Genomic DNA, 57301 nt, shown 5'->3' on the forward strand with positions numbered 1-57301 from the left:
GCCGACGGCATCCGCATCGATTTCCCGATCTCCCGCCAGGATATCGCCGAAATGACCGGCACGACGCTGCACACCGTCTCTCGCATTTTCAGCGCATGGGAGGCGAAGGGGCTGGTGGAAGGTGGACGGCAGAAGCTTCTGGTGCGCGATGTACCGGGCCTTGAAGCCCTCGCCAGAACCCGCCGCGACAATTCCTGACAGATTGACTCCGCTCTTTGCGAACCGACAAAGAAGCCGACGGGTATTGGCGGTATCTCCTCATGCAAAGGGAACGGGATGTTCCCGCTGTTCAGGAGAACGATGATGAAAATCCGCTATGCCTTTCTCGCCGCCGCTGTTCTTGCCATGGCTGGCCCGGTCGCGGCCGCTGATTTCGAGGTCCACATGCTCAACAAGGGCAAGGAGGGCGCCATGGTATTCGAACCTGCCGGGTTGAAGATTGCGGCAGGTGACAGCATCACCTTCATTCCCACGGACAAGGGTCACAGCGCCGAACTGATCGACGGCATGGCACCGGAAGGGGCTGCCAAATTCAAGGGCGCGCTCAACGAGACCATCAAGGTGACCTTCGACAAGGCCGGTGCCTATGGCGTGAAATGCACGCCGCATCTTGGCATGGGCATGGTTGCTGCCATCCTTGTAGGTGACGGCGCCCCCGCCAATCTGGAGGCCTTCAACGCCGTCAAACTGCCGCCCAAGGCTCGGGAGCGTATGAATGCGGCTCTTGCCTCGGCTAAGTGAACGATAACGGCAAATGGCGCGACGTCCCCCCTTGAGCGCCAATTGCCCCGTCGCCGTTCTCCCCGGTGCGGTGACAACAAAAGTCCATCCGGTCCGCCGGGTGGGCTTTTTTGTTTGGGCTGTGTTGCAAAGATTTCAACTGGCAACGAAATCCCCAGCCCCACTTTGTCAAGCGGTCTGACTTTCGAGATTCTGGGTGAGCGTTGCGGCTCTGTTGCAAAAGATCGATTGAAGGCTGAGATAGCCCCGACAATTTTCGGCGAGACGTTTGATGAGCGATTTCAAGTGGCGGCATTTTCAGGGCGAGGTCATCTTGTGGGCAGTGCGCTGGTATTGCCGCTATGGGGAAGCTATCGCGATCTTGAACAAATGATGGGCGGACGAGGTGTAGGCGTCGATCATTCCACGATCTATCGCTGGGTCCAGAAATACGCGCCGGAGATTGAGAAACGCTTGCGTTGGCATTGGCGCCGGCCGCAATCGACGAGCTGGCGAGTCGATGAGACCTATGTGAAGGTCCGAGGCAAGTGGAAATATCTGTACCGCGCCGTCGACAAGTTCGACAATACGATCGAATTCGATCTCTCGCCGACACGCAACGCCAAGGCAGCGAAGCGATTTCTAGGCAAAACCCTGAATGGCCTGAAGGATTGGGAAAAGCCAACCGTCATCAACACCGACAAGGCACCGACCTACGGTATAGCGATCTCTGAGCTGAAAGCCGAAGGCAAATGCCCAAAGGAACTGGTGCACCGGCAGGTCAAATACCTGAACAATGTCGTTGAGGCCGATCACGGCAAGCTGAAACAGCTGATCAAGCCGGTCAGAGGTTTCAAGACGTTGAAGACAGCCTACGCGACGATCAAGGGTTTCGAGGTGACGTGGGCTCTATGCAAGGGCCAGGCCGCGATATTCAACTTGACCGGCGACGTCCGTGGAAAGGCTCGCATCGTTGAACGAGCCTTCGGGGTCGTGCCCAGCGCCCTTACCGAAGTTGTGGCAATCCTAGCCCAGAACCTCGATGCAAAAGCCGCGTGACCGAGGCGTAGGAAGCCCGCTTTGCGACCAATCAGAATTCTTGCAACAGAGCCGGGCAGTGAAGGCTGGCGAATTGGAGAAACAAACATGTGAAGTTTGCGGAAGCCAAGTGGTAGACGCTAGTCATGACAAATATGATCAGCCACAAAAAGTACCTGGCTGTGCAGACTACATCATACCCGTCTACACCACCGCAGCGAGGATATGTTCCCATATCCGCTTTCGAGATAGCTCGTAACAAAATTCTCTTATGTTCTCAAGCTGGTAAGATTCCCAAATGCGGATCGTTGGTTCAAATCGCCTTCAAGGCGAATAGTGTCGGCAGAAAACGCCGACTGGAAATCGTCATTCAATTGCATTACTGTCGCTCGAAGAAAGGGAGATAGCCGTGGCTGCAAACGCACTCGTCCAAACACGTATTGATGCTGAAGTTCGAGATCGTGCCTCTGCCGTGCTTGAAAGCATGGGCCTCACGGTATCTGATGCCGTTCGTATCCTGCTCACCCGGACTGCTAATGAGGGGGCTTTGCCCCTTGAGCTGCTTTCGGGTAGTGAAGCGCATGACGCTTGGTTTCGGACCAAGGTGCTCGAAGCATTGAACGATACTCGGCCGGATTTATCAGACGAAGAAGTTGAGGCGCATTTTTCCGAACGTCGAGCAGCAGCACGTCTTAAAGCTGGTGTGCCCAAATCGTGAAACTTACTTGGTCCGCATTTGCGTTATCGGATCGCGACGCAATCTTCACGTACATCGAGGCAGATCATCCTGCGGCCGCCGTTCTGATCGATGAGAGGATCGTCGTGGCTACCCGTCGTCTACTCGATTTTCCTGCCAGTGGTCGTGTGGGCAGAATTGCCGGGACACGCGAACTTTTCATCAATGGGACGCCTTACGTTGCGGCTTATGCCATTACCGAGACGACAGTGCGAATTCTTCGCGTGCTTCATGGCGCGCAGGAATGTGAGAGCGGCGGTGCAAAAGTCGGCCACGGTAGCGGCGGCATAATGCTGCCGCGGGCGGAGTAAAATCCGGCCACCTATTTCCTTTCTGCAATGAGCGCAGGAGGGACAGGGGATCTACACCGTGGAACTATATCTGAAGGTTCGCCTGGCTGTTTCGGAAGGGATGAGCCGGCGTCAGGCAGCAAAGCATTTCAACATATCGCGCGACAGCGTTGCCAAGATGGTGGCCTATTCGACGCCACCGGGCTATCAGCGGCGATCACCGATCCGACGGCCGAAGCTGGATGCGTTCGTTTCGACGATCGACCATTGGCTCGACGAAGACCTGAAGGTGCCGCGCAAGCAGCGCCATACGGCCAGGCGGGTGTTCGACCGTCTCCGTGACGAGTGCGGCTTCACTGGCGGCTACACGATCATCAAGGATTACATACGCGAGCGGGATCAGCGCCGGCAGGAGGTGTTCGTGCCGCTGTCGCATCCGCCGGGCCACGCGCAGGCCGATTTCGGCGAGGCTACGGTGATCATCGGCGGCGTCGAGCAAAAGGCCCGCTTCTTCGTGCTCGATCTACCGCATAGCGATGGCTGCTATGTGCGCGCTTATCCTGCGGCGGTGGCCGAGGCCTGGGTGGATGGCCACATCCACGCGTTTTCCTTCTTCGGGGCCGTGCCGCAGTCGATCGTCTATGACAACGACCGTTGCCTTGTGGCAAAGATTCTGCCCGACGGTACGCGCAAGCGGGCGGCGCTGTTCAGCGGCTTCCTGTCCCACTACCTGATCCGGGATCGCTACGGCCGTCCGGGGAAAGGCAATGATAAAGGGAATGTCGAAGGCCTCGTGGGTTACGCCCGGCGCAACTTCATGGTGCCGATCCCGCAGTTTCCGACATGGGATGCGTTCAACACCTTTCTGGAAGAGCAATGCCGCAAACGCCAGAGCGACAGGCTACGCGGCGAGAGTGAGACGATCGGGGAACGATTGCAGCGGGATCTCGCGGCCATGCGTGCGTTGCCACCATCGCCCTTCGATGCCTGCGACCAGGCGAGTGCGAAAGTCACGGCTCAATCGCTGGTCCGCTACAAGACCAACGACTATTCCGTGCCGGTCGCCTACGGCCATCAGGATGTCTGGGTCCGGGGCTATGTCGACGAGGTGGTGATCGGCTGCCGCGGCGAGATCATCGCGCGCCATCCCCGGTGCTGGGAGCGTGAGGACGTCGTCTTCGATCCTGTGCATTACCTGCCGCTGATCGAACAGAAGATCAATTCGCTGGATCAGGCCGCACCCCTCCAGGGCTGGGATCTGCCTCAAGAGTTCGCCACGCTGCGCCGGCTGATGGAGGGCCGCATGGCCAAGCATGGCCGGCGGGAATACGTGCAGGTTCTCCGTCTGCTGGAGAGCTTCGAGCTTGCCGACCTTCACGTAGCGGTAAAGCAGGCCCTCCAGCTCGGCGCCATCGGCTTCGACGCGGTCAAGCATCTGATCCTGTGCCGTGTGGAGCGCCGGCCGCCGCGGTTGGACCTGGCGATCTATCCCTACCTTCCACGGGCGACGGTCGAGACGACCTCGGCGAACGCCTACATGCGCCTCCTGTCATCGGATGCTGGAGAAGCGGCATGAGCACAGAAGCACCAGAGATCCTTCTCGCGCACTATCTCAAGGTCCTGAAGCTGCCGACCTTCCAGCGCGAGCACCAGAAGCTGGCCCGGCTATGCGCCACCGAAGGCGTCGATCATGTCGGCTACCTGTTCCGGCTTGCCGAGCGGGAGATGATCGAACGCGATCGCCGCAAGGTCGAGCGCCGCATCAAGGCGGCCAAATTCCCCGCCGTCAAAAGTTTGGACAGCTTCGACTTCGCCGCCATCCCCAAGCTCAACAGGATGCAGGTGCTGGAACTGGCGCGCTGCGAATGGATCGAGCGAAGGGAGAATGTCATCGCTCTCGGCCCCAGTGGAACCGGCAAGACGCATGTGGCTCTCGGCCTTGGTCTGGCCGCATGCCAGAAAGGCCTGTCCGTCGGCTTCACCACGGCGGCCGCGCTGGTGAGCGAGATGATGGAGGCGCGCGAAGAGCGGCGTCTCATCCGGTTCCAGAAGCAGATGGTTGCCTACCAGCTTCTCATCATCGATGAGCTGGGCTTCGTGCCGCTCTCCAAGACCGGCGCGGAATTGCTGTTCGAGCTGATCTCACAACGATACGAGCGAGGCGCGACCCTGATCACCAGCAACCTTCCCTTCGACGAATGGACGGAGACGCTCGGATCAGAGCGCCTGACCGGCGCGCTGCTCGATCGTATCACCCATCACGTCAGCATCCTTGAGATGAATGGCGACAGCTATCGTCTCGCCCAAAGCCGCGCCCGAAAGGCCGGCTAATACCCCTCGAAAAATCGCAACGCGCGCATGAGACCCCCGCTCGGGCTACGCCCTCCCGGCCGTCTCATGCGGGCGCCACAAGTGGCCGACTTTTACGCCGCCCCGTGGCCGGTTTTTACGCCGCCGTTGACAGATTGCCCCGTCAACCTACTACGAGAACGTCGCCAAGCGCCTGGACGTGGATCGCCTGTCGACCCGCGCCCGCAGCGATATCGGCCTGAAGATCGAGATACGCCGGGTGTTCAATGAGAACTTCCAGGTCTATGGCGTGCGCAAGGTCTGGCGGCAATTGCAGCGGGAGGGCTTCGACATCGCCCGCTGCACTGTCGCTCGGCTTATGAGGGTGATGGGGCTGCAAGGCATCATTCGTGGCAAACCGATCCGCACGACGATCAGTGACAAGACCGGCCCATGCCCGCTCGACCGGGTGAACCGGCACTTCTTCGCGCCTGCGCCGAACATGCTCTGGCTTTCTGATTTCACGTATGTTGCGACCTGGCAGGGCTTCGTTTACGTCGCGTTCGTAATCGATGCCTTTGCTCGCCGCATCGTCGGTTGGCGGGCAAGTCGGACTGCCCATGCGGGTTTCGTTCTCGATGCACTCGATCAGGCGCTTCATGATCGGCGGCCCGTGCACCGTGGTGGACTGGTCCACCATTCCGACCGCGGATCGCAATATGTGTCCATTCTCTATTCCGAACGGCTAGCGGAAGCGGGCATCGAGCCGTCTGTCGGAAGTGTCGGCGACAGCTATGACAACGCTCTCGCCGAAACGATCAATGGTCTTTACAAGGCCGAGGTCATCCATCGGCGAGGACCGTGGCGAACCTTCGAAGCCGTGGAGTTCGCCACTTTGGAATGGGTCGACTGGTTCAATAACCGCCGCCTTCTGGAGCCCATCGGCAACATACCGCCAGCCGAAGCCGAAGAACGATATTACGCCATGCTGGACGCACCGGCCGTGGCCGCTTAACTTAAATGAAATGGCCTCCGGCAAACCCGGCGCGGTTCATCGAGACTAAAAGCTTCGTCGAGTCAGGGCCACGCTTCAGCGCCCGAATCCCATTCCTTGAACGAGCATAGTGGGCAGATACACTTCAGTAGCTATTAAAAGACAGGTTCTGCTTGTTGCCGACAAGCGCGCCTTTTCCTTGATGGGATTCGAACAGTCACGGCAAAAGGGCGTTGATCAGATTTGGCCGGGGGCAGCCCTACGACAAAACTAAGTCTTGTCGAATAATATCGGCATGCATTGTCAAATTATCACGACGGTCTTGTCTCCAGCTTCGGAACCGCCTCGAGCAGCATCTTCGTATAGGCGTGCCGGGGCGTGGTGAAGACTTGCGTTGCAGTTCCTTGCTCGACGATCTCGCCATGACGCATCACCACGACGCGGTCGCACAGGTGATGCACGACCGAAAGGTCGTGGCTGATGAACAGTAGCGTGATGTTGAGAGCGCGCCGCAGCTCCATCAAAAGGTTGATGACCTGCGCCTGGATCGAGACATCGAGCGAGGCGACCGGCTCGTCACAGATGATGACTTCCGGCTGCATAGCCAGCGCTCGCGCGATAGCGATGCGCTGGCGCTGGCCGCCCGAGAACTGGTGTGGATAGCGATCGGCCAGCGCCGGATCGAAGGCAACGGCACGCAGCCAACGATTGACATAGTCGCGAGCATTGGCGCGCGTGCAGAAACCATGAGCAATCGGCCCTTCGGCCACCGACTGGAAGATGGTGCGGCGCGGATCGAGCGAGGCGAAGGGATCCTGGAAAATCATTTGCACATGGGTGCCAAGCTTGCCCGTTGCCGAGCGCACCGGCTTGCCACCGACGCTGACCGTACCGGAGGTCGGCGGATAGATACCGCACAAGATGCGTCCAAGCGTCGATTTACCGGAACCGGATTCGCCGACGAGGCCGAGAATCTCCCCGCGAGCGATGGTCAGGTTCGCCGATATTACCGCATGAACAGGGCCGGGCTCTCGCAACAGGCCCCAGCGTATGCCGAGACCGCGCAGAAAACCGATGCGTCGGGCAAAAATCTTCTCGATCGCCTCCGCCTTTACGAAGGCTTCATCGGGCGCAGCGCCGAGCGCGGTGCCACCAAGCCCGCTCAGGTCCATGGGACCGGCCGCCTCGGTCGCGGCAGATGCCAGCGGCTTGCCGGGCATCGAACGAGAGGGTAGCGCATCCAGCAGCCCCTGCGTATAGGGATGCTGCGGATTGTGCAGCACCTGCCTCGCAGGGCCGCTCTCGACGATCTTGCCCCGCCGCATCACTGCGATGGTGTCGGCGATCGAGGAGACGGTGGCGAGGTCGTGGCTCACCCAGATCAACGAAGTCCCCATCTCCGCCACCAGCGCCTTCACCATGATCAGAATCTCGGCCTGCACCGAGACGTCGAGCGCGGTAGTCGGCTCATCGGCGATGACGAGCTGCGGCCGGTGCAGCAGGGCAATGGCGATGGCCACGCGCTGGCGCATGCCGCCGGAAAACTCGTGCGGATACTGGTCCACCTTGCTTTCGGGATCGACGATCTTGACCTTGGCCAGAGCCTCGACCGCACGACGGCGGACTTCGGCATCCGAAACCTGCTCATGCGCCCGGATCGCCATCCCAATCTGGTCGATGATCCGCACGACAGGGTTCAGCGTCATCATCGGATCCTGGAACACCATGGAGATGTCCTTGCCCCGGAGCTTGCGCAGTTCCTTGCCATCAAGCCCGACCAGCTCGCGCCCGTTGAAGCGGATGGAGCTGCCCTCCTGGATGCGGCCGGTCTCGTCCAGGAGACCGATGAGCGAGAAGCCGGTGATGGACTTGCCCGAGCCGCTCTCTCCGACCAACCCCATAACCTCGCCGCGCTTCAGCGTGAAGGAGATGTCGTCCACCGATTTGACGGTGCCCTTGTCGGTCTCGAAATAGGTCCGCAGGCTACGGACATCCAGAAGTTCGCTCATTTGCGCAGCCTCGGATTGAGCTGATCCCTGATCTGGTCGCCGACCAGATTGATCGCCATGATGAGGATGATGAGGGCGATGCCGGGATAGATCGCGATCCAGTAGCGCCCCGACATCAGATATTGGAAGCCGTTGGCGATCAGCATGCCGAGCGACGGTTCCGTCGGCGGCAGGCCGACGCCCAGGAAAGACAGGGTCGCTTCCAGCGAGATCGCCGAGGCGATCTGCACCGTGGCGACCACGATCAGCGGCGGCAGCGAATTGGGCAGGATATGCCGGCTGATGACGAACCAGCCGCTCATCGGCACCGAAAGGGCGGCCTGCACATAGTCCTTCTGCCGCTCGGCGGCAGCGGCGCCATGGGCGGTCCGCACGAAATAGGCGTATTGCGCGAAGACCAGCGCGAGGATGAGCTGCGATTTGCCCTGCCCGAGGATCGCGGCCACGACGAAGGCCAGCAGGATCGCTGGGAAGGAGAGCTGGATATCGACGATGCGCATGATCATCGTCTCCGTGCGCCCACCGACATAGGCGGCAAAGCAGCCCACCACCGCGCCGATCGAAAAGGCGATGGCGCCAGCGACCAATCCCATCTGCAGGGAAATTCGCAGGCCATAGACGATACCCGAAAGCAGGTCGCGCCCCTGGCTGTCGGTACCGAGCAGGTGCAAGATGCCTGTCGAGCCGACATAACCCGGGGGGCGGCGCGCATCGCGCAGCACCAGCGACTTCAGGTCATAGGGATCCTGCGGCACGAGAAACGGCGCGAAAACGGCCATGAGGATGATGGCGATCACGACGCCGAGAGCCACGACCGCGACCTTGTTGCGCCGGAAGGTGTGCCAGAATTCGGACAGCGGCGAGACGGATTTCACCGCGTGGGCTTCCATCGACATGTCAGCGCCTCCCCTGCCGCAGGCGCGGATCGAGCGCCGCATAGGCGAGATCCACGCAAAGATTGATGACCACGAACAGCGCCGAGACGAGCATCAGGTAGGCGACCATGACGGGCCGGTCGAGCGAGGTGATGGAATCGACGATCAGCTTGCCGAGCCCCGGCCAGGAGAAGATCGTTTCGGTGACCAGCGCAAAGGCGAGCGTCGAGCCCAGTTCCAGGCCGAACACTGTCACCAGCGGAATCGAGATCAGTTTGAGCACATGGCGGCGCAGGATCGTGCTTTCCGAGATGCCGGCCGCACGCGCAAACTTGATCGTGTCGGTGAGCATCACTTCGCGGGTGCCGGACGCGGCCAGCCGGCACATCATCGACAGCTTGAACAGCGAGAGGTTGATGGCCGGCAGAATGAGATGCGACCAGCCATTCAACGTCAGGAAGGAAAACGGGATGCCGAAAAGCTCCGTCGTCTGCCCGCGCCCGCCCGCCGGCAGCACGCCGAGTTGCACGGCGAAGACCATGATCAGCATCAGGCCGATCCAGAAGGTCGGCACCGAGAAGCCGAGGATCGACACGGCCATGATGGCCTTGGCGATGTAGCTGTCGGGCCTGTAACCGGCATAGATGCCGAGCGGAATGCCGACGAGGGAAGCGAACAATACCGCGATCAGCGTTAGTTCCAACGTTGCCGGCAGGCGCTGGGCGATCAGCGTGACGACCGGCATGTTGAAGACGAAGGAGCGCCCGAGGTCGCCGGTCAGCAAACGTTGGAGGAACTGGAAATACTGCTCCCACAGGGGAAGATCGAGTCCGTATTGCTGGATGACCTGCTGACGCATCTCCTGCGTCACGTCGGGCGAGATCAGCACGTCGACCGGATTGCCGATGACGTAGACGCCCGTGAAGACGAGCATGGACATGATCAGGAGCACGAAGAGTGCCTGTCCCAATCTGCGAAGAATGAAAGATGCCATATCTCCTCCCGGTCGATCCGCAATGGGGCGAAGCGCTCCCCGCGATATCAGTGCCAGCCGCGCTCGATCTCGTGACGGGTTTCCTCGACGCCGACCTGCCAGACCTGCAACATGTCAGCATCCGGGCGCTGGAAGACGCCGTGATAGTTACCCTCCGCGATACGCTCGCGCTTGCGGCCCGCATCGACGCGCGACGTGGCGGCGAAATCGATCCGTTCCTTCTGGAAATTGGGGATCGGCGCGCCTTCGAGGCGGGTCCAGGGGAAATTTTCCATCCAGCTCGCATGCGAAGCGGCAGGATCGATCTCCTGCACCTTCGCCATGGTCATCGGCGCACGCCACCAGTCATGCAGCTTGACCGAGGTGTCGCGGTTGCGGTTCATCCATTCACTGATGACCGGGTTGACCGGTGTGTTTCCGCCATGACCGTTGACGATGAGGATCCGTCGGAAGCCGGAACGGTAGAGGCTATCGAGCATATCCTCGAAGATACCGATATAGGTGCGTAGCGAGAGCGTTACCGTACCGGGGAAATCAGCAAAACCCGATGCCATGCCATAGGGCAGACACGGGAAGACCGGCACGCCGAGCGGCTCGGCGGCTTCCACCGAAATCCGCTCGGCCAGGATCATGTCGGTGGCGAGGCTCAGATAGGCATGCTGCTCGATCGAACCGATCGGCAGGACGCAGCGATCATCTTCCTTCACTCGTTCCTCGACCTGGCTCCAATGCATATCCTGAATGCGCATTTTCCCTCTTTCTTTGCTTGCGGCCACACCTTCGGCGGACCGCTCGCGCCCGTCTATCGACGAGAGCTCACATCCTCAAATTAGTTCTATATGGATCGATTTTTTGGATTGACGCAAGGTCTAAACCGCAAATAAAGTTCCATTCGAGATCAAAATCTATTTTGTACGGGATGGACGAAATGGACGAGGCAATGCGTCAAGCGCTGTTCGAGGGACGAGCCGGCCAAGAGGAGCCGCTCGTCTCACCCGGCACTAAGGTCGACACGATCATGCATGCCAAACTGTGGGATAATCCGTGCTGGTTCTCGTTCCGGCTGAACTATCTCGCGCTTCATTTCAACAATCCGGTCTATGGCTACATCCAGCAGCAGCTAGGCCTGCTGCGCCCCGAATTCGTTGTGTTGTGGTCGCTGTATCTAGGCGGAAACTCGACGTTGACGGATGTGGTGCGGTCTTCGGGTTTTCCGAAGAACACACTGAGCCGGGCTGCAAACAAGCTGACCCGCCTCGCGATGATCGACCGCGAAATCGACCAGGACGACCAGCGCCGCATCACACTCGGCCTCACCGACAAGGGTCGCGAGGCGGTGGAACTCACCAAAGGCATGATGATCGAGCACGAGCGCCGCATGCTGGAATGTCTCAGCCCCGCAGAACGGCTGAACCTTTCGGAAATCATGACCAAGCTCGTCACCGCCTCCGGCGAGTGGCCGCAGATGCTCGACGGCAATCAGTCCGACGATACCCTTTGATCCACCCTTTGCCTTTCCGGCTGGCGCCGGACGGAGGCAGGTTGGCCAACAACCTATCAACGAGAGAGGAACCCCAATGATACTGAAATCCATGCTCCGCGCAGCCTTGGTGGCCACCATGCTGTCTTCGCCCATCGCCGCGCTTGCCGCCGACCTGGTGATCGCGACGAAGAACGGCCCGGCCTCGATGGACCCGCACTTCACCGCGACCTCGGCCAATGCCGAAGCCACCAAGCACATTTTCGACACCCTGCTGCGCTCCGGCAACAATCTGGAAATCCTGCCGTCGCTGGCAACGAGTTGGCAGGCGCTGGACGACACGACCTGGGAGTTCAAGTTGCGTCAGGGCGTGAAGTTCCATGACGGCTCCGACTTCACCGCCGAGGACGTGAAGTTCTCCATCGAGCGCATCCCGAACGTCACCGGCCCGAACCCGTCGACCATCTATGTCCGCCGTGTCGCCAGCGTCGAGATCGTCGACGACTATACGCTGCGCGTGAAGACCAACGGCCCGGCCCCGACGCTGCCGAACGATTTCATCCGCCTGTTCATCGTTTCCCACAAGGCCGCGGCCGATTACTCGACCAAGGACAGCTCCGCCGAGGGCTTCAACATGGGCAAGGCGACCATCGGCACCGGCCCGTACAAGTTCGTCAGCTGGGCGCCGACGCAGGACCTGGTGCTGGAAAAATTCGACGGCTACTGGGACGGCGCACAGCCGTGGGACAAGGTCATCCGCAAGGAAATCCCGAATGACGCCGCCCGCGTCGCCCAGCTGAAGGCTGGCCAGGTCGATCTCATCTCCAAGGTGCCGGCGACCGACCTTGCCAGCATCGAGTCCGATTCCGCCCTGCAGGTAATCAAGACGGAATCGATCTACATCCCCTACCTGGAATTCGATTTCCGTGCGGACTCACCGCAGGTCTGGGACAATACCGGCAAGAAGCTCGATAAGAACCCCTTCCTCGACCCGAAGGTACGCGAAGCCTTCGATCTCGCGCTCGACCGCGAGACCATCGTGGAATTCGCGCTCGAGGGCATGGGCGTCGTCTCCACGCAGCTCGTGAGCTCGAATATCTTCGGCTACAACAAGGCGATCGCCGCTCCGGCCTTCGACGTCGAAAAGGCGCTCAAGCTGATGGCCGAAGCCGGTTATCCTGACGGTTTCAAGGTCGCGCTCAGCTATGCCAACGACCGCATGCCGACCGAGCTCGGCCCGACCGTCGCCCAGCTTCTCGCCGCGATCAACGTGACGGTCGATGTCCAGGGCGTGCCGGCCGCGGTGTTCAACCCGGCCAAGACGCGCGGCGAATACTCGCTCTACATGGCCTCCTGGGGCACGCTGACGGGCGAGGCCAACTACATGCTGTCGTCGCTCATGCACACCAATGATGCGGAGAAATCGCTCGGCGCCTTCAACGTTCGCGGCTATTCCAACCCGCAGATGGACAAGCTGATCGAGGATGCCGCCGTCGAGATGGACGAAGCCAAGCGCCGTACACTGCTCGAGGAAGCCAATATGCTGGTTTCGACCGACCGCCCCGACCTGCCGCTGGCGACCAACCTTTCCGCCTGGGGTGCCAAGGCCGACAAGGTGAGCTACGATCCGCGCTCGGACGAGGATACGCTGGCCATGGACGTCCATCCCAAGCGATAAGCCCGGCAACAAACCCTAAGGGCACCGGCTGCTGCTGGTGCCCTTTCTCATGATGATCGGAGATTTCCCATGACGAAATTCGCCCTTGCCATCCATGGCGGCTGCGGCGTGATGGCCAAGCTGGACCTCAGCGAAGCGGAGTGGATCGCAGCCCGGCGGGACCTCGGGCGGGCACTGGAGGCCGGCTATGCGGTTCTCAAGCGCGGCGGACGCGCCATCGACGCCGTGCAAGCCGCCGTCCTCGTCATGGAGGACAGTCCGCATTTCAACGCGGGCCATGGCGCGGCGCTGAACGAAAACGGCATTCATGAACTGGATGCCTCCATCATGGACGGGGAGACGCTGGCGGCCGGTGCGGTCTGCGCCTCGCGCCATATCCGCAATCCGGTGGTTGCGGCGCGCGCCGTTCTCGAACACGGCGATGCCGTGCTCCTTGCCGGCTCCGCCGCCGATCGCTTCGCCGAGGCGAAGGGCCTGGCGGTCGAGGAACAGGCCTATTTCACCACCGAACGGCGCAAGCAGGCGTTGGCTGCGATGAAGGCCCATGTCGCGGCCGGCACGCAGGTCGCCGCCAGCGAATCCGAAAAGCACGGCACCGTGGGCGCGGTCGCACTCGACCAGCACGGCCATCTCGCCGCCGCCACCTCGACGGGCGGCTATAACAACAAGCCCGACGGCCGGGTGGGCGACAGCCCTGTCATCGGCGCCGGCACCTATGCGCGTGACGGTGTCTGCGCCGTCTCCGGCACTGGCAAGGGCGAGTTCTTCATCCGCCACGTCGTCGGCCACGAGATCGCCGCGCGCATGACCTATCTCGGCGAGAACGTCGAGACCGCCTCTGCCAAGGTCATCATGGAAGACCTGAAGCCGCACAATATCGGCGCCGGTCTCGTCGCCGTCGGTGTCGACGGCTCGGTCGCCGCACCCTACAATACCGACGGCATGTTCCGCGGTTGGGTCACGGACACGGGTAAGTTCTTCGTCGCCTCACATGACGACGTCATGTCCTATCCATAAGAACGCTTTACGAACGTATAGGTCTGCACCGGCAACAAATAGAAATCCAGGCTTTGGAGAAAGCCGACATCGCTCCGCTGGTATGGGTCGATTTACTCGGCTGGCAAAGAAGCTGCCATTCTTGCGTGCCATGGAGGACGCGAGAAACACGAATTGTTGCCTCAACTCGACAAGGAGGAGACCACGACTTGCCGCACCGGAGAAGCACTATTGCTCTCGGGAAAAATGCTGACTGCACGCGATCCCGCACATAAACGGATGGTCGCTCTCACCGATACCGGCCATCCTCTTTCTGTGAATCTGCGCGGACGCGTCATTTATTGTGTCGATCCCGTTCGCGCGGTCCGTGACGAAGCCGCCGGTCCGGACTTCATTGTCCGGCATGCCCAGGGTAAAACGTTTTGTAGGCAGCAGCGGATCGGCGAGCATCTCGCCCAAGCAACACACGTCGTCTGGACGACCGGCGCAGCCTTTGTGCCGGAGCAACAATTTCAGGAATTCCTTTAGACGGCAAAGAACCTCAAAGACGCGAGCGCTTAGCCGAAAATATGTGTTGATACGAAGCCGGCAATGCTTGTCAGATATGGCATCTCCGACTTGCCTCTTCGTCAAAGCATCACTCGCTGACAACAAGGCGAACCGATCCGTATCTGCTTCGCGGAAATCCGCTGTTCGCAGGCACCTGTGATGCGGTTCGCCGTATTGACGCCTCGTGGGCTCTTGATTGGATTTGAACCAGCGGCGCTTTATTCGGATGGGTTAAGCGCTTGATAGCACGTATTTTCCGACTTTCGCTTTATCGAAATCAGGCGCTGTTAAAGCAAGTCGGAAATGGAGGTCGTTCACTCGCTTAGGGCGCTCAACATCCCGTTGAATATACGATTCTAGTGAACGACACTTGACTTGTTCACCATTTTAGTTGATTCAACAGCGTGATGAAAGCAGTCAATTCAGTGAACGTCGAACGATTTGCACCCCAGGTGGTCGAGGATTTCCTGACCGGCGTGCCCAACCTGCAGATAATCAGCATCGAACGGGATTCTTTCAATTCCGGTCGCTGGAGCGCCGATATCAAGGTAAAGGCGCAATTTGCAGGCAAACCCCTGAACATCGTAATCGAAGTCAAAGCCACTGGGCAGCCGCAAATAGTGAGGAATGCCGCTCAGAACCTGCAGCGGTATTTACAGAATGTGTTGATTGCCACTGAGAACTGACCCGGCGTTTCCACCGAGAATTGACCCGCCTATTAGGTATGTTTCGGGTCTGCGGTCGTGGTCAAGTTCCTCGTTTTCTCCTTTGTCGTTTTGGTGTCGTGCGCGGAGCTGTTTTTGAAGCGGAAGCTGTCGTTTCCGGTCTCAAGGATGTGGCAATGATGGGTAAGCCGATCGAGCAATGCCGTGGTCATCTTGGCATCGCCGAATACACTGGCCCATTCGCTGAAGCTGAGGTTTGTCGTGATGACGACGCTGGTTCGCTCGTAGAGTTTGCTCAGCAGATGGAAGAGCATCGCACCGCCTGATGCACTGAACGGCAAGTAACCGAGCTCGTCGAGGATCACGAGATCGGAATGGACGAGCCGATTGGCGATCTTGCCGGACCGTCCTTGCGCCTTCTCTTGCTCCAGCGCGTTGACCAGTTCGACGGTCGAGAAGAACCGAACCCGTTTGTGGTGATGCTCGATGGCCTGGACGCCGATCGCTGTGGCGATGTGCGTTTTGCCCGTGCCGGGTCCGCCGACCAGAACGATGTTATTGGCGTCGTCGAGGAAGTCGCAGCGATGAAGCTGTTGCACGAGCGCCTCGTTGATCTCGCTGCTGGTAAAGTCGAAGCCATTCAGATCACGGTATGCGGGAAAGCGAGCGGTCTTGAGCTGATATGCTGTCGACCGCACCTCCCGTTCGGCTGTTTCCGCTTTCAAGAGCTGCGACAGGATCGGAACGGCAGCCTCGAACGCCGGCGATCCTTGCTCAGTCAGCTCGCCGACGGCTTGTGCCATGCCGTGCATCTTCAGTTGCCGCAGCATGATGACGATTGCACCGCTCGCTGGATTATGACGCATTGCGGGTCTCCGTCTTTCTCAGGGCATCGTATCGTTCGACATTGGCCTTCGGCTCGTTGGTGAGCGTCAGGGCCTGAGGCGCGTCGATGGTCGGTGGTGTGAAGGAGGATTTGCCGTCGACGAGGCGATGCAGCAGGTTCAGCACGTGCGTCTTGGTCGGAACACCGGACTTCAGCGCCATGTCGACCGCCGACAGGACGGCCTGTTCATCGTGTTGAAGGACGAGTGCCAGGATATCGACCATCTCCCGGTCGCCACCCGGCTTCTTCAGCAGGTATTGCTGCAAGGCGCGGAATGCATCGGGGAGTTCGGCGAACGGTGCGCCATTGCGAAGCGCACCCGGCTTTCGCTGCACCACCGCCAGATAGTGCCGCCAGTCGTAGATCGTCTGCCCTGGCCGGTCGTGGGAACGATCAATGACGCGACGATGCTCGCAAATGATCTGTCCTTCTGCGGCGACCACAACACGGTCTGGGTAAACCCTTAGACTCACCGGCCGATTGGCGAAGGACGCCGGGACGCTGTAGCGATTGCGCTCCAGATGCACGAGGCAGGTCGGAGAAACGCGCTTGGTGTATTCGACAAACCCATCGAACGGCCGAGTAATGGGCATGAGCGCGCGAGCTTCTTCCGCCCATATGTCGGCAATGGTGCCGCGCATCTGACCGTGCGGGGTCTGTGCCCAGAAGTCCTTGCAGCGTTGCTCGAGCCAGTCGTTCAAAGCGTCAAGCGATGGAAACCGCGGAACGGGTTGAAAGAACCGATGACGCGCATCTTGAACGTTCTTCTCGACTTGTCCCTTCTCCCAGCCTGAAGCCGGATTGCAAAACTCGGGTTCAAACAGGTAGTGGCTGGCCATTGCCTGGAATCGGACGTTGACGTCACGCTCTTTGCCGCGGCCGACCTTGTCGATCACGGTGCGCATATTGTCGTAGATGCCACGACCGGGGACGCCCCCGAACACGCGGAATGCATGATTGTGGGCATCGAACAGCATCTCGTGTGTCTGCAGGAGATAGGCTCGGACGATGAAGGCGCGGCTGTAGCTCAGCTTCGTATGCGCCACCTGTAGTTTGGTGCGCTCATTGCCAATGATGGCCCAGTCTTCCGACCAGTCGAACTGGAAGGCTTCACCGGGGGCGAACGCCAAGGGCACATACGTCCCGCGGCCCGTCGTCTGCAATTCCCTTTGACGATCATCACGCCATTCCCGAGCGAAGGCCGCCACTCGGTTATAGGAACCCTCGTAACCAAGGCTCACCAGATCAGCATGCAACTGCTTCATCGTCCGCTTCTGTTTGCGGTTCTTCTTGGATTCCGTCTTCAGCCAGGCAGACAACCGATCTGCAAACGGATCAAGCTTGCTCGGCCGCTCCGGGACCTTGAACTTCGGTTCCACACCATCAAGGCGCAGGTATTTGCGGATGGTATTCCGGGATAGGCCGGTCCTGCGGCAAATCTCCCGGATCGATTGATGCTCTCGAAAATGCCAGCGTCGGATCACGCTCAATAACGCCATGTCGATCACTCCATAGCCCTCGCTGAAAACATGCGAGGGAAGGTTGGAACATGGGTCAATTCTCAATGGAAATATCAGGCCACGCCGGGTCAGTTCTCAGTGGAAATCAACAGCCTATCATCGAAAAGCGGCTGCGCCAGTTTCGCCGGCCGCATTGTGGTTCATTCAGGATTGACGAGACCTACGTCAAGATCCGGGGCAAGTGGCGTTACCTGTACCGCGCCATCGACAAGCACGGCAACCCGGTCGACTTCTTGCTCACGGCTAAGCGCGATCTCGACGCCGCTAAACGCTTCTTCCGCAAGATGCTCAAGGATGAGCAGTTGCTATCGCCGGGGAAGATCGGGACCGATGGCGCCAGTACATTTCCTTCTGCGATGAAAGCAGCCGTCGATGATGGGCTTTTGCATCCGAACCCGGTCCATTATGTCACCAAGCATCTGCAGCAAGGCATCGAAAGCGATCACTTCCGAGTGAAGAAGAACATGCCTAAGATCGGCGGTTTACAGTCATTCAAAACGGCTCGCCGGACGATCGCCGGGTTCGAAGCGATGTTGTGGCTGCGCAAAGGCTTCGGATTTTCCGGCGAGTGGACCGTCAACGATCAAAACGATCTGCTCGGGCGCCTCTTCGGACTTCAAAAGGTTAACAAAGCGTGAAAGCTGGGTGATTATCGGCTCAACGCGTCCTATCGCCAGCTTTGCGACACGCCCCATCAGGATGGCCCGGTGACGGACGTCCCGCAGGCTGTCGGTCCTGCAGGTCGCAACGAGGCGTGCCAGCTCATAGCCGGTGACGGCCTTGGCGCTGTTGCTTTTCCTTGAGCGCGGCACGGCGCGCACGGCAAGGCGGAACACCGGCTTGAGGGCTGGGGAGGCGAAGGCCCCCTGAAGCCCGCGCGATTTCGTCAGCGTGGATCAGTTCGACAGCCGACGCCGCAGGGTGTCGGCGGCTTGTAGCTGGAGGCGCGCAAGAAGCCCTGGAGGCACAGCCTGTCCTCGACCTCGGCCGGCATGCCGTGCTGCTGATCCGTCAGGCGCCTTTGCGCATCCCACAGGTGATAGGCGACTTACTGAAATGCCTGTTCGCGACTTTGTGAAACCCGCACATCGTCGCAGCGCGCAGTTCTCCATGGTGAATAGCGGCCTGCGCACCGCTGCGAGAACGCTTCAACTTCGCGCCGTGAAGTTGATGTTAACCAGAGTTTTTACAGCGCGATTAATTCGGGCGTCTTATTATTGTCCGACCCGGAGATAACAATATCCATGCAGAGTTTGGCGCGATTGAAATGGCTCTCCAATGTGGCGCTTGCCGCACTCGTTTCTCTTTGTTTCGGGGGACTTGTAGCCGGCACCCTTTTTTGGGCCGCTGCTCGATCGGATGAAGTGGCGGGAACCCGACAGCGTGATCTTGCCAAGTTGATAGTCTCCAAGGCCCAGATCGGGGTCGCCCATGACCAGGAAAGTGCAACGGTTTGGGATGACGCGGTCCGGGAGGTCAGCGCAGGTAATCTTGAGTGGATTGATACCAATCTCGGACAGTGGATGCACACCTATTTTGGCCATGACGTTGCTCTTGTCACCGCCGCTGATGGGAAGCCTATCTATCAATTTAGCGCGTCTTCAGACGAAGTCGTATCGCCTGAGCAAATTCAGGCAGCCTACCAGCCGCTGGCTGAAACTCTACGTCAACGTCTGGCAGCCGAAGCTACCGAGGGCGTGAATGATCGTGTCCTGACGATCGGTGAAAGCGATATCACCCAAATCAACGGTCATCCGGCCATTGTCAGTGTCAAACCGATCGTGTCTGATACCGGCGATATTGAGCAGACGCCGGGACAGCAAAATCTTCATATTGCCATCCGCTATCTCGATGGGAGCTTTCCCTTAGAGGTTGGAAATGAATATCAGTTTTCCGAGATGACATACGAGTCCGTCTGGACACGAACCGGTGATCGAGCGTTCATACCGCTTGAAATGCGCTCCGGAGGTGTTGTCGGATATCTGACCTGGCGACCGTTCCAGCCGGGGAGGAGTGTCTTGCACGCCACGCTGCCTACGGTCGGCGTGATCATGGCGTTGATTTTTATCGCGACAATCGTGGTGACGAACGCCATCAGAAGGCGTTCGGATAAGCTTTCGGAAAGCCGACAGCAACTCAGTCATCTGGCTTTGCACGACCCGTTGACTGGACTTGCGAACCGCACGCAGTTTAGCAAGGCTCTTGAGCGGTGCCTGAGCTCGGCGTCGGAAGATCAGAGCACCTCGGTCCTATTTGTCGATCTTGATCGCTTCAAAGCGGTCAATGACACTTTTGGCCATCCCGTCGGCGACCGTTTGCTGACACTTGTCGCCGAGCGCATGCGCGAGATCATTCCATCGGCGTTGATTGCACGGATCGGAGGCGACGAGTTTAATATCCTGCTTCAAAACACCGATGAACAGGCCATTGTGGATGCCTGCGGACGGATCGTCAAAAACCTGCATGAGCCGTTTATGATTGACGGGCGTCATATTTCGATCGGAGCCAGTGTTGGCGCTTCCTCCACGAACGGTGCGATTGATCCGTTTGAACTGACCAGACAAGCCGACATCGCGCTGTATCATGCGAAGGCGGCCGGCAGGAACACTTACGCGCTGTTCGGCGAACATATGGATGAGCTGTTGCGCACGCGCCGGGCATTAGAGCAGGACTTGCGCTTGGCACTCAGGGAGGGAACGACGATCGAAGCCGTTTTCCAGCCTGTTTTTGCTTCCGATACGGGCGAACTCACTTCCATGGAGGCTCTTGCCCGGTGGAACCACAAAAAACTGGGCCCGATTGCGCCTGACATATTCATTCCGTTGGCTGAGGAGACGGGCCTGATCGCGGATATCGGCCAGATTATCCTTGATGACACTTGTCGATGCCTAGTGGATGCCCCGTCCACAGTCTCAATTGCTGTCAATGTCTCGGCTATCGAGCTGGCGTCGCCGTCTTTTCCGCTTCGGGTCTTGTCCACGCTCGAGAGCTGGGAGATCGATCCCTCGCGACTTGAGCTCGAGATTACCGAAAGCGTCGCTGTTGAAAAGAGGGGGGCTGTTGAAAGTAATATTGCGTCGCTTAGAGGCGCTGGCGTCCGATTTGCGATCGATGATTTCGGCACTGGCTATTCGTCTTTTGCGCGAATCCGAACATTGGAAATCGATAGAATGAAGATCGACAGGTCGTTCATTCAGGACATGGAGCAAAGTGGAAACAAGGAACTTGTGTCGGCCATGATTGCGATGGCCCATGCAAGAGGGATGAAGATCACAGCAGAAGGTGTCGAAACGCTTTCTCAGTGCCAGGCGCTGAAGGCACTAAGATGTGACAATCTCCAAGGCTACCTGCTTTCCAAACCCTTGTCGCGCGATATGGCGCTGTCAAAGATTGGTTCAGATACGTCGGAAACGTTGGGGCCTATTGCCAAGGCATGACGAAATGATGCCAGCGTTTTTTGGTCAAGAAGCCGAAGGCACGCGGGGCATAACCGACGGCCTTCTCTACGTGACCTTTATCGGTGCCCTTCCCAGGACCCGCCATAGCGATGCTGGGTCAGGTGGTGGGATAGGAAATCGTTGAACAAGCGCCGCCCGCTTGCGGGTGCCGTCGGGACGGATCCTCGCTGCCAGGCGGCAGTCATTATCGTAGACGAGTGATTGCGGCACGGCCCCGAAGCCGGCGAATGTATCGATGTGGCCATCCACCCGAGCAACGGTCGTCGCGTTTGGGTGGACACCGACGACTGCCAATCGGAGGGGCGGCCTCAGCTTTGTCTATTTTTTTAACAAAATCATATGTTTATTGTATGTATGCGCAGGAGTACCATTCGGTGCTATTTCACACCATGGGCTTCACCGGCAAGAATCCGTTGGCATCGTGGCGCATGGGTGAAACAGAATGTTGCATCGCGGCAATGTGTGCATTGACGAAAAATGTCCCGACGATCAGGTTGCCTTTAAGTCATACGAAACAGCAGGGACATATGAAACCTTCCGACAAAATATCCACCCAGTTACCGCCCCACGCTGCCGATGGATTCATGGGGCGCGTGGATGAAGTGGAAAAACTGCTACAAGCAATCGCGAACACCCAGCGTGTGAAAATCCTGACGACGCTAAAGACGGGGGAGCGTTCAGTGGGCGCATTGGCAGAGGAGTTAAATATGTCTGATTCCGTTACCTCCCAACATTTGAAGAAGCTTAAAGAAGCTCGGTTGGTGTCCAGCCGCCGAAATGGTAAAGAAAGATACTATTCTGTGACCGTAAATTGTAAATCTCAGGCTGTGTTCCATGCGCTGGATGCTATCGCTGACGGGGTAAGTATATGATACAGGAAGTCACGATTTATTTTTAGTTTTTGACGATCGAATGCAGAACGGAAGCCGATCGAATCGGAAACATTGGTGTTATTTTATGGTGCTTAGTTTATTGCTCTTATATCATCAATAATATGCCATACGGTAGAGCATGTGCGGAGCAGGTGCAGTCCTGCATGGCTTGATAGATCCCAAAGATTGGCCAAAGATGTCGAAAAGTCCATCGCCTCATCAGAGGCATGGGTCTTGATTGAACATACACGCCTGATGACCCGACGGCTTGCAAGGTGTCGATATCATTGAACGCTTTTCGGGTTCGATTCTCAAACCATCCCATTCAGGTTCAGGAGAGCGTGCAATAGAACCCGGAGGTACTCTCGTTGAACGAGGTCAAGGACAATCGGGTAAACATCACACAGTTCAATAATATCAGCCTTTTGCACGGCCGAACAACTCAGTTGTTGCTATTACCCTGTGATGCGTGGCTTGCCGGCAATCTTGTAAAAGAGGGCGTTCATGGCTGCGCTCAGATCGCTACCGAGGCCAACCTCGAAATAGAGCCCGTCGGAGGCGCATTCTTTCATCTTGGTGGCGATTTCTGCCTGGAACGGCTTGATCCAGTAATTGTACCAGCCGTTCTTCGGAAGAGGCAGATAGGTGGTGTAGAGAACGGCGATCTTCACCCCCTGCGCCTTCATCGGCGTGCAGAACTTGGTGTCGATCGGCTCCTGGCAACGGGTTCCTGTGGTCTGCTTCGTGCAACCGGAGGACTTGGCACTGTCCCCAACGCCATCCGCGACCAGGAAGAGAACCTTCTCACGGTCGGTTTTCGAAGATCCCTTGCCACCGTTGCCGACAATCGACTTGATGTTGTTCAGCGCCAGATCAAAGCTTGTCGTCTGGTCGTTGTTGTAACCCTGATAGGGAATGGTCATCAGATCGACGGCATTGGCCATCGTCTTGACGGCGGCCAGATCGGTCGATGGTGTTGAGATGGTTGTCAGGCCCATCGTCTCTGCCTTGGCGCCGAATGTGTAGACGGCCATGCGGAACTGTTCGTCGGAAACGCGCGTTGCCGCCGCGGTATCCGTCAGTGTCTGCGTTGCCTGGCGCACGACATCGATACGCATCTTTACGCCAAGCGACTTGGCCAACGTGTAATTGTTCGTGGTGTCTGTCGTGTGGCAGGCGAAGGCACAGGTGTCGCTGGTGTTTTTCTCCATGGTCTCAATGCCGGCTTCCGTGGCGGCGACGCCCATCGAGGGTGTGTTGTCGATGAGGATATGGAAGTCGACGAAATGATTGTCCGGCGAGACGGCTGACGAACTGCCGGTGACGTCGATCTTGCTGACATTGATGATGCTGAGGAAACTTGTCGGCACGTTCAGGGTGAAGTTGACTTTCGAAACAATGTCGGTGGATTGACGAGCGACAGAGATGCCGACGTTCTCTACCAGTGCCTGCTCGGAGGGCGTGAGCTGCGCATTGAAAAGCTTCAGCGCTTCCTCGGCACCCAGAGCGACTTCGCCATCGCCCGACATGGCCAGCGCTGCTGCCATTGTTGACGATTTCTGCGACAGAACGCCAACCGCTGCCGCGTCCGCAGCGTTCTGATAGGCTTCACGGCGTTCCAGCGCGTAGGTGTAATCGACCGCAATTCCGACACACGCGATCATCGGTACCGCCAGAAGTGCGGTCATGATGCCGAAATTCCCTGAGCGTGAACGGAGAAATGAACTTGTGATGTTGGACACGATGGTTCTCAGACTTAAGCTCTAACGCGAGCTTCCGAAAGCAGGCCTCATGCCGGGTATATTTCATCTCAGATATCCAAGAATACATCACAAAGCATGAACATCAGCCTAAGTGGGACGGTAAATGAACTACTATCTGATGATACCGCTGGAAAGCGTGGCAGAGTCTGAGTTTTCGGCCCGCAGTCGGCGAGCGCTCATTCGCATCATGAATGAGGTCATGCAGCCAGGCGAGGGACGTGTAGTCCCCGATCAACAGGATGCCCGCGTGGTTTTTGAGCGCACCGTAGGAAAGCATTCGCGGTATCCTTTCTATTATGTCCAAAGGGTGCCGTCAGACTCCCCACGGATCAACAATGTCGATTCCAAAGCCTTCAAAATCCTTGGTGTTGCGCGTCGCAAGCGTCAACTGGTGAGCAACGGCAGTGGCTGCAATCAGCCCGTGCATCGAGGCGAGCCCACGACCGCTTCGCTTGGCAAGCGCCATGAGATCGCCCCAGGCCGAGGCGACAGGCCCCTCCACCGGAATAATCCTGTTTTCGAAGCGTTGAGGCAGATCATATGTGAGCCATTCGTCCAGGGCGCCGCGCTTTCGCCCAGCATCCATCAGCGCGACACCGCGGCGAATTTCAGCGATCGACACGATGCTGATGAACGTACGGTCTTCGTCCAGCCCGTGAAGCCACTTAAGAACAGCTTCATCCGGGCGAGGTTTCGTAACTTCCGACAGAACGTTCGTATCGAGGAGCAGCCTCATAACGACAAGTCACGTGGTTCGTCGTGCTGCCGTTCAAGATCCAGATCCGCGCCGCGCAGAGGCGATGCCAACAGAAATTCCGCGAGCGATCCCCTGCGCCCAGTTTTCCGCTGCCATTCTTCCGCGGAAACGACGACCACGCACGGCTTTCCGTTGCGGGTAATTGTCTGAGGCGCCAATTGCGCACGTTCCATAACTTCCGAGAGCTTTGCCTTCGCGCCAGCGACCGTCCAGCTCATATCTTCGTGCGTTGATGCTTGCAGCGTCTCACCTATAACCAAAATGACTATCGTGACTATAATGCGCAAACGGTCCTGCTGCAAGCGCTTGGCGGGAAAGGGGAGGGGACAGCTAAAGTCCGGATGCCTTGGTCAGATTTACCCGGAAGCGGTCGCGCCTTCGCTGGTACCGGCGAGTCATCTCTGCTGACGCATGCCCCAGCTGTTTCTGGACATAGCGTTCATCGACGTCGGCCGAGGAGGCGAGGCCCGCTCTCAGCGAATGTCCGGAGAACTTTAAGACGCGCTCGATCTCGCTGAGATCGCCGCGAACGCCTGCCGCCATCGCGGCCCTTTTCACAAGCCGAGCAACCTCCTTGTCGTTCAGCCGCTCTGACCCGACAGCTTTTCCTTGCCCCGTCACCCGACGAAACAGGGGGCCATGAGCCAGCTTGGCGAACTTGATCCAGGTCTCGATTGCGGCGACCGGGCAGGTCGCATCGGCCGAACCGCGGCCAACCTCGACCTCTCGCCATCCGGTCTTACCGCGCAGGGTAATAAGCATGCCCTTGTCGAGGATTTCGATCCAGCCGCGGCCGTCTTCGGTCTGGTTGGCCTTCAAATCAAGACCAACGATCTCTGAACGCCGAAGACCGCCAGCAAAGCCGACGAGCAACATGGCCCGATCCCGCAGGCCGCGCAGAGAGCCGCGATCAAGCGTCTCGACCATGGCGATGATGTCTTCAGCCCTGACCGCTTCCTTCTGGACGGGTGGCTTGGCGTGGCTGTTGCGAATGCCGGCCATCACGGTGGCTATATGCCGGTCCTTGCGATCGAGCGAGAGTCCACGCTGGGCATAGTTCCAGGAGAGCGATGAGAGGCGCCGTTCGATGGTCGAGACTGAGTTCGCCTTTCCGCCCCGTTCAGCCGTGCCGGAAGCGCAGGCGGTGATATAAAGCCCGACGGTTTGAGGATGCGGAGGAAGAGGAGCCAGGTTTGACCGCCGGCACCACGCCGAAAAGTGCTTCCAGTCTGCGGCGTAGGCTTTGCGGGTATTCGCAGAACTCGCGGCTTCAACGTATCCCCGGGCGCGATCGGCAAGGCTGGTAAGATGCGCTGGCGTCGGATCCTGATCAGTAGGGGAGGGGAGGGCGCCGTCACCCAACACCTCCGGCGTGGAAACATCATGCCTGGTCACCGTGCTGAGAGATGGCGCTGAGGTCTCCTCGACGTCATTTTCGGTGTTTTGCTCGATGATTTGGGCCATTTTTCTATAATGGGCATAACGTCCGATAATGCAAGATTATCGGACATTTTCTCTCGCCGACATGCCGTGCGGTTTTCTGCGTTTATGCTGGTATAAACCGCGCGCATAATCTATGCTCCGTCTCATGGATTCGCTTGCCCCTATCGCTCCAACGATCCCGAGCTGGTCGCCCCGTCTGCCGGGCTGGGCGCGGCCGCGGACACACGACCTCAGCGAATCCGACGCCGCCTTCGCGGCCGGTACAGCTCTGAAATCCCTCGACGATTTGATCCGCGCCGACCCACCATGGATCGGCTGCTGGCGCGATCGCCTCGCGTTAAAATCCGCCGTCGTCGCCGACCGAATGCTCGGTCGCAGCGAGGAAGAAACCGCAATCCGCGACGCGGTTTTGCTGACGTCTGTAGGCGACGATCCCGGTCCGGCCGGCAAGCTGTTTTTGGCCATACGAATGCTGGCGCGCCAATCCGGGACGGTCACAACACCGTACGTTAAGGAGCTTGCTGCACTGCTCGGGATGAAGTGGGACGGCGGCCTTGCCTCCGTCCCTGAGATGGTCGATTCTGCAAATCAGTCCGAGCGAGCAGCACCCTTCGCGGTGGCGGACCTGATAACGGCGATCTCTGCCGCTCGCCCGGACGCCGAGGTGATGGCGCTTGGGCTGGGCGAGGTCATGCTGGCCCACAAGCTGAAATGGCCAAAGTCAGTGCCGCTGCTGCTGCCCGAGCGCTTCGGGTCCGCCTTCCGCACCATCGGCGGTCGCGGTCGCGTCCAACCGGGAGAGCCGGCGTATCCGAAAGCCATCTGTCTGGCGCTGGTCGCCGGCGTCGATGCGGCGCTGCGGTCTGCCGCCGAGATCGATCGTCGCGCTGCGCAGTTGCTGGCGGTAGCGCCGAAGGTCCGGACCAAGGGCGCCGAGCCGGTGATCCGCAAATTGCTGACCGAAGATGCCGTGCCGGCGTCGGCGCCGGGCTCAAAACTGTCGCGCTGGGCGGCCAACCGGCTTTTCGAGCGACTTGAAAGTCTTGAGGCGGTGCGCGAACTGTCCGGCCGCTCCTCCTTCCGGATCTTTGGATTGTGATGATTACGGGAGCAAGCGCACCTAGAACCCGACGTCAGGCCAAGCAGGGGCAGTACGAGGTCCTTTATGATCGTGAGCTAGAGGACCTGCCGGCGGAACTGCGCTGGCGGGAATGGATGATGCGGGTCGAGGCGGTGATCTTTGCCTCGGCCGAGCCGGTCAGCCGCGAGACGCTTGCGCGGGTGGTCGGAAAAGATTGCAGCATCGACTCTCTCATCGACGACCTCGCTGAGGAATTGCGGGACCGGCCGTACGAACTGGTGTCGGTCGCCGGTGGCTGGCAGCACCGGACCCGTCCGCGGTTCGCCGGGACGATCCGCGCTTCGTCGGCGCCGACAAGGCCAGGGGCGGCGGCACTGTCGGAATTCGAGGCGATGGTACTGATGGCGGTGGGATATTTCCAGCCCGTGACGCGCGGGGAGCTGTCGAAGATCTTTGGCAAGGAAGTAAGCCGCGATGTCATTAGTAATTTACGTGGGGCGGGTTTCATTGGATCCGGGCCGCGCAGCCCGACGCCGGGGGCACCCTATACCTATGTGACGACGCAGCACTTTCTCTCGGCGTTCGGAATGGAAACGCTGCGCGACCTGCCGAACATCGAAGCCCTTGAAGATGCCGGCCTGCTGAGCCGACATGCGGTTCAAAATGAAATCGCGGCCTCGGAAGGCGGCGAGAGCGAAGCGGATGAAGAATAGTGTTTTTCCAGAAGTGTCTCGTCGGTCGGCGCACTAATGCGCGCATTGCGGCATTCCGTTCGATGGACCGGCCATCGCGGAATAAGCGATGTGGTGGCGTCTGCAGACGAAGTGCAATATCAGACCAAGAGCACCTGCAATTCAGGTAGCGCTGGGGCAATGACGTTGATGAAGTCGCGATCGGAGGTCACGATCGTGTAATTCCGTTCGATGGCCTGTGCGGTGATCCAGAGATCGTTTTCGTCAATCTGAAGCATTTCGCTCGTCACCCGATCGGTCCACATTTCTACCCATCTTGGGGCACGGCGTGCGAGATCAAGCCTCTGCTGCGCCACGCTGGCTTTGACATGCGCGAAAGCCGCCGCAGTATGTCGATCAATATTTGCCAAGGGGTGTTCCTCGGCCCGCTCGATGCAGGCTTCGATATGGGTGAGGGGCCGACCTACGGCCTGTGAGAGCGCTAGACCGAAGCGAAGCTCGGCGATCGTGACAGCTGAGACGAGCTGAGATGCACCGGATTCGAGATTTTCGATGGCTTGCCTGACAGAAGTATGGTTCGGTCTGTGGGCGTCGTAGAGAACCGAAACGAGGTTGGTGTCTAGGAGATAGGTTTCCATCTAGCGCACGAACCGCCTTAGGATATCGACCTCGTCTTTCGGCGCTGGCTCGAACGCCTTTGTCGCCCACGGTCCGCGGTTGGCTTGTACGAGCGGCCCACGATATTCGTGAAGCGGAACAAACGCCTTGAAGTTTTCTGGCAGCCAACCACCAAAACCATGTCCGGTACGACGCTCGCTTTCATGACCCCGAAAATACTCCAGCAGTCGTCGCTCGATGCGAGGCGGAAGATCGTAGGCTTTCAGTACCTGCGCATCGATGTCTATCAACAGGCTGGCAAGATGATCGAGGGTCGCTATGCTGACAAGCCCGGCTTGATCAGCCACGTTTCGCTCGCTTTTGTAGGTGTGGACCGCATCCACGATTGCTCGATAGTCAGTCGTCTTCGGAACGGGAAGGCGTTTCAGAAGCTCGTTCGTGAAATGTTGATTTGACGCTCTTTCCGCGACAAATGCATTGGTAAGAGGTCCGTTTAAGATTGCCTCGAGAGCTTCGCCAGGCAAATCCGTCGCCTCCGTCCATATGCCGAAGAAGGCTTGCGATGCAACCAGCCCAGATGTGTCGTAAGCTGCGGCAATCCTCCAGGGCCCACGAGACAAGCGAGCGACATTTGTCAGAACCTTGGGCAGGTGCCAAGGTCTTGAAAGAGGCGCTAATCTGTAGGCACTTTCCTCGCGCACATCGAGGAAACTTATGGACTTAATGCCAAATTGGACAAGTGAGTCAGCGGGCTTGAACACGCCTCGCGCATACCCCCGTCGCGGCTCCTCGCAGCGCCCATCGTCTTGCGACACCCACTGCAAGCCCCGGTAAATCTCAGCCTTTGAGCCCAGATGGGGGTATCGATCGACATACTCCCAAAGTTCATCGAGTGCACCGACCCACAGACCGCCGTCGCTTACGAGCTTCTGTCGCCGACGTTCGGCGGTCACGACACCGCTGGAGAGGAAGGCGAGGCGATCACGATCTTCTACCACCGTCGAGACGAGCTTCGACGGTGTGACGCTGTCATCGGGGCGCCGATCACTCGCCACGAGAAGGGCCGTCTCAAAGCCAGCCTGCTGGAACGTCCTATCCGGTAGTGACGTTAGCTCTATATTTCCGTAGAGGTCCGCAATTTTCTGCCTCAGTTCTGCATATTGCTTTTGGCGCAGAAACCCCTGCGGAAGGACAAATCCGATCGCTGGTGGTTTCGAATCTAAAACCGTCCGCAGTACGGCCATGGGCTTCGAAAGCGATCGTGTCGCGATCTCGGGATATTGAGTCCGCTCGGCGAGGTCGAAGTCCTCCCAAGGGGGATTACACAACACGATCGTGGCGCTGGCTAGCTCCTCGGCGAGGCTTTTGCCCTCAAAGAGATCCTTTGTAGCGATCTTCCATCCGTTTGCGTTGGGGTAGTCCGCAAGGATCAATGAAAGTGTTGCGACCTCGCAAGCGAAGGAATCGATTTCGGCGCCACGGACGCGTGGCACCAGAAACGCGTGCCGTTGTTCTGCGGACCAGTCGCTCGGAAGATAATCTCGCAGACGTCGTAGGGCTGCCACCAACAACGTTCCTGCCCCTGTGAATGGCTCGAAGATTGACAAGGTCGGCAAATCAAACCGAGATAAATCGAGCTTACTTACCAAGAATTCGGCTACTTGTCGTGGCGTCGAATGGGTCCCGAAGCGCTTTCGCGTATCAGTTGTTACGAGGGTGTTCTCGTACACAAAGGCAAGGCTGTCGGATGAGATGTTCCTGAAGCTGATCGCCTGTCTCAGCAACTGCCAAGCAGCGTCAACGGAAGTCTTAGGCAGCTCGTCAATGCCGGTCTCTGAAAACTTGCCCAGCCCATAATAGGCTTCAATCCCAGCGAGCACGTCGCCGACGGGAGCATCAGCCCACGAAGCTGCAGCCGGATGTTGGCGGTCCGCCAATATTTTGGCTGCAAGCAAACGGAAGGTCACCCTGAAGGCGCCGATTTCCTGATCGGAGCTGAGATCATTGAGCAGGGCTCGAATGACATCCTCAAGAAGGCGAGCAAGCTTGAGCTCTACCTCGTGCTCAATGGCCGGGATGAGGCCAAGGTCCACAAAATCGAGCTGGTAAGCGGCTTGGTTCTGGCCGAGCGATTTTGCACGGTGTACGGACAGAGGGCTCCATTCTTGCGCATGACGCCGGAAGAGTTCGCTCAGCCCACTGATTGAGACACGTTCGATGAGGCGCGGACCTCCCTCGGCCCCAACGCGCCACACGCCAACATCTGACGGGCCGATCGAAAAAAGGATTGGTGCGCCTAATGATCGTCGCCGAGCAATCTCGACTTCGCTCACATCACCGGAGATAACACCAAAAGCGGCAGACCTATAGGACTCCGGGACTTGCGTGAATGCAGCTAATTCCACATGGCGCTGCTCGCCTCCAGCGGAGAGCACGTCGGCGAATTTATAGTCGCGGATGATGGCCTCGGTGGAATAGCCGAGCTTTAGGAGTTCGCTTTCTATGGACAGGAGAGCGCTCATGGCGCGGCCCCCTTCGATATCGTTGCATGGCGTCTTTGAGCGATATGTGAGACACTAATCGCCGGAAACAATGGGAGCTGGTCGTTCGGGGCAACCTGTTCAAAACCTTCCGACAACGCCTGGAGGTGAGGGTCGAGCCGCAGCAAAATAAGATCAAGCTCCAGCGGCGCCAATTCACTTGGCCCAAGTAGCTGGCAGCGACCGTCATCCGAAACCGCAAGTGTGGAACCCCATAGAGAGGGAAAAGATCTTCCGTCAAGGTAGTTGCGAACTGCGGCCAGGAGATCGCGGTGCGCTTGGAGTTCGACGTGAAAGCGGCTGCGCAGCACCACGGCCAACCGCAGCAGCAGCACCGTCTGCCATGAGAACTGTGCTTCGCTTCCTCGTTTTTGGGCTGGCACATCGGGCACGATCAAAGCGCGCCGAACTGTCCATTCTCGCAGTTGATCTGATGTCAGCCCAGTAAGTCGAAGCACATCTCTGGATTTCGCGAAGCGCATCACCCCTCCAAATCGGGTATGATACCCATTCTTTCCTAAAGTTTGGGTATCATACCCGAACTGCTTCGTCCAGTGGCCTGTAGGCTGGTGTATCCGCTTCCGGTTATGTCTCCCGGGCCGGGCTTGTCGGTTGGCACTTAACCGTGAGAATGCGGTCGTTTCGATATGGCTTGGCGGCATCGTCAACTTAACGGAATGTGGAATTTGATGTGGGAATGACGGGCCATGACAGACCGTGATCCACTCTATCGCCGACATCGCTTTCCCGCTGACGTCATTGCCCACGCCGTGTGGCTCTATTTCCGTTTCCCTTTGAGCCTGCGCATGGTCGAAGACCTGCTGGCTGCCCGCGGAATCATTGTCTCGCACCAAACCGTCCGGCTGTGGGCGGAGAAATTTGGCCGCACCTTTGCCAACGAGATCCGTCGTCGATCATCCGGTCGGCTTGGGGACAAGTGGCACCTTGATGAGGCCGTTGTTTCAATCCGTGGCAAGAAGCATTGGCTGTGGCGCGCAGTTGATCAGGACGGCTTCGTGTTGGAGGTTCTCGTTCAAAGCCGCCGAAATGCCAAGGCCGCCAAGCGACTGATGCGCAAGCTCTTGAAGGGTCAGGGACGGACGCCCCGTGTGATCATCACCGATAAGCTGCGATCCTACGGCGCAGCAAGGCGAGAGATCATGCCGGATGTCGAACATCGCTCCCACAAAGGGTTGAATAATCGGGCGGAGAATTCTCACCAGCCAGTCCGGCGGCGAGAGCGGATCATGAAGCGCTTCAAATCGCAGCGACATCTACAATGCTTCATCTCTATCCACGATCCGATCGCCAACCTGTTTCACATCCCGCGCCACGACATAACCTCGGGCCATCATCGCGAACTGCGCGCAGAGGCGATGAGCCTGTGGGCGAAAATTGCCCGAGCATGAGAAGTATCTGCGGACAGCCTCTTTCGCTGGCCCTTTGTCCCTTAAGTTTACGATGCCGGCCGCCGCCATCCAGGCCTTCAGCGCCTCGACCGGTCGGTCGGTCAGATAGACGACTTCAATGAGTGCCAGACTTTTCGCAATAAGGCCAGCCCTGTCTACAGTGCCTTCTTAATCTGTCGCGATTGGATGGAAAATAATAATCCAGTTCACTTGATTTGGGCTATTAATTAGGCTATCCAATCTAGGCCGGAACTTAACGGAAGGCCCACCCAAAAATAGCTCCAGTTTCCCGACTGAAGCCTATCGGTCGTCGTGCATAAGTTAAATTGGGAGTTAGAGGAGACGTTCGCCAAATTAATGTGTGCCGCAAGACCTTGGCGCCGCCTGACACCCGCCGGATGGCAATCCCGCCTGAACCGCTGACGAAATTCTGAAGATGCTGTGGGCGTGATTTGCTAGGTCACCGTCCACTGGAGATTGGATAATATGGCTCTCGAAAACCTGACGCCGAGCGACGAAGAAATCAAGTCTGCTCCAAATCCTAACTATCTTGATGGAGACTACCTGAAGGGCGTTCTTGAGATGACGTTCCGCGACGGCAATCCTGTCGCTGAAAAGCTGGTCGAGGAAATCTTCTCGTCGCGGCAGATCGAGTCCATCTACCTCGTCGGTGCAGGCGGCTCGAACTCCTACATTGAGCCGGTTAAGTATATCCTCGATAAGTATTGTGACCTTCGCGTCGAGCGCATCAATTCCACGGAATTTGAAACGCGTCGTCCGAAACCGGTCAACGAGAAAGCCGTCGTGCTCTTCACCTCGCACAATGGCGAGACGGAAGACACCGTGGTGGCTGCCCAGTGGGCAAAGACCACCGGCGCAATCACCGTGGCACTGACCGCCGGCCATGAAAGCGGCCTAGTTGAGGCCTGTGACCACCTGCTCCCCTACAGCAAGGAGCTGCCGGGCATGCCGAAGACGATGGTTGCCTATCTCTTCGCTGCGCATTTCTTGAAGCGAAGCGGCAGTCCGGTTGGTGCCCAGCTGATCGCCGATCTTGAAGCGATGCCCGCAAAGCTGCACGATATCAAGAATGCTGAGCGCGACCGCGGTATTGAGCTAGCGCACAAGTACAAGGACGAGAACATCTACTACGTCCTGTCAAGCGGTATCCTTTCGGCCCTGAACTACCAGTATTCGATCTGCATCTTCAACGAGATGCTGTGGCTTGATGCATCCGATATCCACACCGGCGAATTCCGTCATGGTCCGTACGAAGTGGCCGATGCGGACATGGCTTATGTCTTCCTGATGGACGGAGGCGACAACCGCAAGCTCGATGAGCGGGCGCTGAAGTTCACCCAGCGCGTCACCGACAAAATCATCACGTTTGATGCCGGCAAGTACAACAACGTATCGCCGCTGCTGTCGCCCTTCGTTATCGGCGTCACCTGGTACTGGTTCGCTCACACTCTGTCCGTCCTGCGCGAGCATCCGCTTAGCGTTCGCCGTTACATGTGGAAGGTCGCATATTGATAACGACGACCGTCGCCATCATGGCTTTGGTCTGAGGAGGAGGCCGGATGCTTGAAGTGAAGAACCTGTCCATCGGTTTCAGAACCCATGCAGGGCTCAAATCGGCTGTTCGAAACATCGACTTCACGGTCAGGCCCGGCGAAATCGTTGGTCTGGTCGGTGAAAGCGGCAGCGGCAAAACCATCACGTCTCTTGGCGTGATGGGGCTGTTGCCGCCGAATGCCGTTGTGACCGGCGGCGAAGTTTTGGTGGATGGCGTCGATATCTTGAAGCTTTCGGCGGCAGAGCTGCGCAAGCTGCGCGGCCGTCATGTTGCCATGGTCTTCCAGGATCCGATGGCTTCGCTCGATCCAATCTTCACCTGCGGCGACCAGATCGTCGAGGCGATTCTGCTTCATGAGCCGATCGGCCGCGCTAACGCATGCAAGAAGGCCCGCGAACTTCTGGAAAAGGTCCGCATTCCCGATCCCGATCGGGCCATGCGTTCCTATCCGCACGAACTGTCCGGAGGTCAGTGCCAGCGTATCATGATCGCCATGGCAGTGGCCTGCAAACCTCGCATCATCATCGCCGACGAGCCAACGACGGCGCTCGACGTGACTGTGCAGAAACAGGTGCTGGAGCTGTTACGGGCTCTCAATAAGGAGGTTGGCGCGGCAGTTCTGCTGATAACCCACGATCTCGGCGTCATCTACGAAGTCGCCGACCGCGTCGTGGTCATGTATGCCGGCAACAAGATGGAGGAGGCGACGACAGCCGACCTCTTCGCTGCGCCTCAGAACGACTATTCTCGTGCGTTGATCGATTCCATGCCCTCGCCGGGCAAGTACGAGGACCGCCTTCCGGTCATCGAGCGCGATGCAGACGGCAATATTCGCAGCGTCCGGCCCGAGCCGAAAGTCAAAGCCTCTCCCGTACCCGTTGCGATTAAGGACGAGACGCCTATTCTCGAACTGCGTGACCTCTGCAAATCTTACTGGGTGAAGCCTTCACCGCTGTCCACACCCGTCGAAATGCGGGCCGTCGATCAGGTCAGTCTGACGATTGCGCCGCGCACGACACTTGGCCTTGTCGGCGAATCCGGCTGCGGCAAGAGCACGTTGTCACGCGTCGTCATGCGGCTCTTGGAGCCAAGCGCGGGCCAGATTCTATTCAAGGGCAAGGACATAGCAAAGCTGCCAGAATCACAGATGCGGCCCTTCCGCCGCGAACTGGCAATGGTGTTCCAGAACCCCTATGGTTCGCTCAACCCACGTCATTCAGTCGCCGATCTGGTTGAAGCACCCATGGCGATCTTCTCCGACGGTGATTCCGCTTCGCGCCAGGAACGTGTCCGCACGCTGATCGAGGCCGTGGGCCTGCCTACGACGGCTGCGCAAAAGTATCCACACGAGTTTTCCGGGGGCCAGCGGCAGCGCATCGCCATTGCACGTGCGCTTGCTCTGAAGCCTTCGCTCGTCATATGTGATGAAGCTGTCTCGGCGCTCGACGTGTCCGTCCAGGCACAGGTGCTCAACCTGCTGAAGGATCTGCAGGCAGAGTTCGACCTCACCTATCTGTTCATCTCGCACGATCTTTCCGTCGTCGAGCATGTCAGCGATACCGTTGCAGTGATGCAGAAGGGCAAGGTCGTGGAATGCGGCACAGCCTCCGCCATCTTCAGCAATCCTCAGGAACCCTATACCCGCATGCTGCTGGAAGCCGTGCCAACCATCGGTACCCCGCGCTGCGAAAAGGAGGGCGCATGAGCGCTTCGATTGCCGGAGCCTTGCTCCTTATCTGTCGCAAGCTACTGACCGCCCTTATCCAGCTCTGGGTCGTTGCAACGCTGATCTTTTCGGTCATGTACATCATGCCGGGCGATCCGGTTCTGCTGCTTCTCGGCGCGGACAGCAACCCGTCACCGGAAGCAATCGCCTCCATGCGTGCACAGCTCGGCCTCGACCAGCCGGCTGTTTCGCAGTATTTCGTATGGCTCTGGAACGCATTGCATCTCGATTTCGGAAAGTCGCTGACCAACGGGTATCCGGTCTCCAACTACGTGATGCAGAACCTGCCGCGCACGCTGGAGCTGGCCTTCGTCGCGATCATCATCGCAGCACTAGTCGGCGTACCGCTCGGTGTTGCGGCAGCCCTCAAGCGTGGCAGCACGCGAGACACCGTTTTGACCTCGATTGCGACGCTCGGTATTTCGGTGCCCGTATATATCGTCGGTACGCTCCTGGTGCTCGTGTTCAGCCTCAAGCTCGGCTGGCTGCCGGCAAGCGGCTATACGGATATCGCTCGCAATGTCGTCGAGCATTTCCGCAAGCTGGCACTTCCGGCGATCGCGCTCGGTCTCGGACTAGCCGCGTCGATCGCGCGCATGACACGCTCCTCCGTGCTTGAAATCCTGGGCCGCGACTTCGTTCGCGCGCTGCGCGCTAAGGGCATGTCCGAGCGGCGGATCATCTGGCAGCATGTCCTGCGCAACGCTGCCATTCCAATCGTTACTATCATTGGCCTGCAGCTCGGTAACCTGATGGGTGGCACCGTTCTGGTGGAGGCCATGTTCAACTGGCCGGGCCTGAGTACGCTGCTGGTCGGAGCCGTTTCGGCCCGCAACTACCCGCTCGTCCAAGGCTCAATGCTGGCTATCGCCGCCGCATTCATCCTCATCAATCTGCTCGTGGAACTGCTCTACAGCCTGCTTGATCCGCGCATCCGGAGGAAACGCTCTTGATCTTAGCAGCCATACGTAGCCAGCCGGCATTCCTCGCCGGGATCATCTTCATCGGCCTTGTCATCTTCATCGGCATTTTCGGCAGCTGGCTTGCGCCCCAGGATCCGTTCCTGCTGCATCCCGATAAAGTCAATCAGGCTGGTTCGGCCGCCCACTGGCTCGGCACTGACGAGTTTGGCCGCGATCTCTTGAGCCGCCTCCTGATCGGCGTCCAACCGACCCTGATGGTAGCGATCGGTGCCACCGCGATCGCTGGATTCTTCGGGACGTTCGTCGGCATAGCTGGCGCTTATGGCCGACCGCTCGCCTCTTTCCTGATCATGCGCGGTATTGACGTCATGCTGAGCTTCCCGCCAATCCTTCTGGCGCTGCTCGCCGTCGGCTTCTGGGAAAGTGGCGTGCTCAGCCTCGCGGTCGTCATCGGCGTTCTCTACATCCCGCATTTTGCGCGGGTCGCGCATGCCGCCACATTGCAGGTGACGCGCATGGAATTCATGGAGGCCGAGCGTGCGATGGGCGCGTCCACCTGGCGCGTCGTATTTACAGCCATCCTGCCGAACATCCTGTCGCCTCTCGTCGTCCAGGCGACGCTGACGGTCGCGGCTGCAATCCTGCTGGAATCCGGCCTAAGCTTCCTCGGTCTTGGTATCGTGCCCCCTGAACCCTCCTGGGGGCAGATGATCGGCACAGCACGCGGTTATCTCGGTCAGAACCCGATGTACGTCATCTGGCCGTCCCTTCTTCTCGCATTGACTGTCCTCGCCATCAACGTGGTGGGCGACCGGCTGCGGGACATACTCGATCCACGTCTCAGGGAGGAATAACTAGACATGGTCATCTCGCATCGACATTCAGAAACAAAAAAGGGGTACAATATGAAAAGAGGAATGTTCTGGACTGCCTTGGCGCTCGCAACGAGCGTTTTCGCTCAGCAGGCGTTTGCGGAGGGGTCACTTTATTTCGGCCTTTCCGGTGAACCGTCGACGCTGGAGAGCACGATCAACGCTGGCGCTCCGGCCCGCACGATCCGTCTAGCCATCCACCGCGGCCTATTCAACTACGGCCCGGACGGCAAGCTTTCCTCCGAATTGGCGGAAGGCTATGAAGTAACGCCGGACGCGCTTATCTATACGTTCAAACTGCGCGATGCGAAGTTCCATGACGGCTCCGCCGTTACCTCGGCAGACGTCAAGGCGTCGATCGAGCGCATGACTGCCAAGGACAGCAAGGCCACCTACCGCAACGAACTCGGCGTCATCCAGACTATCGAGACACCGGATACGAAGACCGTCAAGTTGGTTCTTTCCAAGCCCTTCGTACCGCTCGTGCATTATCTGGCACTGCCAGAATCGGCGATCATTCCGGCTGCCTGGATCAAGGCACATGGCACTGATCCGAATGCAGCTCCGGTCGGCGCCGGCCCGTTCAAATTCACTAACTGGGAACGCGGCCGCGAGCTGACTGTCGAGAAGTTCGACAGCTATTACAAGCAAGGCAAGCCGCATCTGGATGATGTCCACTACGTCTTTTACGGCGACGAGAACACCCGCGTGAACGCGCTGAAGTCTGGCGATGTTGATATCATCGACTACGTGCCGTGGAAGGATGCGGCATCGATCGAGAGCAGCTCCGACCTGAAGCTAGCCAGCACGACCGGTCCTTTCATGATGCTGCAGTTCAACACCAAATTCGAGCCGTTCTCCAAGCCGGAAGTACGCCAAGCCATCTCCTATGCGATCGACCGTTCAACAGTGATCAACACCGCGTTTAGCGGTCGCGGCACGCCGCTCTTCGGCATCGCCATCCCGGAGGGCTACATGGGCTACTCCAAGGAGAAGGCCAATTTCTTTAAGCATGATCCGGCCAAGGCGAAGGAACTGCTAGCCAAGGCAGGTTATCCGGACGGGTTTGAAGTCCGCCTGCTTGCCACCTCGCAGTACGGCTTCCACAACAACACTGCCATTGCCGTGCAGGCGGAGCTTGCCAAGATCGGGATCAAGGTGAAGCTGGACCTGCCTGACTGGTCTGGCCGCATGGCGAAAAATAACGCTGGCGACTACGACTTCCTTGTTGCGGGAACCGCAGGCGATATCGCCGACCCGGATTGGCTGAGTAACTTCTTCTACGGCGGGACGCAGCTTGTTCGCCTCAACAACTCGGCGTACTTCGACGACAAGGCCATCAACGATCTGCTTGACAAAGGCCGAGTGACTCTTGATCCGGTCGAGCGCGAGAAGATTTACGGCCAGTTCGTCGATCGTGCTCTCGAACAGTCGCCGTTCGTCTACATGATGTGGCGCGACCAGAGCTTCGGCCTCAACAAAAAGGTCACGGGCTTTACCAACCTTCCGGGCTTCCTGACCTTCCAGTCTGGCATCACGGTCGAGAACGTCGAACTGAAGTAATCCAATTGGCGGCGGTTGACCGTCGCCAATCCTCCCAAGAACGTGAAAAGCCCCTTTGCCTTTCGCTAAGGGGCTTTTTGTTTTCTTACGCTCGCTATTTGGTAGCGCTGAGCCAGCCGCCCTCTGCGCTGCTCGTGCCAAAGGCCACGACCTTAGGATTATTCACAGAACGCATATATTCAACAGTTGTGCCATCCTCAGACTTCACCCACAGTCGATAGGCAAGAGCCGCAGAATTAACTGGGATATCGAGCAACTTGCTTTCCAGCTCGCTCGTCGTCTCGACGCTGATGATGCGGTCAGCATTAATCGTGTCAATCTCGTATCGTTCCTTGAAAAGCCTGTAGAGAGACTGACCGGCAATCAAGTCCTCGGCCGCAAGGCCTGGGACCAGTCGGGCAGGGATGTGACTGGTCTCGACGCTGAAGGGCTTGTTGTCAATGCTCCAGAGGCGCCGGATTACGACAACGTCCTGCCCCTCCTCAATGCCGAGCCTATCGGCTAATTGACTGTTTGCGGTCGACAGCTGGAAATACAGTAGCTTGTTGCTCGGCGCTTTTCCATGGTTCTGGATCAGTCTGTCGATGCCGACGGACCGATAGATGTCCGCCGGTCGCACGAAGGTTGGCGCTGCAACACGCGTCCCCCCCGTACCGTTGCTTTCCAGCAAGCCTTCAGAAACCAGATTGCTGACGGCTTTACGAACGGTCAGCCGGTTCACATGCAGCAAATCGGCAAGATCGCGCTCCGAAGGAATCCGATCTCCCGAGCCGAACTCTCCTGAAGACAACATTCTTCGAATATGATCTTCAACTTTCTGATAACGGAGTTTACGAGCCCCGCTCAACTCTTCGTCTGCCATTGCCGCCCTGACGCCATTGTTTGAGGCATTGGATCCGCCCGAATGATCCATTGGAGATATAGCGTCCCATTCGCTTCTGCAACAACCCATCGGCCTCGGGAGTCCTTTCTGGCAGAAACTTTGCCTGATAACTGATAAAGCAGTTGTGCTGGGCTATAATCTGGATTAGAAACTGGATCATTAACTCAGCCTTGGAGGATGGGGTGGGCACCTCGGTTACATCTCGAATATTATGCGTCGGCGACAACACCGTCGACATTTTCGTCGATCGCAAGACCATGTATCCAGGCGGGAACGCCGTGAATGTCGCTGTCGGCGTCCGGCGCCTCGGTGCTCAGAGCCATTATATTGGCTGCATAAGTGAGGACCGATATGGTGAATTGGTCTACCAGTCGCTCAAAGACGAGGGGGTTGATCTTTCGCTCTGCCGTCGCGCATCCGGTCCAAGCCCGAAGGCCCTTATCGGCCATCGCGGGAACGACCGTTACTTTATCGGCTCCATGCCTGGCGTGCGCGCCGATTACGAACTGGGCGATCCAGATTACGCGCTGATGGCGAAAGTCGATATCGTCCACACCAGCTTCTATAGCGGCTTGGACGACAAGCTGGACCAGATGGCTAAGGCGTCGAACATTCTGGCTTACGACTTTTCCAACAAGTGGCTTGATCGTCATCTGGAGCAGTCCGCTCGGTTTATCGATATTGCCTTCATATCCGCGCCGGCACGCGACGAGGCCGCTTGCGTCGAGTTGATGGGACGGTGGACCGATGCCGGGGCAAAACTCGTCGTAATGACGCGTGGTGAATGCGGCTCCCTGGCAATGAAGGGCGGCAAGGCTTACCGGCAGGGTATCGTTGCCGCGGAAGTTGTCGATACGCTTGGCGCCGGCGACGGGTTCATCGCGGGGTTCCTGACGTCCTATGCCGGTGATGCGGATATCCAGGCGGCATTGGCCATGGGTGCGCAGTCCGCCGCGCGTGCTTGCCAACAGATGGGGGGCTACGGCTATGCAGCCGAGCACCCCTGGGAAATCCCGGACCTGCCGTCGGCAGGCCATAAGGAACGCTGATGTAGCGACCATTTGGACCGAACATAAGAAAATCTATCAAATGTCGGCGACGAGCAGAAGCCGGTAGTCTGAAATCCCGAAGTAAAGAGACGTGTCGTGAGCTGGATCATTGGTGTCGATGTTGGCGGAACATTTACCGACTTTTTCGCCTATAACGAAAAAGTCGGTACAAGCCGCTTTTGGAAACGTCCCTCAACCCCATTCAATCCGGCGGAGGCGATCATCGAGGGCCTGTTTGAGCTGAGCAAGGCGCATGACGTGCCGCTCACCGAAGTAACCCGCCTCTGCCATGGCAGCACGGTCGCCACAAATGCGCTGATCCAGCGCACTGGCGCCGATGTTTCGTTGGTGACCACCAAGGGCTTCCGCGACGTGCTTGAAATCGCCCGCCAGACCCGTCCCATTGTCAATGACATGCAGCAGGACCAGCCGGACCCGCTGGTTCCCCGCGAGCGTCGTCTGGAAGTCGCGGAACGTGTTCTTTCCGACGGCACGGTGCGCAGCCCTGTCGATCAGAACGATCTGCAGACCGTGATCAAGGCGATCAAGGCATCCGGTACGCCGGCCGTCGCAGTCTGCTTCCTGTTCTCCTACCTGCGTCCAGACCACGAAGAGGAAGTCGGCCGCGCCATCCGCGAAGCGCTTCCCGGCGTTTCCGTTTCGCTCTCCAGCGAAGTGCAGCCGGAATTCCGCGAGTTCGAGCGCTTTACCACGACTGTCGTGAATGCCTATCTACAGCCGAAGCTCGAGCACTACATTTCCACCCTGCTCGATAACGTCACGCAGGTTCTGCCGAACGCGCTGGTCGGCATCAACCAGTCGAGCGGCGGCCTGATGTCGCTCGATACGGCTCGCTCCTTCCCGGTCCGCATGGCGCTGTCTGGCCCGGCGGCCGGCATTGTCGGTGCGGTGGAAATCTCTAAAGAATCCAACCGACCGAATGTCATCACCATCGACATCGGCGGTACCAGTGCGGATGTCGCATTGATCCGTGATCACGCTGTTGAACTCTCTCACGGGCGCGACGTGGATGGCTTCCCGATCCGCTTGCCGATGATCGATATAACCACGGTTGGCGCTGGCGGCGGTTCGATCGCTTGGTTCGACGTTGACGGTTTTTTCAAGGTGGGTCCTCAGAGCGCCGGCGCGGTGCCCGGTCCAGCCTGCTATAAGCGCGGCGGCACGCTGCCGACGGTTTCCGACGCGAACCTCGTGCTCGGACGGTTGTCCGATGCCCTTCTCAACGGTACCATGACGTTGGACCGAACTCTCGCCGAACAAGCCATCCGCACGGTAGCGGAGCCCATGGGGAAAACAATCGAGGAAACGGCGCTGGGCATTCTCGAAATCATGACAGTCAACATGGTGCGCGCCATCCGTACCTTGTCCGTTGAGCGCGGCCACGATCCACGCGATTTTACTTTGATGCCGTTCGGCGGCGCCGGTGCGCTTCACGCTCGCGACGTGGCGGTTGCCCTCGGCATGAAAGAAGTTCTGGTGCCCTTCGCACCGGGCATCGTCTGCGCCCAGGGTCTGACCGACGCTCCGCTGCAGGAGAACTACATGGTCACGAGCCTGTTTGACTGCTCTGCCGAGACCGCCGGCCGCCTCGCTACGGAGATTGAAGCGCTCACGAAACAGGCGTTAGAATGGTTCGAGCGCGAAAATACGCTGGCGGAACGCCGTCTTGTGATCTACTCCGCCGACGTGCGTTTCCGCGGCCAGAACTTTGAACTCGGTATCGAAGTCGCTCGACGCGTCGGTAATGCTCCGGTCGAGATCGCATCGGTCGATGTCATCCTGGAGCGCTTCTACGAGGCGCACGAACGGTCCTACGGCTTCGCAAACCGTCAAGCGCCGGTCGAGATTGTCAACTGCCGCGCCATTGCCAGCGCCTCGCTCGGCGTACCAAGACCGCCTCGCGACGAGGCCAGCGGAACGCGCAGGCCGAAGGCACCCGCACACCGCGATGTCTTTTACGAGAAGGCGAAACCCGTCAGGACGCCGGTCTTCAATCGCGCAGACCTGCATGCGGGCGACGTGATTGATGGTCCCGCAATTATCGACCAGTTCGACGCGACCACAGTTATCTATCCGGGCGATATCGCCCGCGTCGATGCACACCGGAACATTCTCATCGAAATCGGCAGCGCCCAATGACCAAGCTCGTTCACGACCCCATTACGCTCGAAATCCTGTCGAACGCGTTGCGTTCGATTGCCGATGAAACCTTCATTGCGCTGCAGAAGAGCGCATATTCAACGAACATTAAGGAACGGCACGACCACTCCACGGCACTGTTCGATGCGAAGGGAAGGCTAATTGTCCAGTCGCAAAAATCGCTGCCGCTGCATGTCGGAGCGATCTCCGGGACGATCAAGGCACTGATCGGAAAGTTCAAAGATGATGTTCACCCGGGAGACGTCTTCGTCGGCAACGACCCCTATGCCGCCGGAGGTTCTCATCTCCCGGACATTTGTGTCATCGCGCCAGTCTTCCACAGCGGCCGCCTCGTCGCCTTCAGCGCTTGCACCGCGCACCACGCTGATATCGGCGGATCGAATGTCGGCGGCGCCAGCGGCGGCCTGACAGAAATCTTTCAGGAAGGTTTCCGTCTTCCCATGGTGCGGCTTTTCTCCAGAGGCACGTTACAGGCTGACCTATTCGAGGTTATGCTCCTTAATGTGCGTGGCGAAGAAGAGCGCAAGGGCGACTATTATGCACAGTTCGCAGCCATTTCGCTTGGTTCCAAGCGTCTCACGGAAATATGCGACCGCTACTCCGCCGACTTTGTCGAAGGGGCTTTCCAGGAAATCATTCGACGTACTCACGATCGCATGAATCGTGCCCTCGCGCTTATCCCAGACGGCGAATATTACTTCGACGACGTAATGGACGATGATGGCGTCAACGCGACCAACCTTCGGATCGCCTTGACAATCACAAAGAACGACGAGGGTACAGTATTCGACTTCACCGGCACTGCTCCTCAAACCCCCGGGAACATCAATTCGCCGCTGAACGATACGATCTCGACCGTGATCTTCGCTCTCAAATGCATTCTCGATCCTGCAATTCCCAGCAATCACGGCGTGCTTAGCGCCGTGAAGGTGATCGCGCCCGAGGGCTCGCTGGTCAATCCGAAATTCCCGGCCGCAGTCACCAATCGTTCAGCAACGGACCAGCGGGTGGTGGATGTTATTATAGGGGCGCTTGCCAAGGCGCTGCCAGATCAAGTCGTCGGAGCATCCAATGGTTCCAACACCGGCATCTACATTTACGGCAAAGATCCGCGCACAGGTCGTGACTACTATTTCTTCGAAACCATGGGCGGCGGCTTCGGCGGTCGTGCTTCGAAGGACGGCAAGGATGCTGTGCAGGTATATATGACCAACACCGCCAACACACCGATCGAAGCGATCGAACGGGAATTCCCGCTTCTTGTCGAGGAATATTCAATCGTCAGCGACAGCGGAGGCGCAGGCAAGTACCGCGGTGGTTGCGGCTTAAAACGCGTCATACGCCCTCGCTTCGGCGACTGCACTTTCGGCGGCACGGGCGAACGCTTTTCACATAAGCCTTGGGGTATCTTCGGCGGCTTCGAAGGCGAAAGTGGCAAGTTTGCCATTGTGTCGGAAGACGGTACGGAAAAACGCCTGCCCAACAAGATTCCGAAGACGTCGGTTTCGCCGAAGGAGCAGATCGTGGTGCAGACTGCCGGTTCCGGCGGTTATGGGCGGCCAGAAGAACGGGCTGCCTATCTCATTGACGCCGACCGGCGTAGCGGGAAATTCTCCGCAGACTACGTCAAGCGACACTACGGTCGCTGAGAGGGGATGCCTGTTGCAAGCTGTTGCATGAAGCAGCTACTGGGAAAGTGCGACACCTAACGATCAGTTGTGATCCGTCAACAAAGGAGGTGACCTTTGTTGACGGATCGTGCGCTGAATAAGTTTACGATATGGCAACGCGCGCCTGCCGCAAATCTTCGTTGCATAACGGTATGTTGACCACGGGCGTGAAATTTGCTGCTCCGAAAATTGCGGAGTGAGCCATGATTATGAATACCATTGCCATTGCCATTGCCATTGCCATTGCCGAGAAGCTGAAGCGCCAGTCGAAGGACGATTTTGTGTGGGTCTCAACCGTGCGCGGCGGTTTTCTGAAAGGGCTTCAGCCGGCCTTTCGGGCGCGGCTTTGGGCGAGACGGTAGCTGTCGCCGTTCATTTCAAGGATGTTGGCGTGGTGGGTGATGCGATCAAGCAAGGCGCCGTTCAGACGCTCCGATCCTAAGGTCTCCGTCCATTCGTCGAAAGTCAGATTGCTGGTGAGTGATGAGTTTCTTGTTTGTCTACCGCCGAATAGCCGCCTATGCAGACCTGAGCGCCTTGCGCATGGCTTCGACGCATTGGTTTAGCGGCGGGGTGGGGTCGATGTTATATTTCGAGTTGGTCAGTTCCACCGTCAGAGACCCGTCATAGTTCTCTTTCCGCAGAAAGGTGACCAGCTTGTCGAGGTCGATAACGCCATCACCCCAGGCAAGGTGGCTACCACCAGCGTCGGAATCGGTAAAGTGCACATGCGCAACGCGACCGGCGAGATGGGTGAAGTAATCTTCGGGCGTCTCATGCGTCATTATCGCGCCGGCAACGTCGTATACCGCGTGAAGCGCGCGGCTGCCTAGTTTGTCCATCAGCTCCCGGATTTCCCCCGCCGAGCGAATGATATTTGCGAATGGATCCGGCAGCGCCTCCATCCAGAGATCGATGCCGAGTTTCTGCGCGCGACCGCAAAGAATCCCCATGGAATCGATGCAGCGTTCCAGTGCCTGCTCCACGGGTTCGTCGCGATAGCCACCACCTGCCGTTACCAGAAGGGCTGGTGCCCCGCATTCGATGGCAAATTCCATCGACTCCAGAAAATAGCGCACGGAGCGGTCGCGCAACTCCGGTTCTTTCGCAGAGATGTTGATCGGGTAGATGCATTGCTCCGGTGTGAAAGCGACGATGTCGAGACCCATTCCACGGACTTTCTGCCCCAGCGTCCGCGCATCGGCCAGCGTTTTATCGCCGATATAGAAATGCGGCGCGGCGGCCCAAAGTTCGATGCGCGAGACCCCGGTATCACACACATCGGCTAGAAACCTGTCCAGCGTGTGCCGCACGTAGTGGAAATTCATTACGCTTATGCTGCGCTCATCAATTGCCATTATCTAATCTCCATATACCAATGCGACGGATCGTCGTTCACAAGAATGTCGCTATTCACTTTGCGCTTCGGTGTGCCGCGTCGTTGCGGATTGAGATGTCCGAAATCTGAATTCGGTTATCGTTTTTTCGTTGAAACCGGCAATTTGCGTCGCCACTTCTTCTGGGCCCGATCCAAGATGGGGCTGCAAGCCCTGCGGCCGTTTCCAGATGACAACGGCCGAGATCCGGTTCCCAGCCGACGGAAAGGCGGCTTCGGAGGATGTCTGCGGGTGTACTGGCGTGTTCGTTCATGACGGCGTGAGCCACCGACGCTTCGGTGACCTGATCCATATCCGGCAGTGGCGGCGATGGGGCGTCGCGCGGACGCGGCGAGCCGGAAGGCTTCAGCCGGCGCGCAACGGCGCGTGTGACCCGTCGCCCAGCGTCCCGATGGCTCATCAGCAGGCCATCGGTAAAGGTGAAGACATTCGGCAGGCCTTCATCGATGAGGTCGTGCTCGCGAACGGCAGGCACAGAACTCTTGCTGTCCGGAGCAAGGCTGCGCCGCCTGACACCCGCCCAGGCATAGAGGACATCCTTCCGTTTCAATCCGAAACCTGGAAACAGGCGGCCGAACTGATCGAGTATGGTGGCGATTTTCGCCTCGCTGGCGCGAAACCCTTCGAGACCGCCATCCGATTGCGAATCCCACGGGCCGATATAATGAAGCTGGCCCCAGGGGATCAGATAGAACGGCGCTCCCGTTGCGGTTACGGTCTTGAAAGCTATGCCGCGCAGCCTTTCCGGCAGGCGCACGACAATATTCGTACCTTTTTCGCCGGTGTTTTTGCGGATATGCGGTGCACCGGCCAGAGCCGTGATCTCATCGATCCAGACACCGGCACAATTGACAACCGCGCGAGCCAGAACGTCGCGCGACCGGCCAGTGGCCTTCAGCGTCATCCGCCAGAGTTCGCCCTCGCGTGCGAGACCGGTTACGGCGATATGGTTCAACGCCTCGATGCCGATCGCACGAGCCTTCATGACCGTCTTGACCACTATGCGCTCCGGCCAGTGATACTGGTATTCAGTGAAATTCATTGTACCGCGAATGTCTTCGAGCCCGGCCATGCCCTGAAGAGCCGGATGAGTCCGTGCCTCTTTGGCCGAAAGGGTGTTAAGATTGAGCGGCACCGCGCCTCCGTCACTCGCTGCCATCAAAAGGAAAGCAAGCTTTGCCTTCCATCGCGGAATCGCGTTTCCTGGCATCAGCGGAATGATGAAGGTTACGGGCCTTACCCGTTCCGGCGCCACACGCACGAACTCTGCCCGTCCCCGCATCGAGCGGCGCATGAGGCTGAGGCACTCGATCTCGTCAAACGGTCGTGCCAGAAAGGCTGCGATTGATCCGCTGGCGGCGGAAAGATAACCGAGCCCGCAATGCTGCACCCGCGACGTCCTGCTGGAAGTGCCCGCACCATAATGGTCGCGTTCGACCAGAAGTGTGCGATAGCCTGCCGCAACCAGATGCTGGCCGGCCGCGGCGGCAATGATGCCTCCGCCCACAACCACGGTGTCGTAAATCATCTGGGTCACGCTTAATTCCCACAGGTGAATTCCAACGAGGTCTTCCAAAGCGCATCCACATCGTCGTGGATGCGCTTTGGCGCTTTACGCAGCAGCCAGAACCCGCGCCAGAAACGCCTGGGTGCGCTCGTGCTGCGGGCGCGTCAGGACGTCTGCCGGCCGGCCTTGCTCCACGATCACTCCCCCATCCATGAAGATCAGGTGGTCAGCAACGTCTCGCGCAAAACCCATTTCATGGGTGACGACGACCATGGTCATGCCATCGTCTGCAAGCTGGCGCATGACAGCGAGAACCTCGCCTACAAGCTCCGGATCGAGTGCCGAGGTCGGCTCATCGAACAGCATGACGTCCGGCTTCATTGCCAGAGAGCGGGCAATGGCGGCGCGCTGCTGCTGCCCGCCGGAGAGTTGGGCGGGATAGTAAGTCGCCCGCTCCTTCATGCCGACGCGATCCAGAAGCACCATAGCCTCCCCCACCGCCGCACCACGGGACATACGCTTGACCAGAACCGGAGCCTCAATCACATTTTCAAGAACGGTCCTGTGCGGGAAGAGGTGAAAGCCCTGAAACACCATGCCCATACGTTGTCGTTGACGGGCAAGCTCGTTGAAACTCATCTCATAGAGCTTGTCGCCTTTCCAGCGCACACCGACAGGTTCCCCGTTCAGGAAGATCGCGCCGCCCGTAGGCCTCTCGAGATAGTTCAGGCAGCGCAGCAGCGTGCTCTTGCCGGAGCCGGACGGGCCGACGATGCAGGTTACGTCGCCACGCATGACCGCGACATCAATCCCGCTCAACACCTCATGTGTGCCGAAACTCTTGCGCAGCTTCTCGACCTTCAGCAGAGGCTCGACGGTTGTCTGGTCCTTCATCACAAAGCCTCCTGCTGACGTTTGAACAGGCGAGCGGGCAAAAGCCCGCCTGCTTTCTTTGCACCCGTACGGTGTTCGGACTTCAAGCGGTGCTCGACGGCATGCTCGATAACCGTCAGCACTGTCGTCAGGACGAGATACCAGATGGTCGCGACCAACAGTAGCGGCACAGTCTGATAGGTGCGTGCATAGACCATCTGGGCGGAATAAAGCAGGTCGGGCAATGCCAGCACGGAGACGAGCGACGTGAATTTCAGCATCGAGATTGTATCGTTGCCGATGGGCGGAATAACGATGCGCAGCGCTTGCGGTAGCACGATGCGGTGAAGCGTCTGACCACGCGTCATGCCGAGCGTTGCGGCGGCTTCCGTCTGGCCCGCGTTCACGGCCTGTATGCCGGCACGTATCATTTCGGCGGCATAGGCGCTTTCGGTAAAGGCGAGGCCCATGATGGCAGCACTGAACGGCGTGATGAGCTGGTTGGTGTTCCAGGAGACAAGCTTCGGCCCGTCGAAAGGAATGCCGATCGAAATCTCCGGCAAAAGCAGCGCCAGATTGTACCAGAAGATCATCTGAACCAACGGCGGCACACCGCGGAAGAACCAGATCCAGCCCCAGCTCACGGCTTGAAACACGCGGCTGGTCGACAGGCGCATGATGGCAAGAACGATACCGATCCCAAGACCGAGCACCATGGCAAGGACCGTCAGCAGCAGCGTCATGCCGAGGCCGGAAAGGATAGCAGAGTTGAACATGTATTTGGCGACCACGCCCCACTGCATGTTCTTGTTGGTAACGAGCACCTGCAGGAACACTATGGCAAGGATGGTCAGAGCCACGCCGCCGATCCAGTGGCCTATTTTAGGCACCGCGATGGGCTTCAAGTCGTGGATCGAGGGACGCTCCGGCGATTTTTCAGACATCTTTATTCCTTGCTGCCGATCCTGAGCTGTCTGCTTCGGCCCGGATGACATTCCGGGCCGGGATACGCTTTTGCAGCCGGCGAAACTGCATCAGAGATCAACTGGGTTTTCTTCCGTGATCAGCAGTGCCTTGCTCAGCATGCCACTGTCGTTCAGGCCCCACTTGGCCATGATCTTCTCGTAGGTGCCGTCGTCGATCATCGATTGAATAGCGTCCGTCAGGACCTGGCCGAGCGGATCGCCCTTGCGCACGCCGATGCAGCTGTTGACAGGCGATAGAACAAGTTCCGAAACCTTTAGATCGCCAGTCTGCGTCGCCATGTAGCTGAGCTTGACCGAGCCGCCGACGGTGGCTTCGGCGCGATTGGAACGAACGGCGAGTTCAGCCTGCGCCTGCGTGGCGTGCATCTGCATGACGACCGGCTTGTCCTTGCATTCATTGGCGTTGAGCTTTTCAAGGAGACCGATATCCCAGGAACCATTCATAACCGCTATCGTCAGGCCGCAGGCATCGGAGGCGGACTTGACGGCGAGCTTGCTGTTTGCCGGGTAAGCGAACGAGGTGCCGATCCGCCGCTGGGAAACGAAATCAAGCGTCTTCAGCCGCTCGGCGGTCGTGCCGAAGGAGGAGAAGCCGGCGTCGAAACGCTTGGACTGAATCCCCGGAATGGTCGCATCGAAGCTCGTACCCTCGAAAGTGAAGGGAACGCCGAGACGTACTTCCATCTCCTTGGCGAGGTCCACGCTCCAGCCCTTGAGCTGGCCATCGGCATCAAGATACTCATCGGGCGCCCAGTCGTTGAAGACCGCAGCCTTGATGCCATTATCCTTGTATTCCTGCGGCAGTGCTTCGCGCAGAGCGGGAATGACGTCCGCGAATGCGCTCACCGCCGCCAATGCGCTCAGGACACACCCGGCCAGAATGGATTTGAACATGACAGCCTCCTTGTTATGCGAAACCCGGCGGGTCCGCGATTGCGTTCTCCGGTTCCCCTTGCAATCAATTAGAGAACGTTCTCACATATGAGGCACGGCGAACATCCATACGTCAAGCGTCATCTTTCAGATGATCGGCTTTACGGAGCGTTGAAAACCACTGTCGATCTGCTAAAGCCAAAAAACAGCTACCGTTTTCTTCCGACCAAACATGATAAAATTCTCATTCCGGCAGAACAAAAGATGAGAGGAATTGCCAGTTGGCTCCTAAAAGCAAGGCGACGATCACCGATGTCGCGCGTGCAGCAGGCGTTTCCACGGCGACCGCGGGGCGCGTGCTGGGCGGTTACGGCTATACCAGTGACGACAAGAAAGAACAGGTGCTAAAGGCCGCCCAGAAGCTGGGCTATCGGCCCAATGCGCTGGCGCGCAGCCTCATTACCGGCAAGACCCGAACAATCGGCGTCGTGGCCGGCGATATTCAGAATCCGTTCTACGCTTCGGTTCTGCGCGGTATTTCCAACGTCGCGGAAGCCAATGGTTTCGGGCTGCTGATCACCAATAGCGACGAGTCGCAGTCCAAGGAGGTTCACTCGGTGGAGCTTCTGGCACAGAAGCAGGTGGACGGGTTGATCGTCACCCCCAGCGACACGCGCAAGGCGCGGCACCTGCACAATCTGCGAGGCATGGGCGTGCCGCTCGTTCTGATCGACCGTGCTGTCGCCGGTCTGATGGTGGATCGCGTGGCGACCGACAATATCGCCGCTGCCGAACAGGCCGTGCGCTATCTGATTGCCGCCGGTCACCGGCGGATCGGCATTGTTGCGGAACTCGTCGATCAGGAGAACGACGGACTGGACGGATTCCTGGCGCGTGCTGTCGCGGGAGATCCGATCGAAAGCGAAACGCTTTATCCAAGTTGGCAGCGCCTTCTTGGTTATGTCCGTGCGCACCGGATTGAAGGCTTGCCAGTGGACCCACGCCTGACGATACGGGCGGGAGGCTATTCTGCCAGCGCCGCTCAGGCTGCGCTCCCCCGACTGATGAAAGTACCCGGCCCGCCGACGGCTCTGTTCACGACGGACGGCACCATGTCCGAAGGCGCCATGCGAGGGCTCTCCGAGTTGAAGCTTTCAATTCCACAGGACCTCTCGATCATCTGCTTCGACGATCTTGACTGGATGAGCTTTCATCGCCCCGGCATCACCACCATTGCACAGCCGCGCCTCGCCATGGGCGAGGCCGCTGCGCGGATGCTACTGGAGCGCATTCACGGCGAGGATTATCCACCACGCACGGTGCTTATGCCCGCCGAGTTGATTGAACGCGGCTCTGTCGCACCATTGTGATCGCCGCCACCATGGCAACGACCTTCCGGTGAGGTCGCACCCACATCATGGAGCAGTTGCGTCGTGCGTCGCCATAAGTGCCGCGACGGTGAATAGATCGAGATGGGCGCCGCCGACGTTTTTGTAGATGGTGATCTCGTCTTCGGAAATCCGGCCCGGATGCCTTGCCTGCGCCAGATCGAACATATCGGCCGTGACAGCATCCCAGCCGAGGATGCCGGATGCGACCGGTTGCGCCAGATCGCCGGCACCTTCCATGCCGCGCCGGGTGTCGACGAAAATCGTTCCACGCTGCATGGCTTCGTCGTCGGCTTCCCGAAGCGTCGTCATGTATGCCCCGATCAGGTCGAGATGCGCGCCGGGCCGCAACAAGGCGCCTTTGACCAGCGGGGTATCCGACATCGTGACGCACGAAATGATATCGGCCTCGCTGACCGCCTGATCGAGATCAGTTGCAACCGCGGCATTCAGTCCATCGGCCTTCAGCCCCGCCACCACCGCCTCGGCGCGTGCCCGAGTGCGGTTCCACACCAGAACACGATCGACCGACGGACGCGCCGCCGTATGGGCGTGGGCGACGTGAGGGGCAAGGGCACCTGCTCCGACCACGAGCAATGTCCGGGCGTCATGGCGGGCCAGGAGGCTAGACCCGAGTGCGGAATCTCCAGCCGTCTTGCGGGCTGTCATGGCCGCCCCGTCGGCCACCATACGCGGTGCGCCTGTCGCACCGTCAAATGCGGCGACGAGGCCCTGCACGGAAGGCTGCGGCGGCTGAAGATCGGCATTGCCGGGAAAGACACCGACCATTTTCACGCCGATCAGACCTCCGGGAATCCAGCCCGGCAATGTTACGAACTGGTTGCCGCTGCCACGCGGGTCGGATTGCAGCACGACATCGGAGGCAGGCATTTCGCCCAGGTGAGCGATGCGAAGTGCTTCGATCAGCAGGGGCCAGGCAAGGGTGGCGTGAACGGCATCGGCATCGAAAACAAGCATTAGGAAACTTTCAGCTTCTCATCGTGAATGTCACGAGGTGGCAAGGTGTCACAAGTCTCGAGAAGGAAATCGGCCGGTCACCGGCCTCGAAAACGGTCTTCTCGATCCGGTAGACGGGTTGCGAGGATGGAATGGCAAGGATCTGTGCTTCCTCGCGGGTGGCGAAACCGACATCGAACTGTCGCTCGGCGCCGGCTGGCTGGATGTGCATGCGCTCGCGCAGCGTAGTGAAGAAGGAACCTCCGTCGCGAACCGGCTGGATAACGCCTTCCAGTCGTTCGGCATCGAACCACAGCGTCTCCAGCGTCATGGGGCGGCCATCCACTTCGAGCACGCGCTCGAAGCGGGCAAGCCGCGCCGCCGCAAGGCGTCCGCCAGCGGCGGCGGCATTGTCGTCTATCCCGAAGGACAGAATGCGATGGCTACTCCTGCGGCCAAGACCACTCATCGTTTCCGTGAAGCCGGAAAGGGTCACCAGTGTCTGGCGAACCTTGCGCGGTGCGACGAGCGTGCCTCTGCCTTGTTGCCGAACGAGGTGTCCTTCGGCACAAAGCTCCGAGATCGCGCGGCGGAGCGTGATACGGCTGACACCATGCGCCGCGCAAAGTTCAGGCTCGGCGGGCAGGAACCCGCCTTCGCCAAGAACACCGGATTCGATATCCGCCAGAACTGCACGTCGCACCCGCTCATAGAGCGGTATCAGCTGTTCATGCTCGTCCATCAGCCATCCGTGTCAGTAGGAGATCTTCTTCATGTAGCGTCGTGCTTCCAGCATTTCGTGCTTGCGCAGTTCGGCGATCTTGTAAGCGAAACGCCAGAGAGTGTCGAAGAAAATGAGCGGGACGACATTGCCACGGAATTGCGGATAGATACCGTCGAGATCGAGCTTTTCAGCATCGAGAACAAGAATCTTCTGCGCCGAGCCGAAGCGGTGGAGGAAGGTATCCGCCCGGTCTTCAAGCGCACGGGTGCTGTCGCAGCCCTTCATGAGAATAAAGGCGCGGTCCTTGTCGAGTACTTCGAACGGGCCATGGAAGAACTCGTTCGCATGGATCGCCTGGCTGTTGATCCACTGCATTTCCATCAGCACGCAGATGGAGAAGGAATAGGCCGCGCCGTAGCTGGCGCCGCTGGCGACGGTGTAGACGACGTTCTCTTTGGCAAAACGCGGGGCGTAATCGTCGAAAAGCGGCGCGAAGACAAGCTGTGCCTTGTCGATTGCGGCCTGAAGCGCGGCAAGGCTTTCGATCAGTGGCTCGGTCAGGTTTTCGCCGCCGGTGAGCGCAACGACGCCCATGACAAGCTGGTAGATGCGGGAATAGTTGCTGTTGACGGCATCGATCGGAACGCCGGTCGTGTAGGGGGCCTCGAAGCCGACGACATGATCGCAGGCATTTGCGAGCGGCGAACCCGGCTCGACCGTCAGGCCGATCGTGGTCGCACCCTTTGAACGCGCAAATTCGGCGGCGGCCGTCGTTTCCTTCGTCGTGCCGGTCATCGAGCACAGGATAACCAGCGAGCCGGGACCGAGCAGTTTTGGTGCGCGGGCAACGAATTCGGCGGCGTTATAGACATCCGAAGCAATCGCCGCATGCTGATCCAGCAGGAATTTTGCGGGATGCATGATGGAAAGCGAACCGCCGCAGGCAACGAAGAAGACGTGGTGGATTGCGCTCGCGTCAAGGGCACCAAGGGCTGCAAGCACCCCTTTGTCGAAAGTGGATGGCAAGGTCATTTTGAAGCCTTTCTCGATATGACGTTATAATACGTATTATTTTTTTTGCCGGGACGTGTCAAGCGCAATTGACAGGCTTGAAAAAATTGTGCGAACGTTCTCTTAAATGAGCAAGAGGGATGGGAACGAGCATGACAAACGAACCATTCGTTCTGGCGTTCGGCGACAACGTCGTCGATTGCTACAGTGACGAAAAGGTCATGTATCCGGGTGGAAACTGCGTCAATCTCGCAGCGTTTGCCCGTCGTGCCGGTGCACGCTCCGCCTATGCCGGAGCCGTTGCCGACGACGCAGCCGGACGTGCGATCCGCGATGCGCTGGCCAGAGAAGGGGTTGACGTTTCACGCCTCCGCTTTCTGCCGGGCGCGACCGCCTATTGCGTGATTGAGCTTCAGGATGGCGACCGTGTGTTCGCAGGGGCCAATCTCGGTGTTTCGATTATCGCGCCCGAGACGGCCGATCTTGAGTTCGCCCGCCAGGTCGACGCGCTGCATACCGGCCGTTCGAGCCATATCGATGCGTGGATACCGTTGATCGCCGGGCTGACGCGCGTTTCCTACGATTTTGCGACGATCCGCGACAGGGCTCACATCGCACCGCTGGCGAAGCATTGCTTTCTTGCCGCCTTTTCCGGTGGTGATCTCGGGCGCGACGATGCCCTCGCGCTTGCTGAATTCACCCGTGATGCTGGCGCGCAATGGGTTCTAGTGACGCTCGGCGACCGTGGTGCGTTACTGCTCGGTGCCTGCGGGCTGAGCGTTGTACCCGCTGCCATTGTCGCGCCGGTCGATACGCTCGGAGCAGGCGATAGCTTCATTGCGCGCACGCTGGTCGGACTTCTGCGCGCGGAAGCGCCGGAGGAAGCCCTCGCCGCTGCCGCGCAGACGGCTGCCCTCACCTGCCTCGCCAAGGGCGGCTTCGGCCATGAAAGTCCCATGGACGTCGATATTTCGACCGCCATGACAATTGATGAAATCTATCGCACGACGAAACCGGCCCCCAGTCCGGTGGATGCCTGAAACGTGCGCTGGAACGCCATGCCCAGGGAAGGGCCTGGCGTCATGCCTGCCAGCGCAAGACCTGCACTGGTTCGAGATACAATGACAACAACAAACCCTGATCAGAGGAGGGGCAACATGACCACTTTGAAGACGACGCGCCGCGGTGCAATCGCTGGCGGACTGTTCCTTGCATCGGCTCTCCTGTCGGCCCCGGCCGTCGCCGAGAACGTGACGATACGCATCGCGACCGTCAACGCGCCGACCAGCGAATCCTACAAGGGTGCGATGGCCGCTGCCGAACGCGTCAAGACGCGGACCGAAGGCCGTGTCTCGTTCCAGGGCTTCCCCTCGGGCCAGCTTGGCAGCACGACCGACTCCATCGAGCAGGCGAGCCAGGGTCAACCCGTCATGACCTTCACCTCCGCCTCGTTCCTGTCGACGTTCGGCGTGCCGGAGCTTTCCGTCGTTGAAGGCCCCTTCATGGTTTCCAGCACGGATGAAGCCGAAAACATTGCGTTTTCCCCGCTAATGCAGGGCTTCTACGACCGTCTTGCGAAGGACGCAGGCATTCGCCCTGTGGCGCTGAACTGGTTTGACGGTCCGCGCCATATGATCGGCGACAAGGGCTATCCGGCGCCGACGGACCTCAAGGGCGTCAAGATGCGTGTTCCCCCCGTCGAAAGCTGGCTGAAGACCTTCCAGCCTCTCGGCGTCGTCGCCACCACTGTCGAAGCGGGCGAAGTCTATTCGGCGCTTTCCCAGGGTGTTGTCACGGCTGCAGAAAGCCCGCTGACCGGCCTTCGTGCCTCGGGCTGGCAGGAAGTCGTCAAGCACATCACGCTGACCGGTCACTTCAATCTCTTCACCGGATGGGTGATGAGCGAGGCGGTTTACGCGAAGCTGAGCGACGGCGACCGCGCCATTCTGATGGAAGAGTTCAAAACCGGCGGTCAGGACCTGACGAAGCTGTCGGCCAAGCTCGAAGGCGAAATCCGCACGGCGTTCGAAGCACAGGGCGTGACCTTCCACACCGCCGACATCGAGGCCTATCGCAAGGCCACGGCCGGATACTATACGAGCTTCCCGAAGTGGCCTGCGGGTCTCTTCGAACAGGTTCGCGCGGCGGCGGTGGCCAAGTAAAGGGCCGGTTGGTAATCTGAAGGAAGGGCGGAGGCGCTTGCACGCCTTCGCCGCCACCCACGGATTTTGGGAGCGTTCAATGCGTAGTCTGATCCGCCTTTTCGGCGTCGCGCTTCCGGCGGTGACGACCGGAGCGATCGTCCTCGTGGTTTTCGCGGATGTCATCGCCCGCAATTTCTTTCAAGCTCCCATTCCCTGGGCACATGATCTCGCAGTCGTGATGATGGCGGTCACGGTCTGGTTCGGTCTTGCGGGCGCCTGCATGTCCGACCAGATGTTCGGCATCGCCACCGTCGTGGAGCGGTCGCCGCCGCGCTTGCAGATGGCCGCGATGGTTGCCGCCGATCTGTTGACGATCCTGATCGCCGCCGCCGTTGTGCGGGCCGCCTATGCACAGATCTCCACCGCCCGCTTCACGACGTTTCTGGCGCTCGGTTGGCCGAAATGGATCATCGCGGCCTTCATTGCCGCCGGCATGATCATGATCATCATCGTGCGCCTTCTTGATATCGTTGCCCGCCTGCGTGGGGAGAAGAATTTCCAATGACCCTGACCGCTATCGCCTTCGTCGTTCTACTGCTGCTCGGGCTGCCGATCGGTTTCGTCATGCTCGGCGCCTCGATGATCT

General features: G+C 58.8%; 52 protein-coding genes and 8 pseudogenes (1 of these 60 cut by a window edge). 35 read left to right on the forward strand and 25 right to left on the reverse strand.

Features of this window, described 5'->3' with window-relative positions:
- The 9 genes and pseudogenes from GGQ66_RS07300 to GGQ66_RS07335 form a co-directional block, all read left to right on the forward strand.
- On the forward strand, positions 1-198 hold a 198-nt coding region (locus GGQ66_RS07300; protein WP_183790996.1), incomplete at its 5' end, for a Crp/Fnr family transcriptional regulator.
- Positions 199-303: 105 nt separating this feature from the next.
- Positions 304-741, forward strand: a complete 438-nt coding sequence (locus GGQ66_RS07305) for a pseudoazurin (RefSeq protein ID WP_183790998.1) — start codon at positions 304-306, stop codon at positions 739-741.
- 271 nt (positions 742-1012) lie between these two features.
- A pseudogene (locus GGQ66_RS07310) lies at positions 1013-1779 on the forward strand (IS6 family transposase).
- Between the two features lie 40 nt (positions 1780-1819).
- Positions 1820-2010: pseudogene (locus tag GGQ66_RS23355) on the forward strand (hypothetical protein); the annotation flags it as partial.
- Between the two features lie 157 nt (positions 2011-2167).
- Complete coding sequence (locus tag GGQ66_RS07315) at positions 2168-2476, forward strand: type II toxin-antitoxin system RelB/DinJ family antitoxin (protein WP_138792958.1); 309 nt, start codon at positions 2168-2170, stop codon at positions 2474-2476.
- The gene (locus tag GGQ66_RS07320) at positions 2473-2805 is read left to right on the forward strand and encodes a type II toxin-antitoxin system RelE/ParE family toxin (RefSeq protein WP_370686308.1); all 333 of its coding nucleotides are present in this window, start codon (positions 2473-2475) and stop codon (positions 2803-2805) included. The genes GGQ66_RS07315 and GGQ66_RS07320 overlap by 4 nt, the downstream gene beginning before the upstream one ends.
- Positions 2806-2863: 58 nt before the next feature.
- Positions 2864-4360 (forward strand): IS21 family transposase, encoded by a 1497-nt coding sequence (istA, locus tag GGQ66_RS07325; RefSeq protein ID WP_183791000.1) that lies wholly within the window; start codon positions 2864-2866, stop codon positions 4358-4360.
- The gene (gene istB / locus GGQ66_RS07330) at positions 4357-5115 is read left to right on the forward strand and encodes an IS21-like element helper ATPase IstB (RefSeq protein ID WP_183791003.1); all 759 of its coding nucleotides are present in this window, start codon (positions 4357-4359) and stop codon (positions 5113-5115) included. The genes istA (GGQ66_RS07325) and istB (GGQ66_RS07330) overlap by 4 nt, the downstream gene beginning before the upstream one ends.
- A gap of 133 nt (positions 5116-5248) precedes the next feature.
- Positions 5249-6088, forward strand: a pseudogene (locus GGQ66_RS07335) (IS3 family transposase); the annotation flags it as partial.
- 290 nt (positions 6089-6378) lie between these two features.
- On the opposite strand, the gene GGQ66_RS07340 reads toward GGQ66_RS07335, so the two are convergent.
- From GGQ66_RS07340 to GGQ66_RS07355, 4 genes are read right to left on the reverse strand one after another with little or no spacing between them, the layout of a single operon-like run.
- Positions 6379-8076 (reverse strand): dipeptide ABC transporter ATP-binding protein, encoded by a 1698-nt coding sequence (locus tag GGQ66_RS07340; protein WP_183791005.1) that lies wholly within the window; start codon positions 8074-8076, stop codon positions 6379-6381.
- Positions 8073-8972 (reverse strand): ABC transporter permease, encoded by a 900-nt coding sequence (locus GGQ66_RS07345; RefSeq protein ID WP_011982999.1) that lies wholly within the window; start codon positions 8970-8972, stop codon positions 8073-8075. Before GGQ66_RS07345 ends, GGQ66_RS07340 begins: the two co-directional genes overlap by 4 nt.
- A 1-nt stretch (position 8973) precedes the next feature.
- Positions 8974-9945 (reverse strand): ABC transporter permease, encoded by a 972-nt coding sequence (locus GGQ66_RS07350; RefSeq protein ID WP_183791007.1) that lies wholly within the window; start codon positions 9943-9945, stop codon positions 8974-8976.
- A gap of 47 nt (positions 9946-9992) precedes the next feature.
- A complete protein-coding gene (locus GGQ66_RS07355) occupies positions 9993-10694 on the reverse strand; it encodes a creatininase family protein (RefSeq protein WP_183791009.1) in 702 nt (233 codons plus the stop codon).
- Positions 10695-10873: 179 nt separating this feature from the next.
- Here GGQ66_RS07355 and GGQ66_RS07360 point away from each other — a divergent pair, with 179 nt between their 5' ends.
- The 5 genes from GGQ66_RS07360 (at position 10874) to GGQ66_RS07380 (ending at position 15334) form a co-directional block, all read left to right on the forward strand.
- On the forward strand, positions 10874-11446 hold the full coding sequence (locus GGQ66_RS07360) for a MarR family winged helix-turn-helix transcriptional regulator (protein WP_183791011.1): 573 nt from the start codon (positions 10874-10876) through the stop codon (positions 11444-11446).
- A gap of 76 nt (positions 11447-11522) precedes the next feature.
- A complete protein-coding gene (locus tag GGQ66_RS07365) occupies positions 11523-13103 on the forward strand; it encodes an ABC transporter substrate-binding protein (protein WP_183791013.1) in 1581 nt (526 codons plus the stop codon).
- A 69-nt stretch (positions 13104-13172) separates the two neighbouring features.
- Entirely contained in the window at positions 13173-14120 is a 948-nt protein-coding gene (locus GGQ66_RS07370; RefSeq protein WP_183791015.1) for an isoaspartyl peptidase/L-asparaginase family protein, read from the forward strand.
- A 153-nt stretch (positions 14121-14273) separates the two neighbouring features.
- Positions 14274-14627, forward strand: a complete 354-nt coding sequence (locus tag GGQ66_RS23360) for a fumarate hydratase C-terminal domain-containing protein (RefSeq protein ID WP_210287202.1) — start codon at positions 14274-14276, stop codon at positions 14625-14627.
- A gap of 428 nt (positions 14628-15055) precedes the next feature.
- On the forward strand, positions 15056-15334 hold the full coding sequence (locus GGQ66_RS07380) for a hypothetical protein (protein ID WP_183791017.1): 279 nt from the start codon (positions 15056-15058) through the stop codon (positions 15332-15334).
- 32 nt (positions 15335-15366) lie between these two features.
- Here the strand turns inward: GGQ66_RS07380 and istB (GGQ66_RS07385) are convergent, their stop codons facing one another.
- Both istB (GGQ66_RS07385) and istA (GGQ66_RS07390) read right to left on the reverse strand, forming a co-directional pair.
- Positions 15367-16179 carry an IS21-like element helper ATPase IstB gene (gene istB / locus GGQ66_RS07385; RefSeq protein ID WP_183791019.1) on the reverse strand — a complete coding sequence of 271 codons (813 nt, stop codon included), beginning with the start codon at positions 16177-16179 and terminating at the stop codon, positions 15367-15369.
- Positions 16169-17698 carry an IS21 family transposase gene (istA, locus tag GGQ66_RS07390; RefSeq protein ID WP_183791021.1) on the reverse strand — a complete coding sequence of 510 codons (1530 nt, stop codon included), beginning with the start codon at positions 17696-17698 and terminating at the stop codon, positions 16169-16171. The genes istB (GGQ66_RS07385) and istA (GGQ66_RS07390) overlap by 11 nt, the downstream gene beginning before the upstream one ends.
- A 113-nt stretch (positions 17699-17811) precedes the next feature.
- Between istA (GGQ66_RS07390) and GGQ66_RS07395 the strand changes: the two are divergent.
- A pseudogene (locus tag GGQ66_RS07395) lies at positions 17812-18357 on the forward strand (IS6 family transposase); the annotation flags it as partial.
- A gap of 54 nt (positions 18358-18411) precedes the next feature.
- On the opposite strand, the pseudogene GGQ66_RS23025 reads toward GGQ66_RS07395, so the two are convergent.
- Positions 18412-18767 (reverse strand): annotated as a pseudogene (locus tag GGQ66_RS23025) (integrase); the annotation flags it as partial.
- Positions 18768-18963: 196 nt separating this feature from the next.
- Here GGQ66_RS23025 and GGQ66_RS07400 point away from each other — a divergent pair.
- Entirely contained in the window at positions 18964-21156 is a 2193-nt protein-coding gene (locus tag GGQ66_RS07400; RefSeq protein WP_183791023.1) for a putative bifunctional diguanylate cyclase/phosphodiesterase, read from the forward strand.
- Positions 21157-21190: 34 nt separating this feature from the next.
- Here the strand turns inward: GGQ66_RS07400 and GGQ66_RS23030 are convergent.
- Positions 21191-21462 (reverse strand): annotated as a pseudogene (locus GGQ66_RS23030) (IS21 family transposase); the annotation flags it as partial.
- 89 nt (positions 21463-21551) lie between these two features.
- Between GGQ66_RS23030 and GGQ66_RS23365 the strand changes: the two are divergent.
- The gene (locus tag GGQ66_RS23365) at positions 21552-22049 is read left to right on the forward strand and encodes an ArsR/SmtB family transcription factor (protein WP_183791025.1); all 498 of its coding nucleotides are present in this window, start codon (positions 21552-21554) and stop codon (positions 22047-22049) included.
- 162 nt (positions 22050-22211) lie between these two features.
- A pseudogene (locus GGQ66_RS07410) lies at positions 22212-22340 on the forward strand (IS5/IS1182 family transposase); the annotation flags it as partial.
- 164 nt (positions 22341-22504) lie between these two features.
- On the opposite strand, the gene GGQ66_RS07415 reads toward GGQ66_RS07410, so the two are convergent.
- From GGQ66_RS07415 to GGQ66_RS07430, 4 genes are all read right to left on the reverse strand, one after another.
- Positions 22505-23791: a pilus assembly protein TadG-related protein gene (locus GGQ66_RS07415; RefSeq protein WP_370686309.1), complete on the reverse strand. Its 1287-nt coding sequence runs from the start codon at positions 23789-23791 to the stop codon at positions 22505-22507.
- A gap of 334 nt (positions 23792-24125) precedes the next feature.
- The gene (locus tag GGQ66_RS07420) at positions 24126-24548 is read right to left on the reverse strand and encodes a type II toxin-antitoxin system VapC family toxin (RefSeq protein WP_183791029.1); all 423 of its coding nucleotides are present in this window, start codon (positions 24546-24548) and stop codon (positions 24126-24128) included.
- Positions 24545-24811 carry a type II toxin-antitoxin system Phd/YefM family antitoxin gene (locus GGQ66_RS07425; protein WP_183791418.1) on the reverse strand — a complete coding sequence of 89 codons (267 nt, stop codon included), beginning with the start codon at positions 24809-24811 and terminating at the stop codon, positions 24545-24547. The genes GGQ66_RS07420 and GGQ66_RS07425 overlap by 4 nt, the downstream gene beginning before the upstream one ends.
- Before the next feature lie 88 nt (positions 24812-24899).
- Complete coding sequence (locus GGQ66_RS07430; RefSeq protein WP_183791031.1) at positions 24900-26033, reverse strand: site-specific integrase; 1134 nt, start codon at positions 26031-26033, stop codon at positions 24900-24902.
- Between the two features lie 124 nt (positions 26034-26157).
- On the opposite strand from GGQ66_RS07430, the gene GGQ66_RS07435 reads away from it, so the two are divergent.
- Entirely contained in the window at positions 26158-27111 is a 954-nt protein-coding gene (locus GGQ66_RS07435) for a DUF1403 family protein (RefSeq protein WP_183791033.1), read from the forward strand.
- Positions 27111-27806: an SMC-Scp complex subunit ScpB gene (scpB, locus tag GGQ66_RS07440; RefSeq protein ID WP_183791035.1), complete on the forward strand. Its 696-nt coding sequence runs from the start codon at positions 27111-27113 to the stop codon at positions 27804-27806. The genes GGQ66_RS07435 and scpB overlap by 1 nt, the downstream gene beginning before the upstream one ends.
- 119 nt (positions 27807-27925) lie before the next feature.
- On the opposite strand, the gene GGQ66_RS07445 is transcribed toward scpB, so the two are convergent.
- Genes GGQ66_RS07445 through GGQ66_RS07455 form a run of 3 tightly spaced genes read right to left on the reverse strand, consistent with a single transcriptional unit; the run spans position 27926 to position 31425 of the window.
- Positions 27926-28423 (reverse strand): PIN domain-containing protein, encoded by a 498-nt coding sequence (locus GGQ66_RS07445; RefSeq protein WP_183791037.1) that lies wholly within the window; start codon positions 28421-28423, stop codon positions 27926-27928.
- Positions 28424-30925 (reverse strand): N-6 DNA methylase, encoded by a 2502-nt coding sequence (locus GGQ66_RS07450; protein WP_183791039.1) that lies wholly within the window; start codon positions 30923-30925, stop codon positions 28424-28426.
- Positions 30922-31425 (reverse strand): hypothetical protein, encoded by a 504-nt coding sequence (locus tag GGQ66_RS07455; RefSeq protein WP_183791041.1) that lies wholly within the window; start codon positions 31423-31425, stop codon positions 30922-30924. The genes GGQ66_RS07450 and GGQ66_RS07455 overlap by 4 nt, the downstream gene beginning before the upstream one ends.
- Before the next feature lie 225 nt (positions 31426-31650).
- On the opposite strand from GGQ66_RS07455, the gene GGQ66_RS07460 reads away from it, so the two are divergent.
- The 6 genes from GGQ66_RS07460 (at position 31651) to GGQ66_RS07485 (ending at position 39012) form a co-directional block, all read left to right on the forward strand.
- Positions 31651-32352, forward strand: a complete 702-nt coding sequence (locus GGQ66_RS07460) for an IS6 family transposase (RefSeq protein ID WP_183791043.1) — start codon at positions 31651-31653, stop codon at positions 32350-32352.
- A 486-nt stretch (positions 32353-32838) separates the two neighbouring features.
- A complete protein-coding gene (locus GGQ66_RS07465; protein ID WP_183791045.1) occupies positions 32839-33885 on the forward strand; it encodes an SIS domain-containing protein in 1047 nt (348 codons plus the stop codon).
- A 47-nt stretch (positions 33886-33932) separates the two neighbouring features.
- Complete coding sequence (locus GGQ66_RS07470) at positions 33933-35633, forward strand: ABC transporter ATP-binding protein (protein ID WP_183791047.1); 1701 nt, start codon at positions 33933-33935, stop codon at positions 35631-35633.
- Positions 35630-36607 carry an ABC transporter permease gene (locus GGQ66_RS07475; RefSeq protein WP_183791049.1) on the forward strand — a complete coding sequence of 326 codons (978 nt, stop codon included), beginning with the start codon at positions 35630-35632 and terminating at the stop codon, positions 36605-36607. The genes GGQ66_RS07470 and GGQ66_RS07475 overlap by 4 nt, the downstream gene beginning before the upstream one ends.
- Positions 36604-37431 (forward strand): ABC transporter permease, encoded by an 828-nt coding sequence (locus GGQ66_RS07480; protein ID WP_210287203.1) that lies wholly within the window; start codon positions 36604-36606, stop codon positions 37429-37431. The genes GGQ66_RS07475 and GGQ66_RS07480 overlap by 4 nt, the downstream gene beginning before the upstream one ends.
- Before the next feature lie 6 nt (positions 37432-37437).
- The gene (locus tag GGQ66_RS07485; RefSeq protein ID WP_183791051.1) at positions 37438-39012 is read left to right on the forward strand and encodes an ABC transporter substrate-binding protein; all 1575 of its coding nucleotides are present in this window, start codon (positions 37438-37440) and stop codon (positions 39010-39012) included.
- Between the two features lie 94 nt (positions 39013-39106).
- Here GGQ66_RS07485 and GGQ66_RS07490 read toward each other — a convergent pair whose 3' ends face one another.
- Entirely contained in the window at positions 39107-39925 is an 819-nt protein-coding gene (locus tag GGQ66_RS07490; protein ID WP_183791053.1) for a GntR family transcriptional regulator, read from the reverse strand.
- Positions 39926-40077: 152 nt separating this feature from the next.
- Here GGQ66_RS07490 and GGQ66_RS07495 point away from each other — a divergent pair, with 152 nt between their 5' ends.
- From GGQ66_RS07495 to GGQ66_RS07510, 4 genes are all read left to right on the forward strand, one after another.
- Entirely contained in the window at positions 40078-40944 is an 867-nt protein-coding gene (locus tag GGQ66_RS07495) for a PfkB family carbohydrate kinase (protein WP_370686310.1), read from the forward strand.
- Positions 40945-41040: 96 nt separating this feature from the next.
- Positions 41041-43104, forward strand: coding sequence for a hydantoinase/oxoprolinase family protein (locus tag GGQ66_RS23370; RefSeq protein ID WP_183791057.1), 2064 nt, complete (start codon positions 41041-41043; stop codon positions 43102-43104).
- Complete coding sequence (locus tag GGQ66_RS07505) at positions 43101-44774, forward strand: hydantoinase B/oxoprolinase family protein (RefSeq protein ID WP_183791059.1); 1674 nt, start codon at positions 43101-43103, stop codon at positions 44772-44774. Before GGQ66_RS23370 ends, GGQ66_RS07505 begins: the two co-directional genes overlap by 4 nt.
- Before the next feature lie 224 nt (positions 44775-44998).
- A complete protein-coding gene (locus tag GGQ66_RS07510; RefSeq protein WP_183791061.1) occupies positions 44999-45157 on the forward strand; it encodes a hypothetical protein in 159 nt (52 codons plus the stop codon).
- Here the strand turns inward: GGQ66_RS07510 and GGQ66_RS07515 are convergent.
- The 6 genes and pseudogenes from GGQ66_RS07515 to GGQ66_RS07540 all read right to left on the reverse strand — a co-directional run.
- A pseudogene (locus GGQ66_RS07515) lies at positions 45118-45279 on the reverse strand (ATP-binding protein); the annotation flags it as partial. The gene GGQ66_RS07510 and the pseudogene GGQ66_RS07515 sit on opposite strands and share 40 nt — an antisense overlap.
- A 34-nt stretch (positions 45280-45313) precedes the next feature.
- Positions 45314-46153 carry a sugar phosphate isomerase/epimerase family protein gene (locus tag GGQ66_RS07520; protein ID WP_183791063.1) on the reverse strand — a complete coding sequence of 280 codons (840 nt, stop codon included), beginning with the start codon at positions 46151-46153 and terminating at the stop codon, positions 45314-45316.
- A gap of 55 nt (positions 46154-46208) precedes the next feature.
- Positions 46209-47720 carry an FAD-dependent oxidoreductase gene (locus GGQ66_RS07525; RefSeq protein WP_237358836.1) on the reverse strand — a complete coding sequence of 504 codons (1512 nt, stop codon included), beginning with the start codon at positions 47718-47720 and terminating at the stop codon, positions 46209-46211.
- An 84-nt stretch (positions 47721-47804) separates the two neighbouring features.
- Complete coding sequence (locus GGQ66_RS07530) at positions 47805-48593, reverse strand: amino acid ABC transporter ATP-binding protein (RefSeq protein ID WP_272872524.1); 789 nt, start codon at positions 48591-48593, stop codon at positions 47805-47807.
- Positions 48593-49516 carry an amino acid ABC transporter permease gene (locus tag GGQ66_RS07535; RefSeq protein WP_183791065.1) on the reverse strand — a complete coding sequence of 308 codons (924 nt, stop codon included), beginning with the start codon at positions 49514-49516 and terminating at the stop codon, positions 48593-48595. Before GGQ66_RS07535 ends, GGQ66_RS07530 begins: the two co-directional genes overlap by 1 nt.
- A gap of 90 nt (positions 49517-49606) precedes the next feature.
- Positions 49607-50452 (reverse strand): transporter substrate-binding domain-containing protein, encoded by an 846-nt coding sequence (locus GGQ66_RS07540; protein ID WP_183791067.1) that lies wholly within the window; start codon positions 50450-50452, stop codon positions 49607-49609.
- A gap of 260 nt (positions 50453-50712) precedes the next feature.
- Between GGQ66_RS07540 and GGQ66_RS07545 the strand changes: the two genes are divergently transcribed.
- Complete coding sequence (locus GGQ66_RS07545; protein WP_183791069.1) at positions 50713-51801, forward strand: LacI family DNA-binding transcriptional regulator; 1089 nt, start codon at positions 50713-50715, stop codon at positions 51799-51801.
- Positions 51802-51846: 45 nt separating this feature from the next.
- Here the strand turns inward: GGQ66_RS07545 and GGQ66_RS07550 are convergent, their stop codons facing one another.
- Genes GGQ66_RS07550 through GGQ66_RS07560 form a run of 3 tightly spaced genes read right to left on the reverse strand, consistent with a single transcriptional unit; the run spans position 51847 to position 54532 of the window.
- Positions 51847-52797, reverse strand: a complete 951-nt coding sequence (locus GGQ66_RS07550) for an ornithine cyclodeaminase (RefSeq protein WP_183791070.1) — start codon at positions 52795-52797, stop codon at positions 51847-51849.
- A gap of 10 nt (positions 52798-52807) precedes the next feature.
- Positions 52808-53518, reverse strand: coding sequence for a UTRA domain-containing protein (locus GGQ66_RS07555; protein WP_183791072.1), 711 nt, complete (start codon positions 53516-53518; stop codon positions 52808-52810).
- A 12-nt stretch (positions 53519-53530) separates the two neighbouring features.
- The gene (locus GGQ66_RS07560; protein ID WP_183791075.1) at positions 53531-54532 is read right to left on the reverse strand and encodes an SIS domain-containing protein; all 1002 of its coding nucleotides are present in this window, start codon (positions 54530-54532) and stop codon (positions 53531-53533) included.
- A 131-nt stretch (positions 54533-54663) separates the two neighbouring features.
- Between GGQ66_RS07560 and GGQ66_RS07565 the strand changes: the two genes are divergently transcribed.
- From GGQ66_RS07565 to GGQ66_RS07580, 4 genes are all read left to right on the forward strand, one after another.
- Positions 54664-55551 (forward strand): PfkB family carbohydrate kinase, encoded by an 888-nt coding sequence (locus GGQ66_RS07565; RefSeq protein ID WP_072492828.1) that lies wholly within the window; start codon positions 54664-54666, stop codon positions 55549-55551.
- Between the two features lie 117 nt (positions 55552-55668).
- Complete coding sequence (gene dctP, locus GGQ66_RS07570; protein ID WP_052821137.1) at positions 55669-56673, forward strand: TRAP transporter substrate-binding protein DctP; 1005 nt, start codon at positions 55669-55671, stop codon at positions 56671-56673.
- A gap of 79 nt (positions 56674-56752) precedes the next feature.
- Positions 56753-57220, forward strand: a complete 468-nt coding sequence (locus GGQ66_RS07575; RefSeq protein ID WP_183791077.1) for a TRAP transporter small permease — start codon at positions 56753-56755, stop codon at positions 57218-57220.
- A protein-coding gene (locus tag GGQ66_RS07580) for a TRAP transporter large permease (RefSeq protein ID WP_183791079.1) crosses the window boundary here: on the forward strand, positions 57217-57301 show its start. The gene runs 1190 nt beyond the window's last position; the window shows 85 of its 1275 coding nt (coding positions 1-85); its start codon is at positions 57217-57219; its stop codon lies off the right edge, out of view. The genes GGQ66_RS07575 and GGQ66_RS07580 overlap by 4 nt, the downstream gene beginning before the upstream one ends.

It is taken from the genome of Allorhizobium borbori, assembly GCF_014196535.1.
GTDB classification, from domain to species: Bacteria; Pseudomonadota; Alphaproteobacteria; order Rhizobiales; family Rhizobiaceae; genus Ectorhizobium; species Ectorhizobium borbori.

Coding starts and splice junctions, on each gene's coding strand:
- GGQ66_RS07305 (WP_183790998.1), top strand. CDS start 304: ATGAAAATCCGCTATGCCTTTCTCGCCGCCGCTGTTCTTGCCATGGCT.
- istB (WP_183791003.1), top strand. CDS start 4,357: ATGAGCACAGAAGCACCAGAGATCCTTCTCGCGCACTATCTCAAGGTC.
- GGQ66_RS07340 (WP_183791005.1), bottom strand. CDS start 8,076: ATGAGCGAACTTCTGGATGTCCGTAGCCTGCGGACCTATTTCGAGACC.
- GGQ66_RS07345 (WP_011982999.1), bottom strand. CDS start 8,972: ATGTCGATGGAAGCCCACGCGGTGAAATCCGTCTCGCCGCTGTCCGAA.
- GGQ66_RS07350 (WP_183791007.1), bottom strand. CDS start 9,945: ATGGCATCTTTCATTCTTCGCAGATTGGGACAGGCACTCTTCGTGCTC.
- GGQ66_RS07355 (WP_183791009.1), bottom strand. CDS start 10,694: ATGCGCATTCAGGATATGCATTGGAGCCAGGTCGAGGAACGAGTGAAG.
- GGQ66_RS07360 (WP_183791011.1), top strand. CDS start 10,874: ATGGACGAGGCAATGCGTCAAGCGCTGTTCGAGGGACGAGCCGGCCAA.
- GGQ66_RS07365 (WP_183791013.1), top strand. CDS start 11,523: ATGATACTGAAATCCATGCTCCGCGCAGCCTTGGTGGCCACCATGCTG.
- GGQ66_RS07370 (WP_183791015.1), top strand. CDS start 13,173: ATGACGAAATTCGCCCTTGCCATCCATGGCGGCTGCGGCGTGATGGCC.
- GGQ66_RS07380 (WP_183791017.1), top strand. CDS start 15,056: ATGAAAGCAGTCAATTCAGTGAACGTCGAACGATTTGCACCCCAGGTG.
- istB (WP_183791019.1), bottom strand. CDS start 16,179: ATGCGTCATAATCCAGCGAGCGGTGCAATCGTCATCATGCTGCGGCAA.
- istA (WP_183791021.1), bottom strand. CDS start 17,698: ATGGCGTTATTGAGCGTGATCCGACGCTGGCATTTTCGAGAGCATCAA.
- GGQ66_RS07400 (WP_183791023.1), top strand. CDS start 18,964: ATGCAGAGTTTGGCGCGATTGAAATGGCTCTCCAATGTGGCGCTTGCC.
- GGQ66_RS07420 (WP_183791029.1), bottom strand. CDS start 24,548: ATGAGGCTGCTCCTCGATACGAACGTTCTGTCGGAAGTTACGAAACCT.
- GGQ66_RS07430 (WP_183791031.1), bottom strand. CDS start 26,033: ATGGCCCAAATCATCGAGCAAAACACCGAAAATGACGTCGAGGAGACC.
- GGQ66_RS07435 (WP_183791033.1), top strand. CDS start 26,158: ATGGATTCGCTTGCCCCTATCGCTCCAACGATCCCGAGCTGGTCGCCC.
- scpB (WP_183791035.1), top strand. CDS start 27,111: ATGATTACGGGAGCAAGCGCACCTAGAACCCGACGTCAGGCCAAGCAG.
- GGQ66_RS07445 (WP_183791037.1), bottom strand. CDS start 28,423: ATGGAAACCTATCTCCTAGACACCAACCTCGTTTCGGTTCTCTACGAC.
- GGQ66_RS07450 (WP_183791039.1), bottom strand. CDS start 30,925: ATGAGCGCTCTCCTGTCCATAGAAAGCGAACTCCTAAAGCTCGGCTAT.
- GGQ66_RS07455 (WP_183791041.1), bottom strand. CDS start 31,425: ATGCGCTTCGCGAAATCCAGAGATGTGCTTCGACTTACTGGGCTGACA.
- GGQ66_RS07460 (WP_183791043.1), top strand. CDS start 31,651: ATGACAGACCGTGATCCACTCTATCGCCGACATCGCTTTCCCGCTGAC.
- GGQ66_RS07465 (WP_183791045.1), top strand. CDS start 32,839: ATGGCTCTCGAAAACCTGACGCCGAGCGACGAAGAAATCAAGTCTGCT.
- GGQ66_RS07470 (WP_183791047.1), top strand. CDS start 33,933: ATGCTTGAAGTGAAGAACCTGTCCATCGGTTTCAGAACCCATGCAGGG.
- GGQ66_RS07475 (WP_183791049.1), top strand. CDS start 35,630: ATGAGCGCTTCGATTGCCGGAGCCTTGCTCCTTATCTGTCGCAAGCTA.
- GGQ66_RS07485 (WP_183791051.1), top strand. CDS start 37,438: ATGGTCATCTCGCATCGACATTCAGAAACAAAAAAGGGGTACAATATG.
- GGQ66_RS07490 (WP_183791053.1), bottom strand. CDS start 39,925: ATGGATCATTCGGGCGGATCCAATGCCTCAAACAATGGCGTCAGGGCG.
- GGQ66_RS07505 (WP_183791059.1), top strand. CDS start 43,101: ATGACCAAGCTCGTTCACGACCCCATTACGCTCGAAATCCTGTCGAAC.
- GGQ66_RS07510 (WP_183791061.1), top strand. CDS start 44,999: ATGATTATGAATACCATTGCCATTGCCATTGCCATTGCCATTGCCGAG.
- GGQ66_RS07520 (WP_183791063.1), bottom strand. CDS start 46,153: ATGGCAATTGATGAGCGCAGCATAAGCGTAATGAATTTCCACTACGTG.
- GGQ66_RS07525 (WP_237358836.1), bottom strand. CDS start 47,720: ATGATTTACGACACCGTGGTTGTGGGCGGAGGCATCATTGCCGCCGCG.
- GGQ66_RS07530 (WP_272872524.1), bottom strand. CDS start 48,593: ATGAAGGACCAGACAACCGTCGAGCCTCTGCTGAAGGTCGAGAAGCTG.
- GGQ66_RS07535 (WP_183791065.1), bottom strand. CDS start 49,516: ATGTCTGAAAAATCGCCGGAGCGTCCCTCGATCCACGACTTGAAGCCC.
- GGQ66_RS07540 (WP_183791067.1), bottom strand. CDS start 50,452: ATGTTCAAATCCATTCTGGCCGGGTGTGTCCTGAGCGCATTGGCGGCG.
- GGQ66_RS07550 (WP_183791070.1), bottom strand. CDS start 52,797: ATGCTTGTTTTCGATGCCGATGCCGTTCACGCCACCCTTGCCTGGCCC.
- GGQ66_RS07555 (WP_183791072.1), bottom strand. CDS start 53,518: ATGGACGAGCATGAACAGCTGATACCGCTCTATGAGCGGGTGCGACGT.
- GGQ66_RS07560 (WP_183791075.1), bottom strand. CDS start 54,532: ATGACCTTGCCATCCACTTTCGACAAAGGGGTGCTTGCAGCCCTTGGT.
- GGQ66_RS07565 (WP_072492828.1), top strand. CDS start 54,664: ATGACAAACGAACCATTCGTTCTGGCGTTCGGCGACAACGTCGTCGAT.
- dctP (WP_052821137.1), top strand. CDS start 55,669: ATGACCACTTTGAAGACGACGCGCCGCGGTGCAATCGCTGGCGGACTG.
- GGQ66_RS07575 (WP_183791077.1), top strand. CDS start 56,753: ATGCGTAGTCTGATCCGCCTTTTCGGCGTCGCGCTTCCGGCGGTGACG.